The organism is Paraburkholderia sp. 22098 (assembly GCF_052045935.1).
In the GTDB taxonomy this organism is placed as follows: domain Bacteria; phylum Pseudomonadota; class Gammaproteobacteria; order Burkholderiales; family Burkholderiaceae; genus Paraburkholderia; species Paraburkholderia caledonica.
This window is the reverse complement of record NZ_JBQEPV010000003.1, coordinates 513,491-571,161: the sequence shown is the minus strand read 5'-3', so window position 1 is coordinate 571,161 and position 57,671 is coordinate 513,491. Positions and strand designations below refer to the sequence as shown.

Here is a 57,671-nt window from a genome sequence, read left to right as displayed (position 1 = left end):
AGATGCATTTCACGGCAATGCGCGAAGACGCGCCGCCCATCGACATCGTGTTGAACCTGCCCGGCGAGCACAACGTGCAGAACGCGTTGGCCGCGATCGCCATCGCGACTGAACTCGAAGTGAAAGATGCCGACATCCAGCGGGCGCTGGCCGATTTCAACGGCGTGGGCCGGCGTTTTCAGCGCTACGGCGAAGTGCCCGTGGTCGGGGAAGGCAACACGTCGGGCGCCTACACGCTGGTCGACGACTACGGCCATCACCCGGTCGAAATGGCGGCAACGGTCGCAGCGGCGCGCGGTGCATTCCCGGGGCGGCGTCTGGTACTCGCATTCCAGCCTCACCGCTTCACGCGCACGCGCGACTGTTTCGAGGATTTCGTAAAGGTGCTGTCCACGGTGGACGCGCTCGTGCTGACCGAAGTCTATTCGGCGGGCGAAGCGCCGATCGTCGCGGCGGACGGCCGTGCGCTCGCGCGTGCGTTGCGCGTGGCGGGCAAGGTGGAGCCCGTGTTCGTCGATACGGTGGACGAAGTGCCGGACGCGCTTGCAGCACTCGTGCGCGACGGCGATGTAGTGATCACGATGGGCGCGGGTTCGATCGGCAGTGTGCCAGGTCGTCTCGCTCTCGAAACGAAGGTGTGAGATGAGCAGTATCCAGTCAGATCAACTCGCTAAACAATTCGGCAAAGTGGCCGTGCTGCTCGGTGGAAATTCCGCCGAGCGCGAGGTGTCGCTCAATTCCGGGCGCCTCGTGCTGCAAGGTCTGCGCGATGCCGGCGTCGACGCACATCCGTTCGATCCGGCCGAGCGTCCGCTTGCCGCGTTGAAGGAAGAAGGCTTCGTGCGCGCGTTCAATGCGTTGCACGGCGGCTATGGCGAAAACGGCCAGATTCAGGGCGCGCTCGACTTTTACGGCATCAAGTACACGGGCAGCGGCGTGCTTGGCTCGGCGCTCGGGCTCGATAAATTCCGCACCAAGCTCGTGTGGCAGCAACTCGGTATTCCGACGCCGCCGTTCGAAGCCGTACTGCGCGGCGACGACTACGAAGCGCGCGCGAAAGACATCGTCGCGAAGCTCGGATTGCCGCTTTTCGTGAAGCCGGCAAGCGAAGGCTCGAGCGTCGCGGTCATCAAGGTGAAAAGCGCCGACGCATTGCCGGCTGCGCTCGTCGAAGCGGTCAAGTACGACAAGATCGTGGTGGTCGAAAAGAGTATTGAAGGCGGCGGTGAATACACGGCGTGCATCGCTGGCGACCTGGATTTGCCGGTGATCCACATCGTGCCGGCCGGCGAGTTCTACGACTATCACGCGAAGTACATCGCGAACGACACGCAGTATCTGATTCCGTGCGGTCTGGCGGCAGACGACGAAGCGCGCCTGAAAGTGCTGGCGCGACGTGCGTTCGACGTTCTGGGCTGCACCGATTGGGGCCGCGCCGACTTCATGCTGGACGCCGACGGCAATCCGTATTTCCTCGAAGTGAACACGGCACCCGGCATGACCGATCACTCGCTGCCGCCGAAAGCGGCGCGCGCGGTGGGCATCAGCTATCAGGAACTGGTTGTCGGCGTATTGGCGCTGACGCTCAAGGATTAACGGGCAGCACTAACCGAAGCACTAACCGGGGCAACCCGAAAGCAACACCATGTGGAACAACGTTCGCCAGCTCAATTTCGCCGCCAACGCATTGCATGCGTTGCTGGTGCTCGTGCTGCTGGCGGCGGGCGGTTACTGGCTGATCCAGCGCCCGAATTTCGCGCTGCGCGAAATCCAGATCGACGGCGATACCGAGCATATCAATTCGCCGACGGTGCGCGCAGGCGTGGTTGGGCGGCTGAAGGGCAACTTCTTCACGGTCGATCTCGACGTCGCGCGCCAGGCGTTCGAGCAGATGCCGTGGGTGCGTCACGCGAGCGTGCGGCGCGTCTGGCCGAATGCGCTCGCTGTCACGCTCGAAGAGTACAAACCGCTTGGCACGTGGGGCAGCGATCAACTGGTGAGCGTCGACGGCGATCTGTTCACCGCGAACCAGGGCGAGCTGGAGCAGGACCTGCCCGCGTTCGACGGCCCGGACGGTACGGCGAAAGAAGTGGTCGCGCGTTATCACGACTTTCAGAAGTGGTTCGCGCCGCTTGGCGCCACGCCCGAAGAAGTGACGTTGTCGCCGCGTTACGCGTGGACCGTCAAGCTGTCGAACGGCATGCAGGTGGAGTTGGGGCGCGAGCGCAATCAGGACACGCTGCTCGATCGGAGCAAGCGCCTAACCGCGGCCTGGAACGCGGTGACGCAACGTTGGGGAAAGGATATCGAGTATGCGGACTTGCGCTATCCGAACGGTTTCGCGATTCGTGCCGCTGGCATGCGCTTTATCAGCGAACCCGACAAGGGCAAGAAGTAAACGGACATCACACGCAATGAGCACGCTATGAGTAAAGACTATAAAGATCTGCTGGTCGCCCTCGACATCGGGACGTCGAAGGTGGTGGCCATCGTCGCCGAGCTGAAGGGCGAAGGTCACTACGAGGTGATCGGCCTCGGCCAGAGCGAATCGAAGGGGCTCAAGAAAGGCGTGGTGGTGAATATCGAAGCCACCGTGCAGTCCATTCAGCGCGCGCTCGAAGAAGCCGAGCTGATGGCCGACTGCAAGATCACGAACGTCTTCACCGGCATTGCCGGCAGCCACATCCGCAGCTTCAATTCGAGCGGCATGGTGGCGATCAAGGAAAAGGAAGTCACGCAGGCCGATGTGGCGCGCGTGATCGAAACGGCGAAGGCGATCAACATTCCGACCGACCAGCAGGTGCTGCATATCCTCACGCAGGAATTCATCATCGACGGTCAGGAAGATGTGCGCGAGCCGATCGGCATGAGCGGCATTCGGCTCGAAGTGAAGGTGCATATCGTCACGGGCGCGGTGAGCGCGGCGCAGAACATCGTGAAGTGCGTGCGCCGCTGCGGGCTCGAAGTGAACGATCTGATTCTGCAGCCGCTCGCGTCGTCGCTCGCAGTGCTGACGGAAGACGAAAAGGAACTGGGCGTGGTGCTGGTCGACATCGGCGGCGGCACGACGGACATTGCGATTTTCAGCGAAGGCGCGATCCGTCATACGGCGGTGATTCCAATTGCCGGCGACCAGATCACGAGCGACATCGCGATGGCCTTGCGCACGCCGACGCCGGACGCGGAAGACATCAAGGTCGACTACGGCATCGCCAAACAGGCGCTGGCCGATCCGGACGAAATGATCGAAGTGCCGGGTCTCGGCGAGCGCGGCCCGCGCACGCTGTCGCGCCAGGCGCTGGCGGCGGTCGTCGAGCCGCGTGTCGAAGAACTGTTTTCGCTCGTGCAGCAGGTGGTGCGCGAGTCGGGTTACGAGGAACTGCTGAGCTCCGGCGTGGTGCTGACCGGCGGCGCGTCGATGATGCTCGGCATGGTCGAGCTGGGCGAAGACATTTTCCTGAAGCCCGTGCGAATCGGCGTGCCGGAATACGCGGGCGGTCTTGCCGACGTGGTGCGCAACCCACGCTATTCGACGGCGATGGGCCTGCTCGTCGAAGGACGCTCGCAACGCATGCGCGGCCGCAAGGTGGCGGTGCAGTCGGGTTCGATGGGGCAAGTGTTCACGCGCATGAAGGACTGGTTCCTCGGCAACTTTTAAGCATTTGTTTTACCGAGCAGGTTTTAACGGGTTTTCGACAGTTTCAGAAATACGCGCTGGTGCCGGCGGCCGGCGCGCGACAGGGGGTTGCCCGATCTCTTGCCGAATAACGGCCGAGTGGCTGAATTTTTTATCTTGACGGAGGCAACATGGAATTCCAGATGCTGGAAACCGAAACGAACGGCACCATCATCAAGGTGGTCGGAGTAGGTGGCGCTGGCGGCAATGCCGTTCAGCACATGATCAACAAGGGCGTGCAAGGCGTCGACTTCATCGTGATGAACACGGACGCACAGGCTTTGTCGCGTTCGCGCGCCACCGCGGTGATCCAGTTGGGCAACACGGGTTTGGGCGCCGGCGCCAAGCCGGAGATGGGCCACGCCGCCGCGCAGGAAGCACGTGAGCGCATCGCCGACGCATTGCGCGGCGCGCACATGGTCTTCATCACGGCCGGCATGGGCGGCGGCACGGGCACGGGCGCAGCGCCGGTGGTCGCGCAGATCGCGAAGGAAATGGGGATCTTGACCGTAGGCGTGGTCAGCAAGCCGTTCGAATTCGAAGGCGGCAAGCGCATGCGTGTGGCAGAAGCCGGTTCGCAGCAACTGGAGGATCACGTCGACTCGCTGATCGTCGTTCTGAACGACAAGCTGTTCGAGGTGATGGGCGATGACGCCGAGATGGACAAGTGCTTCCAGTGCGCAGACGACGTTCTGAACAACGCAGTTGCCGGCATCGCGGAAATCATCAACGTCGACGGTCTGGTGAACGTCGACTTCGAAGACGTGAAGACGGTGATGGGCGAGCAGGGCAAGGCGATGATGGGCACGGCGACGGTTGCCGGCGTCGATCGCGCGCGTCTCGCTGCCGAGCAGGCTGTTGCCAGCCCGCTGCTGGAAGGTGTGGATCTGTCGGGCGCGCGTGGCGTGCTGGTGAACATCACGTCGAGCCGTTCGCTGCGTCTGTCTGAAACGCGCGAAGTGATGAACACCATCAAGAGCTATGCTGCAGAAGACGCAACCGTGATCTTCGGCGCGGTGTACGACGATGCAATGGGCGACGCGCTGCGCGTGACGGTCGTGGCAACGGGTCTCGGCCGTGCGGCGAAGAAGCAGCAATCGGCACCCATGACGCTGCTGCGCACCGGCACCGACAATCAGCCGATCAGCACGCAACACGCGGCCTACGCAACGCCGTCGCACGCGAGCACGGCCGACTACGGCGCGCTGGACACGCCGGCTGTGTGGCGCACGTCGCGCGACACCGCGGCTTCGCACGTGCAGGCGCTGCAGGAAAAGGGCGTCGACACGTACGACATTCCGGCATTCCTGCGCAAGCAGGCGGACTGAGCGCACGGGCAGGCTTTCGCTGCCGCGCCTGTTCCTGGGCGTTGGCGGACGAATGCACGAGCGTGGCGGGTGAACGGCAAACAAGCCGCGTATCGTCGGATTCGCGGCAAGGACAAGTGCCCTCTTCGGAAAACGAAGCGGTTTGGGCAACTGTCGCCGATTCACTGCGACACGATGACGTGCGAGAGACGCTTCGCATCGATGCAAAGGACTGAGCATGATTCAAGCTGGTGACAAGCTGCCCGACGCAACGCTCTTCGAGTATGTCGAAGACGAGCGCGCGGGCTGCACGATCGGGCCTAATAGCTTCGACGTGCGCGAGCAGACGGCGGGCAAGCGCGTGGTGATCTTCGGATTGCCTGGCGCGTTCACGCCGACCTGTTCTGCCAAACACGTACCGGGTTATGTCGAATACGCCGAGCAGTTGCACACGCTCGGCGTCGACGAAATCTGGTGTGTGTCCGTGAACGACGCGTTCGTGATGGGCGCGTGGGGACGCGATCTGCACGCCTCGGGCAAGGTGCGCATGATGGCGGATGGCAGTGCGGCTTTCACACGAGCGCTTGGTCTCGAGCAGGATTTGTCGGCGCGCGGCATGGGAATCCGTTCCCAGCGCTACGCGATGGTTGTCGACGACGGCGTGGTCAAGACGCTGAACGTCGAGGCTGCGGGCAAATTCGAAGTGAGCGATGCAAGGAGTATCCTCGCTACGTTGAGCTAGTTATGGCGGCGTCATCACGCTGACGCGGCGCGCGGGAAACCGCGTTGTACCGCGGCAACAGTGAATGCGACGCTTTTGTGACAGGCCGTTACGCGGGCCGACGACCGGAAACGCCTCCGTTCCGGACGTCGGCCCGTCACGCTTTCCCTCACGGGCGCCCAATGAATAATGTGGGTAACGCAGCGAAACACATTGATACGTTCCGTGCGAAGACGCTTCTTAGGGTTATGGAGTATAATTCGTGCTATGGAACAAAAAGTCCCGATTGGGATTTTCAATCGAATAAAAGATCACCATGTTGAAGCAGCGCACCATCAAATCAATCGTCAAGACTGTCGGCATCGGCTTGCACTCCGGCCGTAAGGTCGACCTGACGCTTCGCCCGGCAGCGCCGGACACGGGCATTGTGTTTTCGCGCGTGGATTTGCCCACGCCGGTGGACATTCCCGCGTCGGCAATGGCGATCGGCGATACACGTCTCGCTTCCGTGTTGCAGAAAGACGGCGCGCGCGTCTCGACCATCGAGCATTTGATGTCCGCCTGCGCCGGACTCGGCATCGACAACCTGTATGTCGACGTCACCGCTGAAGAAATTCCGATCATGGACGGCAGCGCCGGCTCGTTCGTGTTTCTCATTCAATCGGCGGGAATCGAAGAGCAGAACGCAGCGAAGAAATTCATCAAGGTCACCAAGCCAGTCGAGATTCGCGACGGCGATAAATTCGCCCGGCTCGATCCGTACTTCGGTTTCAAGCTTAAATTCACGATCGATTTCCGTCACCCGGCTGTCGATAAAACCGGCCAGGCGCTGGAAGTCGATTTCGCCAATACGTCGTACGTACGGGAAATCGCTCGCGCACGCACGTTCGGTTTTGCGCACGAAGTGGAAATGATGCGTGAGTTGGGCCTCGCACGCGGCGGCAGCATGGACAACGCGATCGTGCTCGACGAGTACCGCATTCTGAACAACGACGGTCTGCGTTACGACGACGAGTTCGTCAAACACAAGATGTTGGACGCGATCGGCGACCTGTACGTGGTGGGCCATCCTTTGCTGGCTTCGTACAACGCGTACAAATCGGGCCACGGCTTGAACAACGCACTGCTGCGGGAACTGCTCGCGCATGAAGATTCGTACGAGATCGTCACTTTCGACGACACGCGCAAGGCGCCGCGCGGCTTCGCTTATGAGACGCAGACGGCTTTTGCCTAACGAATTAGCTTCACGTCTTCGGTGAAATCTCCGAAGCGAACACGCGAAAAATAAGCGGCTCAAACGAGCCGCTTTTTCTTTTGTTCAGCGATTTCTCCGATGCCGTGCCGCCATTTTCGCCAACGCTTCCTGCAGCGGCGAGGGCGCAAGCGATTCGCTGAGCGCGTGCAGCGCCTCGGCGCCGACGGGCGTCATGCGCGCCTGCTTGACCGGGGGCGGTTCCTTAGCGGGTTGCGGCCGCACCCGGATACGCAACGCGTTGACCGGCCAGCCGCGCTGCTGGAGGTCCGACAGCAACCGCGGCTCCAGATGCCGCAGCCGCGCCGCCAGCGCGTTGTGGGCGGCGAAAAGCGCCAGCACGCCTTCCTTGATAAAGCTGGGTTCCACGCTCGTCGCCAGGTAATCGGGCAGCAGGTCCCGCAGGTCTTTCTCCAACGCGGCAATTTGCTCGACGCCTGCCCGCAGCGCGGCAAACGCGTCGGTGCGATTGAGCACTTCGGCTACCGGCTGAGGCCGGCGCACGTTGAACTGCTTTGGCGGCGGCCTTGAAAACGAGGGGAAACGGCTCATGTTTGACAGTGGCGGCGCGTTCGCACCCAATGCGCGAACACGCCCCGATTGTACCGCGCGGGATGCACGCAGACCCGCCCGTGTGTACGCCGTCGAAGGGCGGCGCGGCGGGCTCCGCTGCCTTGCCGGCGTCGCGCTGGCGACATCAGCGCAGGCGGGGGCGCGTGCTAAAATGCCCGATTCGAATTCACTCTTGGACTAAGCCGCCGAGGCCACTCCGACCCCGGAGCGCGCGTGCTTTAATCGCACGCCGCAACCCAGCCGAAGCCGCGACGCAGACACCGATCCGATGACCACCGGTTTTCTACAGAAGATTTTTGGCAGCCGCAACCAGCGGCTAGTCAAGCAATATCAAAAGACCGTCGCGGCGATCAATGCGCTCGAACCGCAGATCGAGCAATTGACGGACGATCAACTGCGCGCGAAAACGGACGAGTTCCGCCAACGCGTCGCAAGCGGCGAGTCGCTGGATAAACTGCTGCCGGAAGCGTTCGCGGTCTGCCGCGAGGCGAGCAAGCGGGTGCTGAAAATGCGCCACTTCGACGTGCAGCTGATCGGCGGCATGGTCCTGCACTACGGCAAGATCGGTGAAATGCGCACCGGCGAAGGCAAGACGCTCGTCGCCACGCTGCCGGTGTATCTGAATGCGCTGTCGGGCCGCGGTGTTCACGTCGTCACGGTGAACGACTATCTGGCCCAGCGCGACGCCGAGTGGATGGCGCGCCTCTATAACTTCCTCGGTATGTCCGTCGGCATCAATCTGTCGCAGATGGACCACGAGATGAAGCAGCAGGCATACGCGGCCGACATCACGTACGGTACGAACAACGAGTTCGGCTTCGACTACCTGCGCGACAACATGGTGTACGAGCCGGAAGCCCGCGTGCAGCGAGCGCTGAACTTCGCCGTGGTCGACGAAGTGGACTCGATCCTGATCGACGAAGCGCGTACCCCGCTGATCATCTCCGGTCAGGCAGAAGATCACACCGAACTCTACGTGCGCATGAACGCGCTGCCGCCGCTGCTCGAGCGCCAGATTGGCGAAGAAAAGGCTGACGGCACAGGCGTGGAAAAGCCGGGCGACTACACGCTCGACGAGAAAGGCCGCCAGGTTTTCCTGACCGAGTCGGGCCACGAGAAAGCGGAGCGTCTGCTCGCCGAGTGGGGCCTGATCGGCGAGGGCGAAAGCCTGTACGCGCCGCAGAACATCACGCTGATGCACCATGTGTACGCCGCATTGCGCGCACACACGCTGTTCTACAAGGACCAGCACTACGTGGTGCAGAACGGCGAAGTGATCATCGTCGACGAATTCACCGGCCGTCTGATGGCCGGCCGCCGCTGGTCGGACGGTTTGCACCAGGCTGTCGAGGCGAAGGAGCACGTGAAGATTCAGAGCGAGAACCAGACGCTCGCTTCGATCACGTTCCAGAACTACTTCCGTATGTACGCCAAGCTGTCCGGCATGACCGGCACGGCCGACACCGAAGCGTATGAATTCAACGAGATCTACGGTCTCGAAACGGTCGTGATCCCGACCAACCGTCCGCCGAAGCGGATCGACAAGCAGGATCAGATCTACAAGACCGCCAAGGAACGTTACGACGCGGTGATCCGCGACATCCGTGACTGCTACGAGCGCGGTCAGCCGGTGCTGGTCGGCACCACGTCGATTGAAAATTCGGAGCTGCTCTCGCATCTGCTGAAGCAGGCTGGTTTGCCGCACGAAGTGCTCAACGCGAAGCAGCACGCGCGTGAAGCGGAGATCGTCGCGGAAGCCGGCCGTCCGAAGCGCATTACGATCGCCACGAACATGGCCGGTCGCGGCACTGACATCGTGCTCGGCGGCAATGCGGAAAAACAGGCGTCGTTCATTGAACTCGACGAGACGATCCCCGACGACGAAAAGCAGCGCCGCATCCAGAAGCTGCATGACGAATGGCAGGCGTTGCACGATCAGGTGAAGGCCGCGGGCGGTCTGCACATCATCGGCACGGAGCGCCACGAATCGCGGCGGATCGACAATCAGTTGCGCGGCCGTGCGGGCCGTCAGGGCGACCCGGGTTCGTCGCGCTTTTACCTGTCGCTGGAAGATCCGCTGCTGCGCATTTTCGCGGGCGACCGTGTGCGCGCGATCATGGACCGCCTGAAGATGCCGGAAGGCGAGGCGATCGAAGCGGGCATCGTCTCGCGCTCCATCGAATCGGCGCAGCGCAAGGTCGAGGCGCGCAACTTCGACATCCGCAAGCAACTGCTCGAATACGACGACGTCTCGAACGATCAGCGCAAGGTGATCTACCAGCAGCGTAACGAACTGCTCGAGGCGAACGACATTACCGAAACCATCGGCGCGATGCGTCATGGCGTGATCGCGGAGATCGTTCACCAGTTCGTGCCGGCGGGCAGCATTGAAGAACAATGGGACGTGCCGGAACTGGAGGAAGTGCTGCGCAACGAATGGCAGCTCGACCTCGCGATCCAGGAAATGATCAACGAGTCGAACTCGATCACGTCCGACGAAATTCTCGAAGCGGTGCAAGCCGCCGCAGACGAAGCATACGAAGCCAAGGTCGAACTGGTCGGCCGCGAGTCGTTCAGCGCGTTCGAACGTTCGATCATGCTGCAAACGCTCGACCGCAGCTGGCGCGAACATCTCGCCGCGCTCGACCACTTGCGTCAGGGCATCCACCTGCGTGGCTATGCGCAGAAGAACCCGAAGCAGGAATACAAGCGCGAGGCGTTCGAACTGTTCGCCGCCATGCTCGACGCGGTGAAGCTCGAAGTCACTCGCGTGGTGATGAACGTGCAGATCCAGTCGCCCGAGCAGTTGGAGCAGGCGGCCGAACAGATGGAAGAGCAGGGCGGCCACCTCGAGAACGTCGAGTTCCGTCACGCCGAATTTGCCGAAGCTTCGTCCGCGGCACCCGCTGCGGCGGAGGCCGCAACTGCCGCGATGATCGGCGACGCGATGAGCCACGGCTCCTCGCCGCAAACGGCGTCGCCCGTTGGCACGGACAATGTGCCGAAGGTCGGCCGCAATGATCCGTGCCCGTGCGGCAGCGGCAAGAAGTACAAGCAGTGTCACGGCAAGATCGCATAATGCCTTGGGCGGCGCGCTGACAAGCGCGCCGCGTCGCATGGCGCAGTCTTTCCTGACCGTGTTGTGTTGCTGATTTCGCGGTGGTCCGGCATCTGGCCGAGCTACTAGTTCCGTTTCCCTCAATGCCGGCACTCGCCGGCATTTTCTTCGACAGGTCGCGACCATGGCTGTCAATTTCCCCTCGATCGATCCCGCTCAACTGCATCCCGTCGCCGGCGTCACGCTCGGTTGGGCGGAGGCGAACATTCGCAAGCCGAACCGCAAGGACGTGCTCGTCATTTCCGTCGACGAAGGCGCGACGGTAGGCGGCGTCTTCACGCAGAACCGCTTCTGCGCGGCGCCGGTCACGGTGTGCCGCGAGAATCTGGAGCGCGTGCGCGCCGGCGGCAAGCCGATTCGGGCCCTGGTGATCAACACCGGAAACGCGAACGCGGGCACCGGCGAGCCGGGTCTCGTCGCGGCGCGCGAAACCTGCGTGGAACTTGCGCGCCTCGCCGACATCGCGCCGGAGCAGGTGCTGCCGTTTTCAACGGGCGTGATTCTGGAGCCGTTGCCGGTCGATCGTCTGAAGGCGGGTTTGCCGGCCGCGCTCGCGAACCGCAAGGAAGCCAACTGGTACGACGCCGCGCAGGCGATCATGACCACCGACACGCTGCCGAAGGCGACCTCGCGCCAGGTCACGATCGACGGCCACACGGTCACGCTGACTGGCATCAGCAAGGGCGCCGGCATGATCAAGCCGAACATGGCGACCATGCTCGGCTTCCTCGCGTTCGACGCGGCGGTTGCTCAGCCGGTGCTCGACGCGCTGGTCAAACACGTTGCAGACCGGTCGTTCAACTGCATCACGATTGACGGCGATACGTCGACGAACGATTCGTTCATCCTGATCGCGTCGGGCAAATCGAGCCTGCCGGCGATCACGTCCACCGACTCGCCCGCTTACGCAGCGTTGCGCGACGCGGTGACCGAGGTCGCGCAGACGCTCGCGCAGCTGATCGTGCGCGACGGCGAAGGTGCGACCAAATTCATGACGGTGCACGTAGAAGGCGGTTCGAGCGTCGGCGAATGCCGGCAGATCGCGTACGCGATCGGCCACTCGCCGCTCGTGAAGACAGCCTTTTATGCATCGGACCCGAACCTCGGCCGCATTCTCGCGGCTATCGGCTATGCCGGCATCGACGATCTCGACGTCGGCAAGATCGATCTGTATCTGGACGACGTGCTCGTCGCGACTGCCGGCGGCCGCAATCCGGCGTACCGTGAAGAAGACGGCCAGCGCGTCATGAAAAAGAGCGAGATCGGCATTCGCGTCGTGCTCGGCCGCGGCAATGCGCAAGCCACGATCTGGACTTGCGATCTGTCGCACGACTACGTGAGCATCAACGCCGACTACCGCTCGTAACCAGGTTCATCATGCGGCTTCTGGCTGCTCACTCATTGTTATGGACAAACTCGAACAGTTTCTGACACGGGCCGAAGCCGTGCTCGTCCGCCTGGAAGCGATGCTTCCGCCCGCCGCGCCTGAGATCGACTGGGCGGCGGCGGTTGCTTTCCGCTGGCGCAAACGCCAGGGGCGCGGCTACCTGCAGCCGGTGCCGGCCATCTCGGACATCACGCTCGACGATCTGCAAAACATCGACCGTCAAAAAGCGCTGATCGAGCAGAACACGCGCCAATTCGTCCACAAGCTGCCGGCCAATAACGTGCTGTTGACGGGCGCGCGGGGCACCGGCAAGTCGTCGCTGATCAAGGCGTGCCTGAACGCGTATGCGAAAGACGGCTTGCGCCTGATCGAAGTGGACAAGGACGATTTGCACGATCTGGGCGACATCGTCGATCTGATTGCGAAGCGGCCGGAGCGCTTCGTGGTGTTCTGCGACGACCTCTCGTTCGAAGACGGCGAGTCGGGCTACAAGGCGCTGAAAGTTGCGCTCGACGGCTCGGTTGCCGCGCAATCGGACAACGTGCTCATTTACGCGACGTCGAACCGCCGCCATCTGTTGCCGGAGTACATGAGCGACAACGAGACCTATAAGCACACGTCAGACGGTGAGATTCATCCCGGCGAACTGGTCGAAGAAAAGATCTCACTGTCGGAACGTTTCGGCCTGTGGGTCAGCTTCTATCCGTTCAAGCAGGACGACTACCTGTCGATCATCGGCCACTGGCTGCGGCATTTCGGCTGCAATGACGCTGAAGTCGAAGCCGCGCGCGGCGACGCGCTGGTGTGGGCACTCGAGCGCGGCTCGCGCTCAGGGCGCGTCGCGTGGCAGTTTGCGCGCGATTGGTCCGGCCGGAAATCGGAAGCATGAGCGACGCGCAGACGAACTCGGCCGGTCGTCCGGTGACGGAAGTCGCCGTCGGCGTGCTGGTGCAGCCGGACGGGCGCTATCTGCTCGCGCAGCGTCCGGCGGGCAAGCCGTACGAGGGCTACTGGGAATTCCCGGGCGGTAAGCTGGAGACGGGCGAATCGGTCGAGGCAGCGCTTGCCCGCGAGTTACACGAAGAGCTGGGCATCGAGGTGGAAGCGTGCCACCTTTGGCATACGCTTGAACACGATTATCCGCATGCTTATGTGCGGCTCTTTTTCTGCAAGGTGACGCAGTGGAAGGGCGAGCCGCACGGCCGCGAAGGCCAGGCGTTCGTGTGGCAGGCGCTGCCGGCCGAGGTTGCGCCGCTCCTGCCGGCGACCATTCCCGTGCTGGAGTGGCTCGCGTCGGAGAAACGCTGACAGGTTCAAACAGACGACGCGCCCCGCGCGCTCAATGCGGGTTGTAGTCGCCGCCAGGCGTCTCGTCTGACGGCGCTTCCTGATCGGTCCCGCCGATTTTGTACTTCTCAGCGGCCCACGCGCCGAGATCGATCTGTTTGCAGCGGTCCGAGCAGAACGGGCGGAAGCGGTTTTCGGATGTCCAGCGGACGTCCTTTCCGCAAGTGGGGCATTTGACGACGGTTGGCATACGGTCAGGCGGTCAGTACAAATGGAACAAGTAACGAATATAGGGGCTTTTGCTGCCGCTTTAAAGGCGCGGCGAGCAAGCCGACCGCTTTATTGAGTCCGTGCAGCGCTCGCGAAGGGCTTGCTTACAGGCTGCACAGCGTGAGCTGGAAGGGCACATCCACATCGACGGCACGTGGACGCAAATCGCCGTCCTGCACCGTGAAGCGCACCCACAGCATGTATTTGTTGGCGCTGGCCTCGGGAATCACGCGCAATTCCGGCGCCACGCGCACCTGCATCAACTGATACGAGCGGCCCGACAGCATTTGCTGATAGCTGCCTGCCATGGCCATAACCTTCGACGCCTGCCCCGACTCCCGTGCAAGCCTCAGCACAATGGTGGCTGCATCGCGCAAAGGCAGCAGCGGTGTGACCCACTTGGCGATGTCTTGACGCCGCTGATCCGGATGCAGTTGCTGCCACGCGTAATAAGAGGGCAGGTCGAATTTGCAGGTGCCGCCCGGAATGATCGCCCGGCTGCGGATGCTCGCGAGCCATTCGTTCTCCGCAAGATGCTGGCCCGTCTTGCCCTGCATCTGCGAAAGTCCCGCTAACGTGTGCTCGATTTCGCCGAGCACTGCTTCAAGCGCGCTCTGCTCGATTCCCGGATTGCCGCGAAACGGTGCGAGCGTTTGCCGCTGCCGTTCGAGTTCCTTCATTAGATCCGACTTGAGATCCGCGCGACCCGCCACCTCTGTGATTTCGAACAGCGTGGTGAGTGCGACATGATGTTCCCTGGCGTCTTCTTGCGTCAGAAAAAACGTGAAGCGCTCGAACAGGTCTTCGAGGCGCAATAGCGTCCGGATTCGCTCGTTGAAGGGGTACTCGTAAAGGATCAAGCGGGCTCGCCTCGGGCGTGGTCGGTGACGGGAATGCAGGACATTCTAATGCCGTGGGACTACCCTAGCAATCACGCGCTTTTCCTGCGGGTTTTTGCACATTTTCGGGCGCGTTTTTGATGGTTTTCCGCTGCTTCGGCATACAGCTAAAGCCAAAGTTCAACGTTTCGCGCCAATCGGTCACACGGGCTCTGCGCGCGCCAGCGCCAGGTATGCGCGATGCTGCGCGCCGACCTGCGCTTCGAGCGCACTGAGCGGCGCATTGTCGTTGACGATCACGTCATCTGCCGCGGCGAGCCGCGCTTCGCGCGTAGCCTGGCGGGCGATGATCGCGAGCACCTGTTCGCGGCTGAAACCATTGCGGTTCATTACCCGCGAGATTTGCGTCTCCATGCTGCAATCCACGGCGAGTACGCGATTCACGCGGGTTTTCCAACTGCCTGACTCCACCAGCAGCGGGACCACAACGATCACATAGGGGCCGGTGGCCTCGCGTTGCTCGCGTTCCGTTTCTGCGCGAATCAGCGGGTGCGTGATGTTTTCGAGCCGCTTGCGCGCCGCGTCGTCGCTGAATACAAGCGTGCGCATGCGTGCGCGGTCGAGCGAGCCGTCCGCGGCGACGAACTCGTTGCCGAACTCGGCGGCGATCTCGGGCATCGCCATGCCGTGCGGCGCGGTGATGCGATGCGCGATCAGATCGGTGTCGACGAGCGGCACGCCATGCGCCGCGAACAGATCGGCAACAGTCGATTTGCCGCTGCCGATGCCGCCTGTGAGTCCCACAACGAACATGCTTCAGCCTCCGAGAGCCAGGTAAAGCGGTGTGCCGAAAAACAAGGTGAGAACGCCGCCCGCCGCAAGAAACGGCCCGAAAGGCAGCGGCTCTTCGAAGCGCATGCGGCCGCGCCACGTTGCCGCGAGACCGACGACCGCGCCCGCCACGGCGGCGACCACCACGATCTGAGGGAGCGCCGCCCACCCAAGCCACGCGCCGAGCGCCGCGAGCAGTTTGAAGTCGCCGTAGCCCATGCCGTCGATACCTCGCACGAGCCTGAATAGCCAATGCACGGCCCACAGCACGAGATAGCCGAAAATGGCGCCGAGCACGGCATCCTGGAGACTCGCGAACACGCCGTAGAAGTTGACGATGATGCCTGCCCAAAGCAGGGGCAACGTCATCGAGTCCGGTAGCAGATGCGTGTCGATGTCGATGGCGCTCATCGCGAGCAGGGCGGCGCACAGTCCGAACGCGGCGAGCGCGGCGAGCGTTGGACCGAACAGCGCGAGAGCGCCGGCTGCGAGGGCTGCAGTGCAGAGTTCGAGTAGCGGATAACGCGGGCTCACGCGCGCCCCGCATGAGGAACAGCGCCCGCGCAGCAGCAGATAGCTGAGCAGCGGCAGGTTCTCCCATGCGTGCAGCACATGCCCGCAGTGAGGACAGGCGCTGCGTGGCACCCACAGGTTGTAGCGCGCCGGCAGGCCGTCTTCTTCGAGAGGTTGGTTAGTCGCCTCGCTCACTTCCAGACGCCATGCGCGTTCGAGCATGATCGGCACCCTATGCACGACGACGTTCAGGAAGCTGCCGATGACGAGCCCGAATACGATCGCAAAAGCAAACTGCAAGGCGGCCGGCAGGCTGCCGAATGCCTGACCGAGACCCGCTGCGAAATGATCCGGCAGCAGGTTCGAAAGCGAGCCCGAAAGCAGGTTGGAGGAGGTTTCTGGCACGAGTGAGTGAGCTGCCTGCATGGACGATACGGTGGATTCGGCTGCGATGCTACACCACGTTGCCGAGTTGAATAATGGGAAGATACATCGCGATGACAAGCCCGCCGACCAGCGCCCCCAGCACAACGATGACGAGCGGTTCGCACAGACTCGACAGCGTGCCGATCTTTTCGTCTACCTGACGATCGGCCAGCGACGCCACGTCGAGAAGCATGGTGTCGAGTGCTCCGGACTCCTCGGCAACGGCGACCGGCTGCACGACATCTTGCGGGAAGCAGCTTGCCGAACGCATGGCCGCTGCAAGCCGTTCACCGCGCCGCAGGCGCGCCGCGATGTCCACTGTTGCGCGATCGAAAAAGGCGTTGCCCGTGGCGTGAGTCAACGAATCGAATGCGTCGGCGAGCGGCGTGCCGGCCGACAGCAAGGTGCCGAGCGCGCGGCTCCACCGAGCGGCGCAGAGCGTGGCCAGCAGTGAACCGGCAACCGGTATTTTCAGCGATAAACGCGCGAAGCGGATGCGCGCCGTTTCGGAACGCCGCAGAAGAAACGTCGCCGCGAAATACGCCGCTACGATGACCGCGATGGCGGGCACACTCCATTGCGCGGCACCCGACGACAGCGCTAGTACGAACTGTGTTGGCGCGGGCAAACGCGCGCCAAATCCGTCGAAGATCTGTTTGAAAGTCGGCACCACCCAGACGAGCAAAGCTGCGGTGATCGCCAGAGCCAGCAGCAGGATTACGACAGGATAGGTCAATGCCGCGCGCACTTTCGCCCGTTGCGCGGCGGCGCGCTCGCGGTCGTCGGCGATACGCGCGAGAACCGCGGGCAGAGCGCCAGCGGCCTCGCCCACTTCGACGAGCTGACAATACAGAGCGTTGAAATGCAAGGGATGCTGTTGCAAGGCAGCCGAAAATCGCAGGCCGGCAGTGATGTCGCGAGCCAATGCGCCGACGATCCGCGGCATGCCCGGACGGCGCGAACTTTGCGCCTGCCCCAGTAGGTCCAGTGCCGGAGCGAGCGGCAAGCCGGCGCGCAACAGGCTTGCTAGCTGGCGTGTGAACAGCGTGACGTCTGCGGTAGTCGCTCTCGGGCGCGGCGCCGGTCCGTCGGCTTTCAGATCGACCACGAACAGTTTGTCGCGCTTGAGCAGAGCGCGAGCGGTGCCCGCATCCGGCGCAATGAGCAAGCCCGTTCTATGGTTGCCGTCGGGATCGACACCGTGCCATCGGAAGCGCGTGTCGGTCGACGCAGGGCGATGTGTAACGGTATTAGTCACGCGACCTCGGTGGCGGCGAGTGCTTCGGCGAGGCTCGTCGTGCCGTCGCGCACGCGAGCCAAAGCGGCGTCGCGAAGCGTGCCGATGCGTTCGCTGCGCGCCTGCCGCGCGAGTTCGTGCGTTCCCGCTCGAGCGACGATCAACTCGCGCATCGCATCGGACACGGGCATAACCTGGTGGACGCCGACGCGGCCCCGATAGCCAATGCCGTGACAAGCCGCACAGCCCTTCGCAGCGTAGGGCTGCCAACCGTCGATCTGTTCTTCGGCAAAGCCCGCTGAACGAAGTGCCGCGGCGGAGTGTGGCGCGGGCGTCCGGCAAGCTGTGCACAGGCGGCGCACCAGCCGCTGCGCCGTCACCATGCGCAGGGCGGCCGCGAGGTTGTACGGCGCCACGCCAATGTCGATCAGACGCGCGGCAGCGGCTGGCGCGTCGTTCGTGTGCAACGTGGACAGCACCAGGTGGCCGGTTTGCGCGGCCTTAACGGCGACATCGGCGGTTTCCTCGTCGCGTATTTCGCCGACCATGACGACGTCCGGATCCTGGCGCAGAAAGGCGCGCAGCGCGACAGCGAAAGTGAGCCCGGCCTTTTCACGCACGCTGACCTGATTGATGCCGGCCAGCTGGATTTCCGCCGGATCTTCGACGGAGCACAGATTGCGCGACTCGCTGTTGAGCAGATTGAGGAAGCAGTACAACGACAGCGTCTTGCCGCTGCCCGTCGGCCCCGTGACGAGCACGAGGCCGTGCGGCGCGCGAATTGCAGAATCGACGGCATCGCGCTGCCGTGCATCGAGCCCGAGCGAGTCGAGCGAAAGATCGGTTGGCAGCGCGTCGAGCCTGCGCAATACGAGCTTTTCCCCGAACAGTGTGGGCAGCGAGTTGACGCGGTAGTCTTCGATCCGTCCCGGCGACGTGGCCAGCCGCAGCCGGCCGTCCTGTGGAACACGCCGTTCGGCGATGTCCATGCGCGCCAGAACCTTCACGCGCGTGATAAAGGCGTCCCGCAGATGGGCGGGCGGCGTCGCTATTTCATGCAGCACGCCGTCGATGCGCAAGCGCACCCGCCAGCCGTTTTCCGCTGGTTCGATGTGCAGATCCGACGCGTTGCGGCGTGTTGCTTCCCGCAGCGTGTCAGTGAGCAGACGCACGGCGGGGGCGTTGTCGGGATCGTGGGCCAGTGCGGCAACGCCGTCGGTTTCGCCGGTGCGCGCGTTTGGCTTATTGCGAGAGGCGCTTTCGCTGCCTGCCGGTAGTGGCCGCAGCAAGGCCGCGGGTTGAAAAGAAGCTTGCATGAAGAGTCGGCGACTAGCCGCCTGTAGAACACGACGGCTTCATCTTCGAGCAAGGCGGGCGGGGCCGCCACTCGGCCATTCGGCTAATGGCACCCGGCACGGGCTTGTGCGATGCTGGGGTGTGCGCCCGGCCTCTACCTCGATCTCAACCGGTAGGCTTTAACCCAGCAGCGCCTTGCCGCCCTTCCCGCGCGCTGGCGGCTTGAACAGCTTGACGGTGCGGATCGCCTGGTCGTCGCTGCGCATCACTTCGAGCTTTACGTCGCCGATCTGCACACAGACGTCGCCATCGGGAATGTCTTCGAGAATTTCCAGGATCAGCCCGTTAAGCGTTTTCGGGCCGTCGGTGGGCAGCGAAAGTTGCAACCAGCGGTTCAGTTCACGCAGCGGCATGCTGCCCGCGACGATGCATTCGCCGAGCTCGTTCCAGCCCCCGCGCGAATTGGCGCCGCGCGGGATCGACGTGGTGAACTCGCCGATCAGTTCCTCGATAATGTCTTCCGGGGTCACGAGCCCTTGCAACTCGCCGTATTCGTTGACGACGAGCGCGATGCGATGGCGGCTCTCCTGGAAGTACTGCAATTGCTGGAACACCGGCGTGCCGGTCGGCACGAAGTACGGCTCGGCGAGCAGCTCGCGCAGCGTCTCGCGCTCCAGTTCCTGGTTGTGCAGAGCGGCGAGTGTCTTGCGAACGTGCAGCACGCCGAGCACGCGGTCAATATCGCCTTGGTAGACGACCAGCTTGTTGTGATAGCAGGTTTCGAGCTGATGCAGAATCTGCTCGAACGGCGCGTCGAAGTCGAGCGCCTCGATGCGTCGCCGCGGGATCATCACATCGTCGACGGAAATGTTTTCGAGGTCGAACAGGTTGAGCAGAATGCTGCGGTGCTTGGTCGGCATGAAGCTGCCGGACTCGAGCACGATGGTGCGCAGTTCTTCTGTGGAGAGGCGCTGATCGCGCGCGCCTTGTGTGTTGATGTGCAGCACCCGCAGGATGCCGGTGGCGAACAGATTGACGAACCAGACGAGCGGCCTGGCGATGCGCATCATCGGCGCAATGAGCAGGCTGGCGGGCAGCGCGATCTTCTCGGGAAACGTCGCGCCGACGATTTTCGGCGTGATCTCGGCAAAAACGATAATCAGAAACGCGACGATCCCCGTCGCGATAGACAGCACCACGTTGTTACGACCGAACGTATGCAGCGCGATCGAAGTGGTCAGCACCGGAATGATGGTGTTGAACAGATTGTTGCCGATCAGCACGACGCTCAGCAGTTGATCCGTGTGCGCCAGAAGACCCTGAGTGGTCTTCGCGCCGAGCGCATTCTTGCTGGCAAGGTGCTTCAGGCGATGGCGGTTGAGCGCCATCATCGCCGTTTCGGAAATGGAGAAAAAGCTCGAGCAGATAAGCAGCAGAAAGACGGCGCCGATCTGCGCCCATAAGGGAAGTTGTTCCACGCGTCGTGAAGGATAGAAGAGGGGAAAAGGATGGGGAGAATATAGCAGAGGGGGCGGCGCAACCCGCCACCAGGGAAGTTGCGAGCCGGGCGGCTTCAGCCAGAACTGCGTGCGGGCGCGGCGAGCAGGGCGGCAAGATCAGGCCGCAAAAACAAAAAACCGCCGAGCAAGCTGGGCGGTTTTTCGAGCCTTGAACTAACAAGGCGAATCTGGTCGGGGTGAGAGGATTCGAACCTCCGGCCTCTACGTCCCGAACGCCAGTTTGCCGCCCTACACGGGTTTCGTCAGTATATTTGAATCCATAAAAATCAACAACTTGCGTTTCGCTGCGCTTGTCTGCACACCGCTGCGCGCAGGGGGAAATTGCGGCAATTGCCGCAAGATTGCCGCAAGATTTTGCCGGGCGGCCACCTCATCTGGTCGGTCTGCCGGGCGCCTCTGGCGCTGTACATCGCCGGAGCCGGGCATGTCGGGCGTGGCTTGCGGTGCCCCGAGGAGTGTGTGGGTCACAAAAACTTGTCCCGCGGTTCCCGTTGTCCTTAAATTCCTGTGACGAGCTGTCCTGTCGCGACCCGCTCGGCGTCTCCCAGATAGCTGATGCCGGCTGGCACCGGGACGCAAAGTCGGGCGAATGCTTTCGGACCAGGCCCAACGGCATTCATTCGACCGGTTAAGTGGGACCCGAACGCCATGTACGAGCCAATGAAGCTGACAATCGAGGTGTCTGCGGACAATTCGCTGCGGACACCATCTCTGGGCGAACTGCTCCTCAGCGACCTTCAGGCAATTGTGGTCGGGCGGTCTGCAGCGACCGCTTTACCGTCTCGAAACGCGCCCGATGACAGGTTTGTTTACCTGTTGCAGGTGACCCTCGAGTTTGCCGATGCGGCGGGATTTGGTCGGGCGTTGACCGGTTGGCTCATTCGGTACCCAGCGGCAGGACTGACGCTCACGTTTAACGACTGTTCGATGACGGTTCAGCTTAGGAATCCGGTCGAGGCCGAAGACCTTGCTCGCCATCTTCCGGACCTGTTCTGCACCGATGCCACATATCAGCGGTTCTCGCAGTCTGGCTGGTCATCAGCGGATGTCAGGGAAATCCAACGGTGTCGACATCAGGATGCACGGCGACCCGGGGAAGACCCCGTCGCACTTGCCCAAGCCGCCCGACACCGACCAAGATTAAGTATCACTGAGGCATGCCATGTCACTCATACGACGGGACGACGAGGTTTTCGAATTCGCGTTGCATAGCCTTCTGGGTACGATTGAGCAGCTGTCATCCAAAGCCGGTTTGCGAGAACGTGAAGATTTGCGAGCGTGGACACGCGTGGTGGCGGAGGCACAACAGAAGCTGGACTCGGGAGACGAGAGGTTCTGGTCGCGCAACGCCGCCTGGCCGCATGTGCGCGAACAGGCCTCGCGTGCTGCGCAGCATGTGGCCGCCGAAGAGTGGCGTCGGGCAGTTTCTGCAGCGGGAGGTGCGACACAACTTCTCTGGATGCAACTACTCCCGGAAGAGGCGGGCGCACGCAACCGGGTGGTGCTGGAGTTTTTGCATGGTGAACCGGGACAGGTGCCGACCAAATTGCCCCCGGTACCCAAGCCCGAAGGCGACTGAGCGGAATCACCATGTTCAGTGGCCTGTCCAAACTCGCCGACAAGTCGTTCATCCTCGGATTTTTCCTGCCCGCACTCGTCGGTGTATTCGCGTTCATCGCACTGAACGAGGACGTCCAGCCATTCAAAACACTGTTTCTGGGCTCGTTGCAGGATAAGACGTTCGCAAACCTGACGGTGATGCTGCTTCTGGTCTGGACCCTGTCGGTCCTGCTGATGGTCGGTAGCCACTGGATGTACCGTGTGCTGGAAGGCTACGCATGGCCGCTTAACCGCTCGGGGCTTCGCGCACGACAGTTCAGGCGCAGGCAACAGCAGCGCGACGGTGCTCGCAACGCGCACGCCGCCGTGTTGGACGCGCAGAATCGGATGAGCGTGGCTGGCGACAGTGTTGAGCTTGCGGAGCGGCTGCGATTGTTGGCCGAGAAAAAGCAGGTCTATTTGCACCGAAGTCGCGCGCTGGCGCTCGAATACCCGGCGCGGCGTGAACTGGTGCTCCCCACCCGGTTCGGGAACGTGCTGCGCGCGTTCGAGATGTACGCGGATGAGGTCTACGGGGTGGAAAGCATACACGCATGGCCGCGCCTGCTGGCGGTGGTGCCGAAAGACTACCAGGCGACGCTCGCGGATGCCCGCGCGCCGGTCGATTTTTTCGTCAGTCTGGTGTTCATTGCGTCCACACTGGGTGTCGTGGCCCTGGTGCGCGGCGGCGCGGCCGTGCTGGGCAAACCCGCCGACGCCATGTCACCGTGGATTTTTTTCGCCAGCGCCGGGGGCGCGTTCATCGCGGTACGACTGGCCTACCTCGCCGCCCTTTCAGCGGCCGTCTTCTGGGGCGAGGTGGTCAAGAGCGCGTTTGACCTGTATCTGCCTGCGCTCGCCCGTGCAATGGGATATGAGCTGCCGAAAACAGCGGAGGAACGCCGGCGGCTCTGGGAGGCGCTAGCCAACCAGTTCCAGTTCCACGAGCCGGTCCAGCCGGAGGACTGGCCGGTCGCCTCCAGTCCGTCTCCCGCCGCCGAAGGCTCGTCCACGAAAGAGACCGGCAACCGCGACGAGGGTGGCGCGGAAGATGACGCCGATGCGGCTGGGCGCGGTGAGGAGAAACAACCTGATACGAGTAGCCCGGAACGAGAAACGGGCATGGACGTTGCCGTCGGGGCAGACCGCGACGGCGTCAACGCGACGCCGGGCTAGAATCACCTCGCGATAGCGTGAGAAGTGCTCACCTACTGCATTGCCATGCCCCCTGACGAATTGACACGTGCAGGGGGCTGTACGATTTCCGACGGTTCCGCTATTGTGACTTTTTGAGGCGGCTGACGAACGCATCGGCGACTTCCTCCGGCGTGAGCTCCTCGATGGGCCTTCTTTCCAGCAGGGCGCACAGCGCAAATATGTACGCCTCGCCAAATGCGGTGGTGAGTGCCGCGGCCGTCGCGCCGGAAATTGCGCCCCCGACGACGCTGCCCACGCCGGGTATCAGCTTCAGCAGGGCGCCCACCGCTGCCCGGCCCGCGAGCGTGCCGCCAATGGCGGTCATTGAGGAGCCGACCAGCGTCCCGAGGAAGCCGTCACTCAGCTTCAGCCCGAAGATGGCTGATATCGTGGCAACCATGCTGACTTGAACTGGCACGATGCCAATCGCGTCCGAAAATGGAATGGGGGCTGCACCGATGCCGGCGGCGGTCAGTGCGGCCGCTCCAACTGCAAGGTGGCTCCGTTCCGTCTTTTTCGACAAATCGACCTTCTGGGCCGCCACAAACGCGTTTGCTTGGCCCTCAGGAAAAAGCTGGGAGGTCACCTCCACCAGCTCTTTGAGACCCGCGGGCGGCAATTCGGTCCCCTCGTCGAGCGTTTCCCTGATTGCCCTGACTCTCACGACCTGCTTGCTTTCAGGCAGCAGCCGTTGCACTTCCTCGCGAAACCCGCTGTTCGACCGTGCTTTAGTAATGACAGCGACTGTGGGGATGCGGTACCGGCTCAACAGCTCCAGCAGGTCCATTTCGGCCTGCTCGACGCGTCTCGAGTCCTCGGCGATGCAAATCCAAGCGACATGCACATGCTGCCTGGCGTCCTCCGAACCGTTGCGTGCGCGAATCGCTTCTTCCAATTGTTTCTTTGTATTTTCGTAGTCGGCCGCCTCGATGCCCTTCGTATCGATGATGGTCAGCGGGATGCCAGCCTTGGTGTACTCCCGGGTGTTTTGCGTGACCGGTCTGCCAATGCCCGTTTTCGCCAAGTCGCCCTGGAACACGGCGTTCACAAGCGTGCTTTTGCCGACGCCAGTCTTGCCAGCTATCAGAACGTTTGCATGCCCGACCTTCGCCTTCGCGGTTTTCAGGGCTTCTTCGATAATTTTCTGGAAGTCTTGTGTCATTTGCACCTCAGGTTGTCGCCTGTTATCAATTCCTCGCGACATCAGGCTAGCTATATCAGAGTGACATGTCGTTGTTACGGATTGTCGGTCGCGGCCGACAATTCTTTAGCGACGGGTCCTCACAGCGGACAACGGCTGCGCAAACCTCCCCGCATTAACCCGCTCGCCGCGCGCACGAAATGGGGGGCTCAGAAGATGATGTCATCGGACGTCGTTCGCAGGAACTGTCGGCTTCGGCGCGGAGGGGCAGGTTGGAGAAAGTTTGCTGCTGCAGGCGGCGGGCGACAATGAGAGATGCCGGCACGGCATTGCAAGGTGATGGAGGCGGCAGTGGCCCCCTCTGCGCACCGTTTTGAATCAGGTTTAGAGAGAACCTGCGATATAAACCGCGCTCTCTTGACTTCCCCGTCACCACTCGACGGAAACTGCAAGATGAGCAGCGCTGCCTTCGTGCCACTGAACAAACAGGATGTCGCCCAGATTCTAGGTGTGTCCATTCGGACCGTGGAAAACTTTGTATCGAGGGGGCGGATGCCCGCGCCCGCTCATATTGGTGCGAGGGTCCTCTGGCACCCAGACGTGTTTTACGCATGGCTTGACCAGGCGCTGCGAAACGGGGGGTGGAACGAAGACTGCGACGGGGAGCATCGCGAGGAAAAACGCCCCGCTCTGGATGTGACAGGTTCTACGGCGGCCCCCAAGGTTACGAAGACCGCCCGTTCGCGCCCGAGCGTGGCTTCGCGTCTGCAGGCAAGGCAAGCCCGGCTGCTGTCCACCGGCGCGCAGGAGTAGTTGCGACGTGCGGGCCGTGCCGGGCGAACCATGTCACGTCCGCATCGCATGATATGGCGGCAGGGGCGCGCGGCAGAATCGGTTCGTCGGCTCCTGTTACTGCCGTTACCGTGCGCGCCCGATAGAGCGCCGCGTTGCAGCCGTACAGGTCTGCGCGCTCTTCTTCGCCGGTTCCGCCATTGCCCAGTTCCTGGGGACGTGCGGCCGCTGCTCCCGGGAAAGGTGGCGACGCGCGCTGATGGTGTCAACGCCCAAGCAAGGGGCAGGGTTCCTACCCTGCCCCTGAATCACAGCGGTAGTCCCAACCTACGCCTATCTGCCCACCTCACGGATGGCAAGTAGACGCAGATGCCGGACTATCGTCCGGTAGCTGCCTTTGCCCAATTCGAGCCGCACATTTGTCGGCCCCAGTTTCCTTCGCTGCTTTTTCAGCGACACGCATGCGCGCACGACGTCTGCGGCCGAGATTCCCTTTCTGCCTCGCATTGATGACCTCACGTGAATGGTCCAGCCGTCCTGGCCGGACACATCACGTGTAGTCATCGTCGAATTTGGTAATCGAAACCGCGTGCGAAACGGCGAATACTGTTCCATCCTGGACACGTCTCATCATCAAAGGAGTCAATCCAGATGGAAGCCGCATCACTTGACACGAAATCCCTCGGCGTTCGTACCGTCCTGCATTTGTCGCCGGCCGTCATGGTCGCAGCGTTGCTTTCGGCGCAAAAGAACGGGATGAATTTGCGCGAATGGCTGGACCGCGCAGTTGCAGACCGGATTGCCGACGACCATCCTGAGGGCGCGGCGCCATGGTCCGTTCAGTCAGCCGACTTTTTTGCGCATGTCGCCAACTGCTCGCCTGAGCTGCTGCATGGCCGGTGGTCGCTGCTGTTCGAGCGGGTGCTCCTTGACCGGTCCCTGTGGCACGAACCGACTCTGACCGTCGGCGAAATCGAGGACGGAGAGCCGCCGACGGAGCCATTCATCGTGCCTGCCAGGCTGAGGAAAGCATGGCCGCGGTTGGTGGCGGAAGTCTTCTGTCTCTAAGTGAGGCCAACAAGAGGCAATCGTTTCACGAGAACGATGGCGGCATGAATCGCTATGAGGCGGAGGAATTATTGATGGCCGATACAGGCACGGTATATGGCCGAGTTTCGACGTCGAAACTGTCGCTGAGCGTTTATTGATAGCGCCGCTTCTTCTCCTTCGCAACTTTCGACGTCGAAACGGTGAGCCGCGCGAGCCGCAGCCTCTGTTGCCGGACGAAGCGATTGCTCTAGCCGAGCGGGTTCACAAAGCGATTGGAGGTAAGTGATGCTGAGAGTTACGGTCGAGTTGTGGCCGGGCGGACGCGAGTCCGCTCGCCGCGTGATTGCAACGGCGGACATCGGACGGATAAAAAACGGCGCGCACGCCGACTACGAGGTACGGCTGGAAGAGGGCTCGCTGGGCGATGTTGGTGACGAAGCAGTGGTACGCGAGTATCCGCGCTGGTCCGCGTCGGTGTGGGACCTCGTTGCGCGGTGCATTGCAACTGCGCTCAACGGCGGTCGAGAACAACTGCCGGAGCGGCCAGTGCTGCCCGAAGTGCCGGTGCACACAAGTGGCACTGTACGGTATGTCCGACTGCGTGAGATACCCGAACCCGCACGCACGTTTTTCCGCCGAAACATTGCGAACAGCTCCCGCCCATCAATAGAAGATGACCGGGAGCCTTTTGATTGCGCTTACGCGTGGGATTGGGATGACTTCCTGCGTAGCGAGCGGTAGACGGTCACATCACGCCACTAACCAGAGGTCGCGAAACAACATGAGCGAATTGTCAATCGCTTTCTACGATGGCGCCTTTGACGGAGCCGACGCACTGGTGCAGCTGTGTGATGTCGAAGGCAGCGTGGTGCCGGATGATGGACCTCCCTTTGCGTTGCTGGACGAAGCTAGGCGTGTGCTCGAAATGTGCGCAGAAAAATATGCGGCACCTTGTGCGTCCGGTGAGCGCTTCAGTGTACTCATTGGTCGAAAGTCGGATGCGCAAGTCCAGCCGCTCGCACGGTTTGACGTCGTAGCACATCGGGGGCTCGCTCGCGCACGCGTGATATACGCGGACGGCTCCTGTACTGACATCGACGCTGCGTGCGAGGCTGACGACGATGTCGTCGCGACAGTCCTCAAAATTCTGAAAGCGCGAACGAGCGGCACGCGATGAAGGAGGCCATGGTCCTCACGATGCAGGTGCTGCGGGAAAACTGGCCGCTACTGGCCGTGCCAGCATGCGCCGCTCTCGTCGGATACATACTGGGTCGCCTGCTTCGCGGTCGTGGCCGGAAATAGATGCTTCGAGTCGCTTCAGCGACATGCACTGACGACGCGCTCGTGGCCGAACCTCGCGGACGGGCGGCACCTGAGCATGCCGTTAAGCGATTTCCCACGATTACTGGGTGCGACACCCGAGCAACGCGCACGAATGCGCATATCCGCCGCAGGTCTACACTGGGACGAGCTTGACGAAGACTTGAGCATCGCGGCGCTCTTTCGAGCGTACAGCTAACGCTCGACGCTCTAGTCCGCTAAGCGCCCGCGACTGCACCACGTTTCTCACAACTTCTCAACGAATTTGAGAAAACAAATTAGTGTCAGTACTGCACTTTTTACGAAAAGTGCAGTACCACGAAACCCTTGTCCTACAAGGCGTAGCCAAGACAGCATGTTCGGGCATACAGCCTGTATTTTTGTACAACATAAGCCTTTCCGCTTCACGCAGCGAGTGGGCGACATCCCGGTCTCGGATGCATTTGCGGGCGGTCGCCTAATTTTCGATAAGGCGAGGGCAGCCGACGCGGGGAGTTTCCCGAAATGCCGCGCCCGACGGAAATATGCGTTTCGTTTGTCATGCCCGAAGAGGCGCTGCTCGCGCGCGAGCAGCTCCGCGGCGCGGCTTTAGCGGGGAAGGCAGTCCACGAGCAACCTGTGCCGCGCCGGCGCACCGGAGGGCAGCGTCGAAATCTCATTAGGGCTCGCTGTCGCGAGGCCGTTTACCTGGTGCGCCGCCCTGATGCCAGTGATGGCCACGCTGGCGAGCACCTCGACGGTCGGGCTCCTCCACGTCGTCACGTTTTATTCGGGAGACTGCGACCTGGTGACGTGGGGTGTAGCAATTCCATTATCGCGGTAAGGACGCAGAAGCGGAGGATACGGACAATCCGGTGCGAGCGGCATCAGTTTCGTCGCCAGAGCTTTTGCGTCGTCCCGCTTCCCGCGCGCAATTGCAAGCGCGTAGTTCTTCCATACATCGGGCCACTCCCGCGTCATGTATTCGAACGAGTCGGGACGACGCACTGCACGGTTGACGAAGTCGCCCATGTAAATTGTGCAGAACTGGTATGCTTCGACCAGAACGTTCAATGTGTTGTGCTCAACGCGAAGGCGCAGTCCGAAGCGCTCGAAGAGTGTATTCAGCTGTTCTTTGTCGTCCGGTAAGAACGCTGGATAACCATCGGCACCGACCTCGCATTCGGGAAAGAACATTTCCAGCATGGCGGCGAGTTCCGGTTCACGCGGGGAACCGAGCAACGGCTCCTGCTTCAACGGTCTCAATGCTTCTTCAAACTTTTTGGGGTCCATGAGCGTTGGTGCTTAAGTCGGCGTGCGTTGACGCGTATGGCGATAACGCGGTCAAGAAAAAAGAACGTCGGGAAAAGCGACCACCTGTGAAGCGTCACGAATATCTCCCGGAGACAACAGATAGGACGTTCAATTCACGAGCGAGCCACAAATGAGTGAGAGCGTCATTGCGTGTATGTTTCCAGGAGAAAGGTCGGGGACAAGAGACACGCACTGAGTTCGTGGCTCTCGTCTCAACCATTCGTTTAACGCCTATTCGAATTCTGCCATCCTAGCCAAGGCATCGGCAATTGAAGGGTAGGTAACAGTATCGTCCTCCGCGAAGCCCACAGGCTCGGCACTTTGCCAACACGCAGGTTTACGGCGCCAACTGCCAAACCTTGAAGGGGCATCGGTGTCAAAAAAGAGCCACCCCAAAAGGGTGGCCGAACTGAACGATTCGTGTCTAGGCGTTCTGCGCCGTTTCTGTTGTGGCCGCCTGGGGTGCCGGCTTCGCAATCTTCGCTGCTTCAAAGGCGATGATGAGCAATGTGCCGGTCGGCTTGCCTTCGCGCGACAAATAGTAGTCTGCCTTGAGTTTCCCCGTGACCTTTACAAAATCTCCTTTCGCAAGGCCCAAGTCGGCGTCTCGCATCACGCGGCACGAGTACCATGTGGGTTCGGCGTCAGTACCGCGCTGACTTTCGCACATGCGGAATTCCCAGTAGCCTCGACCGCTCGCCTTCGTCTCCTTCCGGACCGGCGCCGTCGCCACGTTTCCAAATGCTTGCATCGTATGTCCTCAATCGATTGAAGATGGGAGCGACCTCCCATCCGTGCATATAGCGACGCCTACAAAGTGCCCTCAGAGGGCGTTGAGTGCAGCGGCGAAGTGGGGCGCGGCCATGGTCCAAGAGCATCCGGACGTCGATAGGGCAGGTAATTTTCGCCGAGCCAACCGGTCAGCGGATGCCTGTTCTTGTTGTCGAGCCGTACTTTTGGCAAATGGGTCGGTAGCAGCTGGATGATGACGTGCCCGACGCACTGCTCGACCAGGCTGATGCGCCCGTCGGCTTGCTTCCGTCCAACGTCTGCTCGGACCTCGAACACACCGTCTTCGATTTCGCGGAATACACGGTCGCCCGGGGCATGGGAACCTTCGTTTGATGCCTGGACGAGCGCACGCAAGAGCGCCAGGGCACGCAGGAGGATGCGCTCGTTTTTCGCGTGAACCACGACGCGGCGTAGGACGTCGCCGGTCGCCAGTTTGCCTCCTACTTGCCGCGCCAAGGCGACCAGCGAGGCTTCACGGTCTGCACCGCGCTTGCTGCGGTCAATTTCATACCACGCCATGCCGTCGGATTCGTAGGAGAGGACGTCAGGGCGGAGAACGCGTTCTTTGCTGCCAGCGGAGGCCGTGACGAATCCTTGCCGCACGGCGGCGCCTTCGGCGCGGTCGCGGTTCAGGCGCTGAAGCGCTTCTGATTCCGTTTGCGCTGTCTGGCCTCGTGCTTCGCACGCAAGCGTGATGAAGTGCATCCACAGCGAATGTTCAGGGTTGCTCATGTCGGCGACACGACGCACGGACTGGGCTGCATCCACCCCCTGGTCATCGAGCCACCGGGCGCCTGCCACGGTAAGTCCGTACACATGCTGGAAGCGGTCGGTGCGGTAGCGGAGAAGCAGTTTTTCCTTTGTCATCGACCTCATTGCGCGCTGCGCTGCCGACAGTGCCGCCTTGAAGGGGCGTTCCGGAAAACACGCGATGGCAACGTCAATCGTGCGAATGACGCGAAAGCGATTTGCCAACGAGAGGGCGCGAAAACGGATGGCGTGACGGAGTTCGTTGGGCGGCATGAGGGCGACTAGGCCACGGTCGATTTTGCGCGCCACGGGTTTTCGGGTCGTGTGTCCCGTGGATGCGGCCGGAATCATCCTGGTGGTGCCGTCGAATGTTGCGGTGGATACGGCCACCGGCGTCTCATGGTTTCCGGGCGTCGTGACGCTCGATGCACGAGAAGGTGTCACGGCGTTTTCGACCGTGGTATCCGAGGTGGCCGGCGGGCGTGTCTCCGCTATACCGATGTTGGTGTCGTCGGAGACAGCGTTGGGTACTTCGTGTGTTGAGCGCATTGATGTACTTCGGGAGGTGGACGTTTTCGAAGCCGCCGTTCCATCGCCTGTATCGTCGGCGAACATGGTGGCGGTACTTCCTGTAGCAACGCTGCGCTAACGTGCTCCAATAAGCTGCCCACCACGTGCGCCTGGCCGACGTTGGTGGTGTCGAGGATTCGCCGCCCGGCCGGGCGAGGGCAGGGGCAACTGTCTCTTCCCCTCGTCCAGCCTTGCGCGCTTGGGGCGCGCAGCACCGATGTTTTCGTCGCGACGTCCGACAAAGCGACTGTTCTTTCCGACCGGCTGCGCCGGTGCGAACCCCGCCGCCGCCCATACCGTTTTTTCAATGCCACGCGTCCCACATGGTCGGCGACACCAACTCTTCTCTCGGCATGCCGTGCGTTCTCGGCTGCCCCTCGCTGCTAAATCAACTCACTCATCGACGCAGCGCGGGGACCCCGCGCCGATACCTTGCCGCGCGCTGTCGCGCTCGCACGCATGTCCAAGGTCGGCACGCGCTGGGCCGGCGGCGGGGTTCGCCCCGCCTTGCCGGTCCCGGCCGCGAGCAACTGTCTCCGCATATCTGTACTGACAATGCCGCCGTGACCCGTACACGCAACCGCCACTCTCATCGATGCGCGCGGCTGCACGCCGCGCCGTCCGTCCGCTTGTCCATCAACGTGCGCATGTTCGGCGCCATCAGGCCGGGCGTTTCCTGATTGACGCACTGACCGATGCTAAGGGTTCCCTCGTAGCGTGTCCCGGTGACGCGCGTTTTCGAACGCAGCGGTATCCATTGGGCGGCACCCTTATGCACGCAGGAGGGCGTTTTAGACGCACTCCGGGATGGCAACTGCTTTGTCACGCGTCGCTATACCGTGCATCCCTTACTCTCGTGGAGTTACGAAAATGCACACAAAGAAACGCAAGGGCCGCGTTATGCTGTACCGCTCACACTATGTTCGCAAGGGCGCCGACGGCAATTCACACGGCTATTCGAAGCAGGAGTTCGTCGGGAGCCTGCCCATTGACGCACAAGAGATTCCTGCCGACTTGCTCGCAAAACTGTCGTCGGACGAGATTGAGTATGTTGAGAATAAGGTCGTGGTGCCCGCACGGCGGGCCGCGGAGCAATCGCTGCGGCTCGCGGATGAGGCGCGCCGCGCGCTGGAAGACCGGGAACGTGACCCGCGTTGGCGCCTTGAAGAGGCGCTGCGATTGCTCAGAGACGCAAGCAGACTGGTTTCCGAGGCTGGCCGTGGCATCGACGCAGCAAAGGTTAGCGCCCTCGGCGCGGCTCTCGAGACGCTGGCCGTCGCGGGAAAGGTTCGGCGCGACCCGCTCGACGCGGTCGTTGCCGCGGTGGCGTCCGCGACTGCTGCGGTCAAGGGCGGTCACTATGGTGCCGCGCCTGCTGGCAACGTGCGCGATACAGATGTCTACAAGCGGTGGCGAAGCATCGGGGAGGCTGTGGATTCGGGGAGGGACAGCCTGCTCAAAGCACTGCAGGCAAAGGGGTGGGCGAGAGTACGTGGATAGTCCACGCGGAAATCTTGGAGCACCGGAAAGTCATGTCCCTTTTGTGGGCATTAACCCCGGGCAAAAGGTGGATGCCTGATTGATTTTGGAGCTCTTTCGTTTGCCTGCCAGAGACCGATGCGACGTCGTCCGCGCTCATCGCTTGCTCCCGACCTGCTGCTATGTCCGCCGGAATCCGGCACCCCCGGCAAGGCACCGCGACTCGTTTCTCGCCCAGAATACGCATTGAGGCCAGCCAGGGCCCTGAGTGTTCCTAGGTTCGCCCACATAGAGGGCATAGTCAGGCTGGCCGCGGTCGACGGGCCTCTGGCATTCCGAGCAGGTTGCCACGCTCTGAAGTGGTTGAGAGAGCGAGTGCAGCCCCCGCGGTTATTTGCTCTGCCATGGCAACCCGGCAATCCTCACTGCAAATCCGCATTTCGTGTAGTTCACGGAGAACCGAAAGAACCGGGGGGCCTTGAACTCAAGCGCGGCCATCTATGCATCGAGCCATTGGTAGGACTGGCAACCATCTCTATTGCAATGAACCCGTAAGATTTCGGCGGTCGAGACTGCCTCACCTGTTCGCCCCAGCGATTCAAGAAATGTAGGACTTGCATACTTCCTGCGCTTCGCCAACCATGAGACCAATCACCTGGACGGTGGTTGGCGTGGCGGGAGAAGAACATGAAAGTGAAGCGCCTTTTGCTCGGAAGTTGCCTTTTTCTGGTCGCCGCGCTAGCGAGGGCGCAGGCGCAGGCAAATCCGCCAGTGCTTCAAGTGTTCGACCAAGGATGCATTGCAGACGCTGCGAAGGTATGCTTCGACCGTGTCTATCCCCCGCAGTATACGTTTCCATGGGTAATTGGCTTCGGATGCAATGGCGGAGCGTACGCCTCGGTCGCGCAGTACTACACCTCGGACGTGCATCCGCCGATGGTCTCCGGGCAGACGGTCACCTGCACGCGTCGACCGGTGACAGATTTCCCTCAGGTCTTCACGCCGCTCCTGCAAGCCTGTGAAACGGACGCGCGTGTTCACTATGACGCGGCGTGTAAGCGAGATGTGCCCGTCGCTCAATTGGTCCACACCCTGGACGTCGACCTTCAGAAGTTGCTTGCGGAATTCTGTGCGACCTACGGTGACGCGGCGAAATGCGCGAACATCGCGCCAATTCCAGCCCAAGGGAAATGAGCCGGACGCGGAGAGCTGAAAATGAAGCTTTTCCTGATGGCGTTGGTTGTCGCGTTGGCTCAGGCCGGTGTGTGCGCCTATGCGCAGGCCGTACCGCCGGACCCCACATCAGCTGCGGTTGCGTCGTTACGGGAGCAAGGCGTACCCGGCGAGTCACCAGTCATCCAGTCGATTGTCGGTTTCGAATTCGGTGTGGTGCCCACTAATGAAAATAAGGGAGGCGTGTCGGTGAAGGATTTGGCGGCCCTCGCCGACAAGCGCAATGCAAACCTCCCTCCCGTCCCCCTGGACCAAGACCAAGACCCGAAGGTTGTCGCGAAGCTCATTGCACAGAGAATGCAGGACATTCGCAATCAGCTGTTTCAGGCGCAAACCGGCCTGGCGGCGGCAAGAACTATCAAGCCTGAACTCGGCACAGCGGGCATGTTGGTAGACCAGCCCGGCTCCCCAATCCCACGACTCTCCGAGACCACGGTGAGGATTCAGGCCGGCACACTTGCGATTGCGGCGTCCGACCAGTTTCAGCAGCAGGCCCCCAAGCTGCAAAGGGATTACACGCAGGCGATTCAGGACCTTCTTGTGATTGCCGCGATTCACGCGGCGTCGCCGACGGTCGACGGCTACACGTCTGGGTCGGTGACAAACGAGAACGTGCAGGCAGTCGTACAAACCATCCTTGGGGCAAACAATGTCCATTTGCCGCCAGAGGTAGCAGGGGCGCTTTCACAGGTAAACTTGCAGGACCTGGCCAATGCGCCCGCAACGGTGGTATCGGATGCCATTGGGCGGTATGTGGCGGCACGGACGTCAAACTCCATTGCGGCAGAAGAGGGTAGAGCGACTGCTTTTCTGAACACCTCGACGGCAGCAACGGATGTCACGGATGTCAGAAGGGAACTCTTGTCGTATCAGGACAAAGCCCAGGACGGCGCAAAGAGCATTGTCGAAAGCTTCTCCTCCGCGCTCCACGATGAAGCGGACGCGCTGAGCGACCCCGGGACACCGGACGATACCCACGCGAACGCTGACGTCGCCGTGGCCGTCCCCGACGACACTGCCATCTGGGGGCAACTCAGTCCTCGGGAGAAACTCGAGGCCATGGACGACGGCGCGTATTCGAACCTGAGCGCAAACGCGCAAAAGAGCCTTCAGGTTAGTCTCGGAAAAGCAGACGACGTTCTCGCTGCGCGTGACCAGGCGATTGGAGACCTCGCAAAGATAGGCCAGATTGGCAGGCTCGCGGCTTCGCTCGGGGTTCCGATTGATACGTACAACCTGTCCAAAAATATCGACACCGCGTCGACCGCCATCAACGTCGCAGCAAGCATAGCCACAGGCAACTGGATGGGGGCTCTATCGAGCGCAACAGGCCTGATTGGCGGCGGGCAAACGGACCCGACGGGGGCCGCACTCAGCAGAGTCTCCGAGCAACTGGGCCAGGTTGTCTCTTTGCAGCGTCAAACCTTGATGAAGCTCGACGACCTGTCTCGCCAGATACAGTCAAGCACACAAGCGATTCTCAGTAAGCTCGAGGAGGTGCAGCGGCTGGAACTTTTCTCGCTTCAATTCGAAGAGGACATAGCCCATGAGGGCTTTACTGCCTGCGAAAACTTCGTCTCGACGGCGCAGGATACGGACGAGGACAACTCGATGTGGATGCATGACGGTGTCTTTCCCAGCTACAACGCTAGAAGAACGCATTTCCTGAGAGATGACTGGGCGAGAAACTATCACGATTGCGTGACTTATCTTGATGACGTCAAGGACGTGAAACAGCGAAGCAGAGAGGGAAGGGCTTACTTTCTCAGCACGGTGTTTCTCGCCAACGACCCAGGGAGCGAGTCCCTCGCCGACAATTACCAGAACATGCTGACCCACACTCGCCATCTGCTCGGTATTCCTGATATGCCGAGCATGCCGAACTGCATGAAGCGGCTGACCTGGGCGGCGTCTCTGGGCGCCAGGTATTTTTCGGACATCAACGTAGCTGAGTTGACGTGTGCGCGGGGAGAAATACCGGAGTCGGCTTTGAACTGCGATGCTCACAACCAGCCCGCAGTCAAGGGTGATTGCAAGAAACTGCGACTGTCAAACCGGAACGCGAACGACAACGGCCCGCGTGACATGGACTATAAGGCCGCACTTTCCCAGGCCGCGGTGCCCGAGAACGTGCAGGAGGTCGGCGAGATTATCCTGTTCGTGTCCACTTGGCCGAGCTTTATCAAAGGCCCCGAGTACAACCCCGTCCTTTTAACGGAGACTGAACTGGCCACCGGCGTCCAGCCTATGCCGTCAGACAGAAAGGCAAACCAGTACATCTCCGAATGGCCCGCTGCGTTTATGAATGTGGTCAATGTTGCCGTGGCTCAGGAGTCGATATCTGCGGGCTCACTGGTTACCGAAGAGACGACGCAGGTGCTTCAGCAGGCGAAGTATGGCGAGACCGCGGCATGGCCGACAGACCCTAACGAATTCGACCCGAAGAAAGACCCGGCCGCGGCTGCCGCGATGGCGGTCTGGTTTAACCCGGGCGCGGCCAAAGTTGACCACGTGATTCGGGACGGCTTCCCGCAGAAGTACTGGTACGCTGCGACGGAGTACCTGATGCAAAACAACGCCACCTATGCCGGGAACGTCGTTCGTTACCTGGTCGCGAAGCGGCTTTCCGAGAATGGCGTGACCAGGCCGGTTTATGCTTTCGCGACGCGCTCCTCGGACAGCTTCTTCATCACGGATGCGCTGCGGGACAAGACCACGAAGGATATGCCGCCACTCGTGTTTCTGAATGCTCAAACAAAACAGAAGGACGGGACAGTCGTCCAGACAACAATGGATGGCAAGCCAATCTACCAGACCGGGTGGCACCTAAAGCTGAAGAAACAGGATGGCACGTCCTTCTATGTGCCGCTCCCGACGGTCACTACCGTATGGGCGAACACAATCGCCTACATGCCGTCAGCGAGCGGGCTGTTCCGGCTGCGCGATGCATTGATGGACAGGATGATGCTGACATCCCCCGGCAACGTTAAGCTGCTCGGCGACGTTGACCCCGCCGCGCCGAGACTCCTGAACCTCGAAGCGCTCGGGGACAAGGAAATCGGCCAATCTCCCTTTTCGAGTGAGTTGCTGTCCACGCGGACCGGACGGACCAAGGTCGTATTACAAAAGTCTCAGTAAATGTGCCCAAGGGCGCTCGCGGGACTGGCCCGGGTGTAGATGCGTATGAGCGCGTAACCGAAAAACCCTGGACCCGGAAGGCGCACTTCAGCGTCTGGGGCCGTAACCCTACCACCGCAAGGAGTGGCCATGGCAGCCGACCTGATTCTGAGTATTGATGACTTCGATGGCGTGCCCAGCACGCTCTACGTGGAGGTCAGGCTTATAGGCGGCAATGTGACCGGGACCTGGAAGAAAACGCAGGATACGTTGAACGGTCAGCCGCCCTTTCCCGGGAGCGGCACGTATGTCACGCCGATGGGCGGAGCGATGCTTAGCGGCGACGACGGAAAGCCAGTGTGCACGCTGAAGGGTGTTGTCCCAGGCCAGCCTCTCGCCGAAGACGATGACGTCGAATTCGCGGGCGCGTTTGCTCAAGTTTATACGATTGCACGGTGGCACTACCCGTCGATAGCGCCATAGTCAGAGGCGCCCGTCAAATCTTCGCCTCAACCGATGACGGAAGTGCTTACGGCAGCGGACTCGCAGGTCCGAACCCGCTGCGATATCCGCTCCCGAGGCGATACCCCTTCCTTCAGAGCGGCTCGGCTACGCGGTGGAAATGTCGTGCAGTGCCTTGCACGCATTCTGCTGACGTTCGGCGACCTCGCGCGTGCGCTCTGCCTCCGCTTCGAGCTCCAACGCGACATAGTCCATGACGTACAGCAGGCGCCCCTGTGCCAGAGCGGCATCGCGTACTGCTCCAGCGGCCGCGCAGGGATTCACGAGTTCATGAGCATGAAGGTAGAGCGCACCCTCGGAGAGCGGCGTGAGCAAAGTCGCCTTCTCCTCGTGCGAGTCGCTCTTCTCCTCGAAGAGGATTGCCGCGAGCGCGGCCACGCCGGCCAGAACAGTCACCGCAAAGGAGGTCGCCATTGGTGCGCAATGACAGCCCTGCCAAAGAAGCTCGCGATATTCAGTGAGTAGGGGGCGATTGATTCGAGCTTCTGCCGACGGCTCCAATGCGAGTCTATCTTCTTCCACGACTTACTCGTTGTGAGCGCACCGGGGGCATTGGGCCGACGAGGTCTCGCGGTATTTCGGGCTGCGGGGGCGCCCTCGCCACTTAGCCGTTAGAACGAAAGCATGACGTCGTGCGCGCTCGCATAGAGGAGGACGATATCGACCTCTCGATGGATTTTGCCGTTGCTGCTAGGAAGTGCGGTGACCTTGACTGCCAGTTCGCGGGCTGCATGGACGACATTCGCGGGACCGTTTGGCGAAGCAAGGTAGTTGCGCGTTTTGCGGCATGCGGCCTCACTTTTGGTAAGCGCGTTGAAATAGGCAAGAGTGCGCGTCGTGTGGATATCGGGCTTAATGACCTCAAAGCCCGCGTCGACTAGGCCGTGAAACACCGTCGTCTGTCCCCAGCCGATGCCCAAGGTGGAGCACAACGGGGCAATCTCCTGTCGCAAGGCTTTGACATCTGCACACCTTCCGAGGTCTATGCCAATTTTGAACTCGGCAGCACCGGCTTCTTTCGACCGTTGGTCGAGCCAGCGAGCCGCACTTCGCATTGCGTAAAGGCGTGACGCCGACACGCTCGGGTACCGCGCGCGCTTCAACTTACGACGCAATTCATCGACGGTAAGGCGGTTGTAGTGAAAGCATGCGTCTGCACGCCAACCCCTTTTCTGAAGCGGCAAATAGCTCATCTTCCACTCTGGCGACAAGAACTCTTCCATCGACGGAAACAGCCCTGCCGACCATGCTTGCGTATAGAGGCCGGCTGTAGTCAGCGCCATGTTCGAGAAGAGGGGCTTTGAGCCGAAGGCGTCCCAGGCAGTGCTCAAGCTCAGCGGTCCGCTGGGCAGACTGGAGACCGCACGAGCGAGCTCGTCTTGCGCGACAGTGTTTTGAAGTACCCGGTCGCGCAGCCGTGCATAGCTCTCGGCCGTGAGGGTTTGGTTTGATGGCGTTATCGGCTTGAGCGCTTTGCGGCGCGCACTGGTCTTGCAAGTATGCATCGTGGTTCTCCAAGCGATATGCAAACGCGGCGTCGGTCCGCCGATTGACGGCAATGGTTATTTTGTTTCTATGTGGTCGAGAATGCGGCGAGCGACCGAACGAGCAGCGGATGGGTCAGCGAATTCAGCTAGGTTGACAGTAAGCCGGGATACGCGAACGGATTCGAAGGAGGACGTCGTATGCCATCCGCCGTCGGACGTTGGGTAATCGGTGTTCATCCAAATCTTGTGATACCAATTGGTCCCTTGGGGAAGCGTTTCACGCGCCTGGAAGATATATACGAAGAGCAGGCTCTCCGCGGTCTCGGCTGGGGCGGGCGTGTGCCCCTCAAGTTCATTCGTGTCGGATATCAGCCGGAATTCGAGCAGAAAGTCACCTGCTTCCGGATTGTTCTCCGGCTCCGGATTATCCTTGCTTCCGGCTAGGAATAGGTATGACGCTCCGAGCATTGGGAGAAAATGCTTCCCCGTCCGTTTCCCGAACGGGTTCACGTTATAGCTTCGTGGTGGGTAGTTTGGGTAGTTCGCGGTGTAGTAGTTTGCCCCGACCTCGCGGGCGATGTCGTTCACGAGCGTCAAGAGCGCGGACTGGTAGTCCGCGAGAAGACGATAGGCCTTGCGTACGTCTTTCAAGACGTCAACCAGTTCATCGCGTGATGTCATTTGTGAAACGAGAAGCTCTCGTAGTTGATGTTCAACCGCGGTAGGACGAAGATTGGTGTGTGGGCGCGAACAGTCTGCAGGTCTGTCGCTGACGAAGAGCAGGCATGTTGGGGGGCTGTAAATGCAAACTCAAACGCTTCAACGCTGACACTGGCACCGTGAAGCTCGTGCAGACGCAGCTCCGGCTCTCGGATGAGTCCATGAAATCTCAGGCCGGATTCGACATCGTCGCGCATTCGTTCATAGCCGGAATGCAAGTGTGCGACCGCACCGAACGCCTTGAGCATGTCCGTCCATTTAACAGCCCGTATCGTTGCTTCGGCGAAGAGCCGCTCGCCAACAAGTTGTTCCTGCACTACCGTTTCGAACGCCGACGTCGATTCGGGCGACGTATCCTGTCGGCCGCCGACAAGAAGCAGGACGAGGGGCAATTCCTCTGCTCGTGGCTCGCCTGCAGCAACGGCAAGTAGCTCTTGAACTGCTTGTGCTGCATACTGCATGTCGACTTGTTCCCAACGCTTCGCTTCGACGACAATCAATGCGTTTTCTGTCTCGAGAAGCACGTCCGGCTCTACGAGCCGTCCTTCGAGTTCGAAGCGCGGCCAAAACTCGATGCGTTCGATTCTGCCGAACGGGTCGACGTCCTCTGGCAACAGGGTTGTCCAGAACGCTGAGAGCGCGTCGTCCGAGAGGTATGAAACCCGCTCGAACACAAGAGAGGTCAGCAGGTCCTCCGAACCGGTGGCACTGGAAAGCTGCTGGGCCGCTCCCTCCAACCCAGAGCCTCTACGCTTGCCCTGCAATATTGCGGTCAACATGCGGTCTCGGCGCCTCGTGCAACTATCGGATAGGGCAGATTATCTCTTCAGTTTGAGCTGCGCTTCAGCTTTTACTCTTCGCCAAAATAGTCGAAGTCTATCTTCTTAACCACGTATTGCGCCGTGGCTGATACGCCGACACTGAAATCAATCATCAGCCCGGTGAGCTCCTCACCATCGATGAGCACGACCTTTTGCTGGAGATGCCTGACGAACTGCCGGGCGTCGTCGGTAAAGCGCGACGTGGTAAGCATCACGCCTTTTCCCGCGCCTTTGCCGACAAGGCTGCCTACAAACGCCTGGACCTGCGGGCGTCCCACCGGATTCTGCCAGCGCTTCGCCTGCAGGTAGATGATATCCAACCCCAGCCGGTCTTCCTTGATGATGCCGTCGATGCCTTCGTCACCGCTCTGACCGACCGCCTTGCCGGCGTCAGCCCGCGAACCGCCGTAACCCATGGCGACGAGGAGGTCGACGACGAGTTGCTCGAAGAATGCAGGGGACGCGTTTAATATCTGCTGCAACAGAGCCTGCGCCAGTTCTCGTCGAAGGGCCTGGTAGCTGGACTCAAGGCGCTCTTCGGGGGTCTCTGTAGTGACCACCTGCTCGTCAGCGCTGGCGCCGCCAGCGCTGTCAGTGTTTCCCTGATGGAATGCCTGAAATTCCGGATATTTTTTCAATGCCCGGATATCGAGCTTCGCCGGGTTCGTTGCGAGAAGCTCGCGTCCCCGCTGTGTAATCCGAAAACGGCCTCGACCACAGTATTCCACGAGAAGCGCTTTTGCCAGGTATGTGCGAGTCCACGCCACACGATTCATGAAGCGTGTCTGGCGTCCGCTCGGCAGCACTTCATTGACGTCTTCCTCGGACAGGTCGAACGTCTTGGCCAGGTGGTCGCCCAGTTCCTTCTTCGTGTATTCCTTCCCATCAGCGATGAAGCTCAGAAACGGCAAAAAGAAGTTTTGGAACGAAGGAATGGCCATGGTTCTGTTGTCGATTTCTAGGTGCAGCGATTTTACCCGTCTTGGCGGCAAGTGGATGCTCACTAATGAGAGTAGGGCGGGTATAAACAAATGCTCTAGACGAGCCGTTACGTCGTCTTCTGGCACGTAACGGCACGTGCCGGCATAGCCCGCTTTCACGTGTCCCGAAAAACCGTTTCGTAGGGACGAACCATGAAACTCCTTGACCTCGATGAGCTGGCCGCGCTTCTCCGGCGCAGCCCCGAAACCATCAAGAAAGACCTCCGCCGTAACCCACTTGCGGTACCCCCGCGCCTGCATATTCCTGGGACCCGCCTACTGCGCTGGCGTCCATGCGATGTGGATGCATGGCTTGCTGAGCATGTTGCCGGAGGCGTGAAATGCTCAATCTGAGCGCACTGAAACTTGATATCCGGCAGACCCTGACCACCACGCCGCCGGAGTTCGACCATGTCCTGCCGGGTCTGCTGGCTGGCTCACTCGGCGTCGTCACGGCGCCGGGCGGCACGGGAAAGAGCATGCTTTTGATGCAGGCCGCGCTGGCGATTGCCGCGGGCCGGCCGGTGCTCGACGGGGCACTGGAGGGAAGTTCGCCATCGGCGCCGCGCAAGGTCGTCACTATTTTCGCTGAAGAAACACGCGATGTCCTGCATCACCGTCTTCACGGGGCAGTTGGACAACTATTCGCCGGTCTGGAGGCCGATGACCGCCTCAGGCGCCTGGCTATAGTTGACCGTCTCGCCGCGAACCTCTTTATGTATCCGCTGGGCGGAGAGGGACGGTTGCTCTGTACAGACGGCGACGGTATCCATCATGACGGATTCAAGCAGATTCTGGGGTGCTGCGAGGGGGCGCGGCTAGTTGTGGTTGACCCCTTGCGACGGTTTCACAATGGCGATGAGAACGACAGCGGGCATATGACCGATGTGGTGGAGGCGTTCCAGCGCATTGCCAAAAGGACGGGCGCCGCCGTGCTGCTCGCCCACCATACCAACCGCAGTTCGACCTTGAGCGGTACGGGTGACCAGGCGACGGCGTCGCGCGGTTCGTCCGCTCTGACCGATGGTGTCCGGTGGCAGGCGAACCTGTCGAGCCTGTCCGAGCCGTTCGCCGAGAAACTGGGGATTGCGAACCAGGAGCGTCGGTTTTTCGTGCGATTCGACGTCTCCAAGGCCAACTACGTGCAGCCGGCGGAGCCGGTGGTCCTGAGAAAGATTCCGGAGACCGGGGCACTCGTGCGGTGGTCTGGCGAGTACTCCACAGCAGGTGGCGTACGACGCAAGAGGGTCACGCAATGAATGAGCCTGGAAAATTTGTCGAAGTTCGTCCGGTTCGCTACGACACAGCACTGGCGCTTTCCGGCGTATTCAGCTCTCTGCCGAATGGCGCAAGGCCGAAACTCGATATCTCCTATGAGTTTGGTGGATTGACGTGGCGCTGGCGCGGTCCGGACCGGCTCGGAATTCCGGAGCAAACCCTCGTCTTGGTGCTGCTTGAACTTGCGCAGGAGCAGATTGACGGTGCCGGCCACGGGGCGCGCATTGCTGCGATGGAGGACGAACTGTATCCCGGTGATGAACCACGAAGACGCAGGCTGGTTAGTCTTCATGTGAGTTTTGCAGAGCTATGCCGCCGGCTCGGGCGGGAGTTCAGCGGGGGCAGCGCATTACGCCAGATTCGGCGTGAGCTCGAGCGCCTATGCGAAGTGACGGTCTGGACGTATGCGGGTAACGACAAGCAGATGTCGTCGCGCCTGATGAGCTGGCGTCGCGGTGATAGTGCGGGCGTTGATGTGCTGCTGAACTGGAGGTTGGCCGAAACGCTGTTCGGCGGCCAGTATTCGCCGGTATCTTTGGGGCAGCGCTTGCTACTGACGACGGATTGCGCCCGGGCGCTGCATTGCAGCCTGTCGGTGCGGATGCGCCCCGGAGAGACGATGCAATTCAGGCACGATACTTTGGCCACCTATGTCTGGTCCGGCCTTGATGTGCCCGACGGTACCTTGCGGCGACGCCGAAAGGAAATCCGCGACGCCCTTCGCGAACTCGCAGGTGTCAAAGGCTGGACCATCAAGGAAGTATTCGGAACGCCTGGGCTGGTGCGAATCGTTCGGTGGTCGACCGATTGGCAGCCGAGCAAAGGCAAGAAACGGATAAGACGCGTCCCCGACAAGGACGCCTGTGCAACGGCACCTGTGCGCCGCGAAAGCGCTTCGGCGACGCGCACCACAGTGGACGTTTCCGCAATGTGCCTGTGAACTGCGTCCGACTGGGCGACTGGAGCAACCGGTTGAAGCATAGCCGGGCCCATTGCGCGTTCGCGTTACGCAGCGTCATTTCGCGAACGGAGCAGGGCATTACGCGAACGAGGTGGATTCCTGGTTGCCTTGCCAGTCAAGGCTTTGGCCGAATTTTACCGGCGTCACTCTAGCTCTTTCTAAAGAAAGAGCATTTAAGGAAGAGGAGTGGGGCGCCCCCTCAGGCGACGCAGGCTTTCCCCTGCGGTTCGCGGCACCCGCGCTATCTTGGTAGGACACCGTTGGTGGTGAGGAAGTCCCGGGAGAATGAGAGAAGTTCGACCGTAGGCCTTGTGTGAAAAGGTACCGGGGGAGCGAGAGGCGGCCATTGGGATTAGGCAGGTGGGAAGGCGTTGCCCTCCCGGAGCGGAGGTGCTTGGCACTGTGCGGCGGGTTTGGACATCGGCTTTTGTACAAGGCCCCTTCCACGGGGCGTCAGCCCCTGCCATGCCTTTCTGATTGTCGAACGTGCATGGGCCAGACACCTGGCATGGTCGCGACACCGTCGTTGCCGGAGGCAATTGTGCGCGGTTCCCAGGGCCGTCAAGCCTCCGTTGGACGCCGTCCTATGGTCAGTGAGCCAGCCGTGCTATGAACGGCCGGGACGGCGGTAGAACGGGCGAACTAACAGGGCGGATAACGTAAGTCAATCACGATGGCATGGCCGAGGTCCAGAAAGCTATCTGGAATGTGGCTGAACCAAGAGCCTTGGTGCGCGAGTAGAATTGTGCCGACTCGCATCCGGCGGTGGCGCTGGGGACGCTATATTCCAAACGCATAACATGAATCAGGACCTCAAGAAAACCCTCTGGGCTGCCGCCGACAAGCTGCGCTCATCGATGGATGCCGCCGAATACAAGCACATCGTGCTCGGCCTCATTTTTCTCAAATACATTTCGGACGCGTTCGACGAGCGCCGCGCACAGCTTGCCGCCGCGTTCTCTGACGGGCACGACGACCTTTATCTGCCCGACGCAGACGACCATGTAGAGGCGCTGGAAGAGCGCGATTACTACACCATGGCCAACGTCTTCTGGGTGCCGGCATCGGCCCGCTGGGAGACGCTGCGGGCGCAGGCGAAACAGGCCGACATCGGCGTGCGTATCGATGCCGCGCTCGAAGCCATTGAGGCTGACAATCCGCGCCTGAAGGGCATTCTCGATAAGCGTTTCGGACGTACGCAGCTTGAGCCGGGTCGCCTTGGTGAACTGGTGGACCTGATTTCCACCGTCGGGTTCGGCGAGGGCCACCGTGCGAAGGACCTGCTCGGCGAGGTCTACGAATATTTTCTCGGCCAGTTCGCCACCGCCGAGGGCAAGAAGGGCGGTCAGTTCTATACGCCTGCTTCGGTGGTCAAGGTGCTGGTCGAGGTGCTGGCGCCCCACCAGGGACGCGTCTATGACCCGTGCTGCGGTTCGGGCGGCATGTTCGTGCAAAGCGAAAAATTTATCGAGGCGCATGGCGGCAAGGCGGACGATATCAGCATCTATGGCCAGGAGGCGAACCCGACGACCTGGCGGCTGGTGGCGATGAACCTTGCCATTCGCGGCTTCGCCGCCGACCTCGGCAAAGAGCCTGCCGATACCTTTCACCGGGACCAGCACCCGGACCTGCGCGCTGATTACGTGCTCGCCAATCCGCCGTTCAATATCAGCGACTGGGGCGGCGAGCGGCTGACCGAAGACCGCCGCTGGTTGCACGGCACGCCACCGGCCGGCAATGCGAACTACGCGTGGTTGCAGCACATCCTGCATCACCTGAGCCCGCGCGGGCAGGCCGGCGTGGTGCTGGCCAACGGAAGCATGTCCACCAATCAGGGTAGCGAGGGTGATATCCGCCGGGCGATGGTGGAGGCCGATGTGGTGGACGTGATGGTGGCGTTGCCGCCGCAGCTCTTCTTCAATACGCAGATTCCGGCCTGCCTGTGGTTCCTGTCCAAGGACAAGAGCGGCGCGGCAGTGCCAGGTGGTAAGCGCGGGCGTGACCGGCGCGGCGAAGTGCTCTTCATCGACGCACGCAAGCTTGGGCGGATGGAAACGCGCGTGGTGCGAGTGTTCGATGACGAAGACATTGCCAAGATTGCCTCAGCCGTACATCGCTGGCGCGCCGATGGCGAAGACGGTGCGAATGAACCTTATGCTGATGTGCCGGGCTTCTGCCGAGCCGTGAAGCTGGCCGAAATTGGCGAACATGGGCATGTCCTGACACCTGGTCGATACGTCGGAGCTGAGGAAGCCGAAGATGACGATGAGGCGTTCAACGAGAAGATGGAGCGCCTGACCGCTCAACTAGCGGAGCTCATGACGAAGGGGGCGCAGCTGGATACGGTCATTCGTGAGAAGCTCGGAGGGCTCGGGTATGCCGTCTGAATGGCCGATTGTCCGAGTGGCAGATTGCTGCGAACTCATCGTGGACTGCGTGAACAAGACCGCGCCGGTCGTAGAGTATGAGACACCGTATCGCATGATTCGCACAACCAACGTGCGCAATGGTTTCATCGAATTGTCAGATTGCAGGTTTGTTGACGAGGCGACCTTTCGTACTTGGACTCGGCGTGCGCCCCTCCTTGACGGAGACGTCATTCTCACGCGCGAGGCACCGATTGGCGAGGTAGGTCTTGTGCGTGGAAACCAGACCATCTTCCTTGGTCAGCGCCTGATGCAGTACCGCGCAAATCGCGCAGCTCTCGACCCGCGATTTCTTTGTTACGCCTTCTTGTCTCCGCAGCTTCAGCATCAGTTTGGCGCGCACGAGGGGTCGGGGTCCGTCGTGTCGCATATCCGCGTTGGGGATTGCTCAGATTTTAAAATTCCCTTGCCGTCGCTTCCCGAGCAGCGGGTAATTGCAGACTTACTGTCTGCAATTGATGAGCGACGCTTGCTTCTTCTTCAAACTAACGCCACGCTCGAAGCCATCGCCCAAGCCGTGTTCAAAAGTTGGTTCATCGACTTCGACCCGGTGCGCGCGAAGGCTGAAGGCCGTGAGCCGGAAGGCATGGATACGGAAACGGCGGCGCTGTTTCCTGCGGAGTTTGAAGAATCGGCATTGGGGGCGATTCCGAAGGGGTGGAACTGCGTCCGACTTGGTGATTTGCTTGAGCTTTCTTACGGGAAGGCGCTGAAATCAACTGAACGTCGTGATGGCCCGATTCCTGTCTACGGCTCTGGCGGTGTGACTGGGTTTCATGATGAACCCCTCGTCCAAGGCGGTTCGATTATTGTCGGTCGAAAAGGGACTGTTGGAAGTTTGTATTGGGAAGATGGTCCGTTCTATGCAATTGATACGACGTTCTATGTTCGGCCAAAGGGTGTCCCGCTGACGTACTGCTATTACGCAATGCAGCGCCTCGGTCTAGAAACGATGAATACTGACGCCGCCGTGCCCGGTCTCAATCGCGAGAACGCTTATCGAATTAACTTGGCGAGACCAAGTGCGGCGGCACTTCATTCATTCGATGACGTTGTAGTTGAAGTGCGTCGCTCCATGCGACGCAACGCGGAGCAGGCGCGAACACTTACGGCCATCCGTGACTCGTTGCTTCCCCGCCTCATCTCCGGCAAACTCCGCTTGCCTGAGGCCCAAGCGCAACTGGGTGAGGTCATTGCATGAGCGGCATCAGCGAGGACGCGGTAGAACAGGCGATGCTTAAATGGCTGGACTGCCTGGGCTGGCAGACCGCCCACGGTCCCGACATCTCGCCGCCGGACGCAAAAACACCGGGTGCCGAACGCGACACTTACCGTGACGTGGTGCTGCGACACCGCCTCGCTGATGCCATCGCGCGCCTCAACCCGCACATTCCGGGCGGCGCGCGTGACGATGCCCTGCGCCACGTCCTCAATCCCAATGTGCCGGGCCTCGTAAACGCGAACCGTCAGCTCTACCGCTGGCTGGTCGACGGCGTGCCGGTGGAGTTCCAGAAAGAAGGCCAGACACGTGGCGACCGGGTGCGCCTGGTTGATTTTTCGGACGTCGCTGCCAATGACTGGCTGGCCGTCAACCAGTTGTCGGTGCAGGGGGCCAAACGGCCGCGCCGGCCGGACCTGGTGCTGTTCGTCAATGGTCTGCCGCTGGTCGTGGTGGAGCTGAAGAATCCAGGCGACGAGGACGCCGACATCTGGGCCGCCTGGAACCAGCTCCGGACCTACCAGCAGGACATCCCCGACCTCTTTTTCGCCAATGCGCTGCAGGTCATTTCCGATGGCACGAGCGCACGCATGGGTTCGCTGACTGCAAGCCGCGAACGCTTCATGGCCTGGCGCACCATCGATGGCGTCACGACCGACCCGCTCGGCACCATGCGCGAGCTGGAAACGCTGACGCTGGGCCTCTTCCAGCGTGACCTGCTGCTCGACTACGTGCACCATTTCGTCCTGTTCGAGGACGAAGGCGAGCTCGTCAAGAAGGTTGCCGGTTATCACCAGTTCCACGCGGTGCGCGCTGTCGTGGAAAGCGTGCTGAAGGCGTCTGCACCGGGCGGTTCCCGCAAGGGCGGGGTGGTCTGGCACACTCAGGGCGCCGGCAAGAGCATTGAGATGACCTGTCTCGCAGGTGCGCTGATGGCGCACGAAGGCATGGGTAACCCGACGCTGCTGGTTGTCACCGACCGCAACGACCTCGACAACCAACTTTTCGGCGTGTTTGCGGGTGCCAGCGAACTGCTGCGCGAAACGCCGGTGCAGGCCGACACCCGCCCCGAACTGCGGCGCCTGCTGGCCAACCGGCCGTCCGGCGGCATTGTCTTTACGACCATCCAGAAATTTACGCCTGGCGCGGACGAGGACACGTTCCCTGTGCTGTCTGACCGGCGCAACATCGTGGTCATCTGCGACGAGGCCCACCGCAGCCAGTACGGCTTCGACGCGCGCCTGGTCGCAAGCGAGAAGGCCGGTCAGTCGGACCCGGCCGGCGTCACGGCCGTGCGCTATGGCTATGCGCAGTACCTGCGCGATGCACTGCCCGGTGCGACGTTCGTGGCCTTTACGGGCACACCGGTCTCGCTGGATGACCGCGACACACGGGCCGTGTTCGGGGACTATGTTCACGTCTACGACATCGAACAGGCCGTGAAGGATGGCGCGACGGTGCCCATTTATTACGAGAGCCGGCTTGCCAGCCTAGAACTGAAGGAGGCCGATGTCTCGTCGCTGGACAGCGAAGTGGAGGAACTCACCGAGGACGAGGAAACCGATGAAGCCCGGGTGGCGAAGCTGCGCCGCTGGGCCGCGCTCGAGCAGCTCGTCGGTGCACCGCCGCGCATCCAGAAGATTGCCGCCGATATCGTCGAACATTTCGAGAACCGGCAGTCCGTGATGGACGGGAAGGCGATGATTGTCGCGATGAGCCGCGACATCTGCGTGCATCTGTACAACGCCATCGTCGCGCTGCGGCCCGACTGGCACAGCGACGACCCGATGCAGGGTGCCGTCAAGATAGTGATGACGGGTTCGGCGTCCGACAAGGCGCTCCTGAAGCCGCACATCTATCCAAAGGAGGTGCGCAAGCGCCTCGAAACGCGCTACAAGAATCCGGCCGACCAGTTCAAGCTCGTCATCGTGCGCGACATGTGGCTGACCGGCTTCGATGCGCCTTGCATGCACACGATGTATGTGGACAAACCGATGCGCGGGCACAGCCTGATGCAGGCCATCGCGCGTGTGAACCGCGTCTTCAGGGACAAGCCGGGCGGGCTGGTGGTCGATTACATCGGAATCGCCAACGAGCTGAAGGCGGCCTTGGCCACCTACACCCAGGCTCACGGGCGGGGCAAGCCGACCATCGATGCGCATGACGCCCTCGCCATCCTCCAGGAGCAGATGGACGTGCTGCACACCATGCTGCACGGTGTTGCCTACGACGAGTTCCGGGCCAGAGCGTGGCAACTGCTGCCCCCCGTGGCGGACCATGTGCTTGGTCTCGACGACGGCAAGAAGCGCTTTGCGGACACGGTGCTTGCGGCGAGCAAGGCCTTTGCGCTGTGCTGCACGCTCGATGAAGCGCTCCAGTATCGCGATGAGCTGGCCTTCATGCAGGCCGTGAAGGCGGCGCTGACCAAGCACGGTGGCGCAGACAGGGCGCTGGCCGACGAGCAGAAGGAACACGCGCTGCGGCAGATTATCAGTCGCGCGGTGGTGAGTGCCGAAGTCATCGACATTTTCGCGGCGGCAGGCCTCAAGCGGCCGGATATCGGCGTGCTGTCCGACGAGTTCCTTGAAGACGTGCGCCACATGAAGGAACGCAACCTCGCGGTCGAGCTGCTGGAACGGCTGCTGAAGGGCGAAATCAAGGCGCGCTTCAAGACCAACGTCGTGCAGGGTGCGAAGTTCTCGGAGCTGCTTCAGCAAAGCCTGACACGCTACCGTAACCGGGCGGTCGAGACGGCGCAGGTTATCGAGGAGCTCATCGAAATGGCGAAGCAGTTTCAGGAGGCGGCCCAGCAGGGCATGCGTCTGGGGCTGAGCCCCGACGAGATGGCGTTCTATGACGCGCTGGCGACCAACGAGGCGGCGGTGCGGGAACTTGGTGACGAAACCCTGAAGAAAATCGCGGTTGAGCTCGTCGTGAAGCTCCGCAGTTCTGTGACAGTGGATTGGGCGAAACGGGAGACTGTGCGCGCGAAGCTGCGGGTGATGGTGAAGACGCTACTCAAGCGCTACAAATACCCGCCTGACCGCCAGGAGGAGGCGACCGACACGGTGCTACGGCAGGCGGAATCGCTTTCGGCCGAATGGGCATAACTGCTTATGGGGAAAGAGATATTCGGCGCAGTTCCCCGGAGTTTCCCTGAATGTGCGAGTAAGGCCGCATGCGACGTTTAACGAAGTGGTCATGGATGCTGCGAGGTTGATATGGCAATTGTGGCGGTGCGCGGTGCGACACCCTTGGTAGACGAGATTGAGCTTCAGGCGCATCTAGCATCGCTTTTGCGGCTGGAAAACGTAGGCGTCCTTTTGGGTGCTGGTGCGTCCGTGCCCGTGGGCGGCAAGACCATGTGGGGCCTGTGGAGCGAGTTCGTAGAGCAGGCTCCCGCGGCTGCCAACTGGCTATTGACGGAACGATTTATCGATGCGGTTGCGCTCGCGGAAGGAAACAACTGTGTCCCGCCCAATGTGGAAGAGCTTATCGATACGCTCGAAATCGCATTGGCTGAATGGAGACGGTTTGGCCGCGATGAGGTCGACGGCCTACTGACCGCGCGCGCCGCCATCTTCCGTGCGGTCGTTCGCGCCGCGTTGCTTCAGCGGGACTGGTGGGCGTCACCTATCGGAGCCGAGGCCGACGAGGACCATCTGCAGCATCATAGAGCCATCCTGCAGAAATTGGTCGCCGCACGGCAACCCGGCCAGGCGTCCCCGTGGGTGTTCACCACCAACTACGACCTGGCGATTGAGTGGGCAGCAGAGTCGATGGACCTGCAGGTTGTTAACGGGTTCCTTGGCACTCACAGCCGTCGGTTTTCACCCCAGAGCTTCGACCTGGGCTTCCGGAACATCCAGGCCCGTGGTGAGGCGCGCTTTGGTGTCTACAACATCTATCTTGCAAAGCTGCATGGGTCCCTCAGCTGGCGAGAAGAGTCGGGGCAAGTTTTTGAAGTGCCGGCGTCGTTTGCATGGAAACAAATCAGCCATTTCCTTGACGACGACACCGAGACCGAATTGGGCTTGATGGTTCTGCCGCGTGCCGCGAAGTACATGCAGACAGTCGGCTTTGTACTCGGCGAACTTTTCCGCCGGTTCTCGGAATTCTTGTCCAGGCCTCAGACTTGCCTGCTCATATCCGGCTACGGGTTCGGAGACGAACATATAAACCGTCTTCTTCGGTCCGCGCTGCTCAACCCGACGCTTCAACTCGTCATCTACTTCCCGGGATTTACCGGCGATGTAGCCGCTGCGGTACTGCCCGCGGCCCTTCGCAAGCTGCTCTCACTCAGGAATCCCCGCGTGACCGTTGTGGGCGGTGGCGCGGGCGCTCATCTCGACAAGCTGTCGGCGCATCTTCCTGACCCGCTGCTCTACGACGAAGAGATGCGACGCCTCGAGAAGGCGCTTCGAAACGAGAGCGATGATGACGACGCAGAATTAGCCGATGTAAGGGACTTGCTATGAGAAGCCGTCTGCCGGTCGGTTATGTCGTTCAAATCGATGGCCCGGACGTCACGCTGAACCTGCTCGACATGCACCGTGGGCAGCTCGCGTCCCACGCCCAGGGCGTCTCGCTCGTCACGGAGGTGGGCAGTCTGCTGGCGTTAGATGCCGGCAGTCGTGTGCTTGTAATGAAGGTGCTGTCGCTAAGTTTCGCCGAACCCAAAGAGGCACACCGGTTGGGCGTTGGCTCCAGCACCCATCAAAGCGAGCCGCTAAGAAACGTTTCGGGCATTGTCGTTGGACGACTCGCAATGAGTGATGGCAGCGTCAAATTCGTCAGCGATTCGCTGGCCACACCACCGCTCGGTGCTGAAGCGTTTCCACTTACGGTGACAGAGTTGAGCGCCGTTCTCGGCAGCAGCGCGCCTGAGGGTGTCCCTATCAATCTTGGTGACGACCTTCGCGGCGGTGGACGACTCCACGTGGGACTCGAGGACCTGGTTTCCAGGCACGTCGCAGTTCTTGGCAGCTCGGGGCAAGGCAAGAGTTGTTTTACGGCGGCGGTGCTCCAGCAGATTGTCCGCTTGCCCCGAGCGCGAATCGTCATCTTCGACATCAATGGCGAGTATGAAGACGCCTTTCGGCTTGATGACTTGCCGGCCGGGACCGTTCAGGTCACCACCATCGGCGGTGCAGGAGAGGGGCACTTCAAGATACCGTACTACGCGCTCGGTCGATTTGGGTTACACCGCCTGCTGATACCTAGCGAAAAGACGCAGCGGCCGGCGTTATCCTTTGCGCTCGAACACCTGAATCGGGTCCAGTGGTTTCCGCAGCAAAAGGGCGCCGGACTGGCAGCAGACAACCAGGCTTTCCTCTTCGACGATTGCCGCCAGGCGGGCGCCCAACAGGCGGAGCAACGTATCCAGATGCTTCGCGGTGGTCAGGCGCAAGCGGTCAACGCGTGGCCCGCGATGGCGGCTCTAGCGGCGCTGGTAGCCGAGAGCCATAGCCTACAGCCATTTGTGCGCGGCGGGCAGCAAGGTGTTGAGCGCAGCCCGTTCAACTACTCGAACGTATCGCCTCTCGTCACGCGCATTCATCGGTTCGCCGAGGACCCGATGTTTCGAGATGTTGTGAACGTTCATGGCGGACTTGGGGCCCGGGCACCACTGAGCTGGATGGCGGAATCGACGCATCTCGTTGAGCAAATCTTTGGCGGCGCAGAGGTACCGTGGCGGGTTCACATCATCAATCTGCGCCGCGTGTCTCATGACCTGACGCCATTCGTACTTGGTTCACTACTGGAGCTGTACGCCTACGAGCTGTTCCGGCGGGGGCAGCAACACAAGATTCCGACTTTGCTTGTGCTCGAGGAGGCCCATCACTACCTGAGGCCCATCGGCTCGGGAGAAGAGGCCAATGAGAATTCGCTGGCATACGAACGACTTGCCAAAGAGGGACGCAAGTTCGGACTTGCGCTGTGGCTGAGCACTCAGAGGCCTTCGGAAATTTCTCCGACGGTCTTGTCGCAGTGCAATAACTGGGTCTCGTTTCGGCTGACGTCCGAGCGGGACCTAGGCGCAATCCAGGCGGCGAGCGAATGGGCGGACAGGCGTGAGGTTCGGCGAATTGCCGGCTTGCCCCGACAAACGGCTATCATTTTCGGCGGCAGTGTTGCCATGCCCACGATGGTGCGGGCGCCCAACGCGTCGCCGAAACCCAGCTCGGACGACGCAGCGTTTGGCGCGTGGGCGGTTCCACCGAACGGCGCCGAAGCGTTATAAGCGTATCTCGGCGCAGTTTTGCGCACACGTAAAATCGCGTACCAAGGTAACGGGCGACTTGAGCACAACAACCTGCAAAGGCTTCCGGGCGACGAGTCCCGTATGCCGCTCGACGATGTCTTGACCACAATGCGTTTCGACACCTCGCTACTGGACGATTCCATCGGACGCTGGCTCCCCCAGTCCACGCTCGGTCCGTGCTACAACGCGAACGGACTTTATAACCCGCTGAGCTTCACGGTCCGACTGTCGCCGCAGGTGCATCGGCTTCTCGACCGGTTGCCGCCGGGAACCACGGTGGCTGCAAATGAGTATGACTGGGAGGTGATTCAGGCGAACTCGACGTATATTCATGAAACGATACACTGGTGGCAGCACATAGGTTCGACGGTCGGTCTGTTGCTAAGCCTTGGATTCCCGGCGCAGGAGCATATCAACATTGAACGTCTCCAGCGGCTCGTGGATGCCATCGGACCCATCAAGTCCATCCGGAAATTCGACCTGCTGCATGCGACCTCGAACCATATCGACCGCGCCGTCCGGCAGGACATCAATGTGGTGCTGAACAACTGGCACGACATCGAGTTCGCAAAGCTATTGATGATTTCTCCCCGGCATGCCGAGCGCTTCGTTGCCGACCCTTACTTTGAATGCGTGGGCCATGCCTACCATATTGCGTGGTCGTCAGTCATCGGACTGTTGGCAGCCTCGGAGGACCCTACGTTCGATTTCCTACCGGATTTCCGCAACTGGGGCCATGAGTTCGAGCGCTTGAAAAGAGAGCAGGTGGAGGGCTTCTATTTCGGCTCGACGATTCGCGTTGCAGAAATTGGGCTGCGCGAAATATTTGAAGGTCAGGCGCGCTTCTGTCAGCTTCAGTATCTTTGCGCGGTTTCCGGCGGAAGGTTCGACCTAAACGTAAGCAGGGATGCCGGACTGTTTGGCAAGGTGTATGTGGACGCCTTCCAGTCTTTTCTGTCGGCACTCGGTGAGCCGTGGCCCGTGTCTCCATACGACCCGCTAGTCAATCTTTTTCTGCTCGTTTGCGACCTCGCAATCAATCCGGGCGACGGATTCCCCTTCGACTTATGGCACTTCGAATCTTTCATATTGTCGGTAGACCCCGGCCTCCGCTTTACGGCCCTGTGTTGGACAATTCGCGACAGGTACCCGGAACTGAAAGGGGCGGTCGTTTCATGCTCGCGTGAAGAGTACGAAATGGCGAGCGAATTGCTATCGCGCGCCATCGGCTCGCCGACACCGATGGAAATTGCGTCAAGAGTGGCGAAATGGTCCAGCGAGCAGGCCAGCTGCCGCGCGCTACTGCAGGAGGCGAGTGAAATGAAGTTCGCTCGCCACAATGTTCCCGTCCGTTTGTTCTTCTCCGAATTCTTACGGTTCCAGCAAAACAAGTCACTGCGCCCGGAGTTTTTCTGCTGGCCTGGCTACTGGTCGGTTAGTGTTAAGGGTGACGCCGATATCGAATCTGCAAGGCAGCTGTTTTCGGCGCATGAGGCGCTGTTTCTGGACACTGTCGACGGCGAAGTTCAGCCGCGCGTTCATCATGACAAGCTAGGGGAGAACGTCCAGGGGATGTTCGACGATTTCTTTTCATGGAATGCGGCTTATCTTCTGAGCCGTCAGTGGATGGTGGAGGAAGGGCCATTTGACCTCGATTTCGACTGGCTGACGACAAAGTGGTCGCGTGATGAAATGGAGCAATGGTGCAGCCAGATATTCAAGGGTTCATTCGGCGTGGCGCCGGGCGAATTCCAGGTCCTGTGACTGGCATCCTTAAACGGGCCCAAGGCACGAACCCAATCGCGAAAGGGTGGAAAATGACAAGCGGTTACATGCTGGATACGAACGTCTTTAACGATGTTCTTGACGGACGTGTCGAAATCGAAAGACTGCGACCACACAGGCTGTACGCAACCCACATCCAGCGCGATGAAATCGGCAAGACACGCGACGAAGCGCGACGCGAGGCGCTGCTGGCAGTCTTCAACGAATTGATGACCGATATGACACCGACGTCGAGCGCGGTCGCCGGCGTCTCGGTAGCCGGTGCGGCATGCGCGGGGGAGAGCGTCGTGCCCACCGAGGGCGCCGTGTGGGACGTCTCAAAATGGGGATATGCGAAATGGGGCGAAGGCGGCTCGGAGCTTGACAGGCTTCGGCGTGCGCTCGATGAAAGAAATAAAGGCAAGCGAAACAACGTTCAGGATGTACTGATTGCGCAAACAGCATTGCGAAACGGAATGACGCTGCTCACAAGAGACGCTGACCTGATGTCGGTGGCGAAAGCGTTCGGCGTGCCTTGCGACAACGCTACGGTGGTTTTCGGCGTGACCGATGGGAACTGATGTCGCGGCGTGGCATGGTCTGGCCGTGGCATGAGAGTCCGATGGTGGCTTGCAGGACCCAAATCCGTGCTGGTGCGTCAAGCCGCTGTGGCATCACTGGGCGCTGCTGTATGCTGCTGTTTCCCCCTTTCAACATATCATGAACATGAATCAGGCCGACACCTACGCGGCGCTCCACGATTATCTCGCTAGAAGTGACCGCTATCGCGTCATCGCGCTTAAGGGTGCGTGGGGTACCGGCAAGACGCATCTCTGGTGGCGAATTGCCGAAGCAATGTCCTGCGCCGACGCGGCGCCCATCTATTGCTCGTTGTTTGGCAAAAATTCGATGGACGAGGTCAAGAAGGCCTTGCTGAACGAAACGCTGGCGACGATTTCGGACGGTGCGGCCACCGCGCAAAACGTGCTCGGTGGCGTGTTCGATAAGGTGACGAAGGTTGCCGGTACCTTTATCAAAGGGGCGGAGGCGGTCGGGCAGTTGACTGCCGGGGTCGTCGGACAGATTAGTGGCGCAATCCTGGAGAGAGCGATTGAAAGTCGACTCGTCGTCCTCGACGACTTCGAACGGCGAGGGCGCGACCTGGACGTTGTCGCGACACTTGGGCTGGTCGACTACCTGAAGAACCGGAACTGTCGAGTTCTTTTTATCTTCAACGAACAGCGCATCGGTGAGGAGAAGGACGTGGAGGCGTTCGAACAGTTCCGCGAAAAGCTCATCGATGTTGAACTTCAACTCGAAATTTCGGCCGAGGAGGCTTACGACATTGCGGCGGAGCAACGTGACGTCCCGTGCGGCGAGCAGACGCGAAGTTTCTTCGTTGCGCTCGGTGTGAACAACATCCGGGTCGCCTCCCGTGTACTCAATGTAGTCGAGAACGTTTTTCTCAATAATCGCCAACTCGACGAAGTCTTGCTGAAGGGCACGCTACGCGCGGCCGTGACCCTGACAGCCGTGTATTTTCAGGGCATTCCCGGTGCTCCCCCGTTCGAAGCGCTTGTCCAAGGCACGCGTGGCTTCGGCTTCCTTTTTGCGGAATCCATGTCCGAGGACCAACGTCGGGTCCGAGAGTTCGGCTCGCAGTTCCTCGGCGACGCTGACGACGAGTTCGTTGGCCTCCTTAAGAGGCATATGACGACCGGGGCGCCGCTGCACGGTGAGTTCGCGGCCTACTGGCAGCAGCGCGCAGAGAACCTGCAAAGCGTGGCCGAGCGGGAGCAGCTGACCACGTGGCTGCGTGACGTCTGGTGGAATCCGCGAGTCGCAGCGTCGGACCTTGTGCAGACGATATCGGGCGTCTTACCGAAAATAGCTGCGCGTTTGACTATCGACGAATGTCAAGGGGTGTACGACGCCTTGGTGGAAATCGATGCGCCCGAGGCGGAGGCGTTCCTCGCTGAAGCGAGTGCGCGCATCCGGGAGCAGGGAACCGCGGAAGATATTGAGCGCGCCGGCCTCACGCTGAGTCGAGGCACGCAACTATCGCCACATCTTCTCGCCGCAGTTAGAGACCGTGAGGCGCAACTGAACCCCCGCCCTTCGCTCGCAGCAGCTGTCGAGAAGGTCGGCGCTGGCAATGGGTACAGCTCGACAGAGGCGGCCGTCATCACGGAGGCCACAACGCCGGAGTTTGTCGAGGTGTTTCGTGCCGCGACTGTGAACAATCTTCACGTGATTCTGCGGTTTTGGGAGCAACTCAGTGAGGGAAATTTGGCGTCAGCGTTGCCGCATGTCAGCTCCGCTGCCCGCGAACTTCTTGCTGCAGAGCCGGAGTCCCGACTTGCGAGGATTCTTGCCCGCGTTACGCACAACAACTCCAACCTGTTACACACCGTAGGCATCCCTGCTTCCGCTTGACGTGGCACAACGGCGGGAGCTTGACGAGGGCGATGCAAATAGCTCGATAGATATTGCAGGCGGGCACTGCGTGGCATCAATGCGCGAATCCGCAGGTAACGAGACAACGGCGCCGACGCGCCAAGCGCTTCCGTAATGACGGGCGACTGTCGCATTGGTGCCGCGCATAGCGGCAAAGATACAGTTGCGGAGCTGGTCGTTGGGCG

The 57,671-nt window shown here is 61.1% G+C and carries 47 protein-coding genes (1 of these 47 cut by a window edge); 30 read left to right on the top strand and 17 right to left on the bottom strand.

From position 1 onward, the window contains the following. From murC to lpxC, 7 genes are all read left to right on the top strand, one after another. Positions 1 to 641: the end of a UDP-N-acetylmuramate--L-alanine ligase gene (gene murC, locus ACTJLB_RS09235; protein WP_020071222.1), read on the top strand. Its footprint begins 763 nt before the window's first position; the window shows 641 of its 1,404 coding nt (coding positions 764-1,404); its start codon lies off the left edge, out of view; it ends in the stop codon at positions 639 to 641. Between the two features lies 1 nt (position 642). Then, complete coding sequence (locus ACTJLB_RS09230) at positions 643 to 1,596, top strand: D-alanine--D-alanine ligase (RefSeq protein WP_020071223.1); 954 nt, start codon at positions 643 to 645, stop codon at positions 1,594 to 1,596. Positions 1,597 to 1,645: 49 nt separating this feature from the next. Next, the gene (locus ACTJLB_RS09225) at positions 1,646 to 2,398 is read left to right on the top strand and encodes a cell division protein FtsQ/DivIB (protein WP_020071224.1); all 753 of its coding nucleotides are present in this window, start codon (positions 1,646 to 1,648) and stop codon (positions 2,396 to 2,398) included. Between the two features lie 27 nt (positions 2,399 to 2,425). Then, entirely contained in the window at positions 2,426 to 3,658 is a 1,233-nt protein-coding gene (gene ftsA, locus ACTJLB_RS09220; protein WP_012434417.1) for a cell division protein FtsA, read from the top strand. Positions 3,659 to 3,807: 149 nt separating this feature from the next. After that, complete coding sequence (ftsZ, locus tag ACTJLB_RS09215; protein WP_020071225.1) at positions 3,808 to 5,004, top strand: cell division protein FtsZ; 1,197 nt, start codon at positions 3,808 to 3,810, stop codon at positions 5,002 to 5,004. Positions 5,005 to 5,221: 217 nt separating this feature from the next. Beyond that, on the top strand, positions 5,222 to 5,725 hold the full coding sequence (locus ACTJLB_RS09210) for a peroxiredoxin (protein ID WP_440783090.1): 504 nt from the start codon (positions 5,222 to 5,224) through the stop codon (positions 5,723 to 5,725). Positions 5,726 to 6,020: 295 nt separating this feature from the next. Beyond that, on the top strand, positions 6,021 to 6,938 hold the full coding sequence (lpxC, locus tag ACTJLB_RS09205; protein ID WP_020071227.1) for a UDP-3-O-acyl-N-acetylglucosamine deacetylase: 918 nt from the start codon (positions 6,021 to 6,023) through the stop codon (positions 6,936 to 6,938). Positions 6,939 to 7,022: 84 nt separating this feature from the next. Here the strand turns inward: lpxC and ACTJLB_RS09200 are convergent, their stop codons facing one another. After that, a complete protein-coding gene (locus ACTJLB_RS09200) occupies positions 7,023 to 7,508 on the bottom strand; it encodes a DciA family protein (RefSeq protein WP_020071228.1) in 486 nt (161 codons plus the stop codon). Positions 7,509 to 7,797: 289 nt separating this feature from the next. On the opposite strand from ACTJLB_RS09200, the gene secA reads away from it, so the two are divergent. From secA to ACTJLB_RS09180, 4 genes are all read left to right on the top strand, one after another. Next, a complete protein-coding gene (gene secA / locus ACTJLB_RS09195; protein WP_087751766.1) occupies positions 7,798 to 10,608 on the top strand; it encodes a preprotein translocase subunit SecA in 2,811 nt (936 codons plus the stop codon). A 163-nt stretch (positions 10,609 to 10,771) separates the two neighbouring features. Continuing rightward, complete coding sequence (gene argJ, locus ACTJLB_RS09190; RefSeq protein WP_020071230.1) at positions 10,772 to 12,013, top strand: bifunctional glutamate N-acetyltransferase/amino-acid acetyltransferase ArgJ; 1,242 nt, start codon at positions 10,772 to 10,774, stop codon at positions 12,011 to 12,013. Between the two features lie 40 nt (positions 12,014 to 12,053). After that, positions 12,054 to 12,923, top strand: a complete 870-nt coding sequence (locus ACTJLB_RS09185) for an ATP-binding protein (RefSeq protein ID WP_020071231.1) — start codon at positions 12,054 to 12,056, stop codon at positions 12,921 to 12,923. Next, the gene (locus tag ACTJLB_RS09180) at positions 12,920 to 13,342 is read left to right on the top strand and encodes an NUDIX domain-containing protein (protein ID WP_020071232.1); all 423 of its coding nucleotides are present in this window, start codon (positions 12,920 to 12,922) and stop codon (positions 13,340 to 13,342) included. The genes ACTJLB_RS09185 and ACTJLB_RS09180 overlap by 4 nt, the downstream gene beginning before the upstream one ends. A gap of 31 nt (positions 13,343 to 13,373) precedes the next feature. Here ACTJLB_RS09180 and yacG read toward each other — a convergent pair whose 3' ends face one another. The 7 genes from yacG to ACTJLB_RS09145 form a co-directional block, all read right to left on the bottom strand. Next, positions 13,374 to 13,571, bottom strand: coding sequence for a DNA gyrase inhibitor YacG (yacG, locus tag ACTJLB_RS09175; protein WP_440783088.1), 198 nt, complete (start codon positions 13,569 to 13,571; stop codon positions 13,374 to 13,376). Positions 13,572 to 13,695: 124 nt separating this feature from the next. Further along, positions 13,696 to 14,451 carry a cell division protein ZapD gene (zapD, locus tag ACTJLB_RS09170; RefSeq protein WP_020071234.1) on the bottom strand — a complete coding sequence of 252 codons (756 nt, stop codon included), beginning with the start codon at positions 14,449 to 14,451 and terminating at the stop codon, positions 13,696 to 13,698. 180 nt (positions 14,452 to 14,631) lie between these two features. Then, entirely contained in the window at positions 14,632 to 15,243 is a 612-nt protein-coding gene (gene coaE / locus ACTJLB_RS09165; protein WP_440783087.1) for a dephospho-CoA kinase, read from the bottom strand. A 3-nt stretch (positions 15,244 to 15,246) separates the two neighbouring features. After that, positions 15,247 to 16,200 carry a prepilin peptidase gene (locus ACTJLB_RS09160; RefSeq protein WP_131320419.1) on the bottom strand — a complete coding sequence of 318 codons (954 nt, stop codon included), beginning with the start codon at positions 16,198 to 16,200 and terminating at the stop codon, positions 15,247 to 15,249. A gap of 28 nt (positions 16,201 to 16,228) precedes the next feature. Then, entirely contained in the window at positions 16,229 to 17,458 is a 1,230-nt protein-coding gene (locus ACTJLB_RS09155; RefSeq protein WP_440783086.1) for a type II secretion system F family protein, read from the bottom strand. Next, positions 17,455 to 18,753, bottom strand: a complete 1,299-nt coding sequence (locus ACTJLB_RS09150) for a GspE/PulE family protein (RefSeq protein WP_020071239.1) — start codon at positions 18,751 to 18,753, stop codon at positions 17,455 to 17,457. The genes ACTJLB_RS09155 and ACTJLB_RS09150 overlap by 4 nt, the downstream gene beginning before the upstream one ends. 159 nt (positions 18,754 to 18,912) lie before the next feature. After that, on the bottom strand, positions 18,913 to 20,211 hold the full coding sequence (locus ACTJLB_RS09145; protein WP_088175759.1) for an HlyC/CorC family transporter: 1,299 nt from the start codon (positions 20,209 to 20,211) through the stop codon (positions 18,913 to 18,915). A gap of 1,204 nt (positions 20,212 to 21,415) precedes the next feature. On the opposite strand from ACTJLB_RS09145, the gene ACTJLB_RS09140 reads away from it, so the two are divergent. Beyond that, the gene (locus tag ACTJLB_RS09140) at positions 21,416 to 21,832 is read left to right on the top strand and encodes a hypothetical protein (protein WP_440783085.1); all 417 of its coding nucleotides are present in this window, start codon (positions 21,416 to 21,418) and stop codon (positions 21,830 to 21,832) included. A gap of 11 nt (positions 21,833 to 21,843) precedes the next feature. Further along, positions 21,844 to 23,028 (top strand): hypothetical protein, encoded by a 1,185-nt coding sequence (locus ACTJLB_RS09135; RefSeq protein ID WP_440783084.1) that lies wholly within the window; start codon positions 21,844 to 21,846, stop codon positions 23,026 to 23,028. 100 nt (positions 23,029 to 23,128) lie between these two features. On the opposite strand, the gene ACTJLB_RS09130 is transcribed toward ACTJLB_RS09135, so the two are convergent. Continuing rightward, positions 23,129 to 24,211, bottom strand: coding sequence for a GTPase (locus tag ACTJLB_RS09130; protein ID WP_440783083.1), 1,083 nt, complete (start codon positions 24,209 to 24,211; stop codon positions 23,129 to 23,131). 1,422 nt (positions 24,212 to 25,633) lie between these two features. On the opposite strand from ACTJLB_RS09130, the gene ACTJLB_RS09125 reads away from it, so the two are divergent. The 3 genes from ACTJLB_RS09125 to ACTJLB_RS09115 all read left to right on the top strand — a co-directional run bounded on the left by ACTJLB_RS09125 (position 25,634) and on the right by ACTJLB_RS09115 (position 27,551). Beyond that, positions 25,634 to 26,050, top strand: coding sequence for a hypothetical protein (locus tag ACTJLB_RS09125; protein ID WP_440783082.1), 417 nt, complete (start codon positions 25,634 to 25,636; stop codon positions 26,048 to 26,050). Between the two features lie 267 nt (positions 26,051 to 26,317). Continuing rightward, positions 26,318 to 26,773 carry a hypothetical protein gene (locus tag ACTJLB_RS09120; RefSeq protein WP_440783081.1) on the top strand — a complete coding sequence of 152 codons (456 nt, stop codon included), beginning with the start codon at positions 26,318 to 26,320 and terminating at the stop codon, positions 26,771 to 26,773. Positions 26,774 to 27,320: 547 nt separating this feature from the next. Next, positions 27,321 to 27,551, top strand: coding sequence for a DUF2442 domain-containing protein (locus tag ACTJLB_RS09115; protein ID WP_440783080.1), 231 nt, complete (start codon positions 27,321 to 27,323; stop codon positions 27,549 to 27,551). A 566-nt stretch (positions 27,552 to 28,117) separates the two neighbouring features. Here ACTJLB_RS09115 and ACTJLB_RS09110 read toward each other — a convergent pair. The 3 genes from ACTJLB_RS09110 to ACTJLB_RS09100 all read right to left on the bottom strand — a co-directional run bounded on the left by ACTJLB_RS09110 (position 28,118) and on the right by ACTJLB_RS09100 (position 30,802). Then, positions 28,118 to 28,624 carry a hypothetical protein gene (locus tag ACTJLB_RS09110; RefSeq protein ID WP_440783079.1) on the bottom strand — a complete coding sequence of 169 codons (507 nt, stop codon included), beginning with the start codon at positions 28,622 to 28,624 and terminating at the stop codon, positions 28,118 to 28,120. A gap of 445 nt (positions 28,625 to 29,069) precedes the next feature. Further along, positions 29,070 to 29,396, bottom strand: a complete 327-nt coding sequence (locus tag ACTJLB_RS09105) for a single-stranded DNA-binding protein (protein WP_122830408.1) — start codon at positions 29,394 to 29,396, stop codon at positions 29,070 to 29,072. A gap of 59 nt (positions 29,397 to 29,455) precedes the next feature. Further along, complete coding sequence (locus tag ACTJLB_RS09100; protein WP_440783078.1) at positions 29,456 to 30,802, bottom strand: replication-relaxation family protein; 1,347 nt, start codon at positions 30,800 to 30,802, stop codon at positions 29,456 to 29,458. A gap of 825 nt (positions 30,803 to 31,627) precedes the next feature. Between ACTJLB_RS09100 and ACTJLB_RS09095 the strand changes: the two genes are divergently transcribed. The 4 genes from ACTJLB_RS09095 to ACTJLB_RS09080 all read left to right on the top strand — a co-directional run bounded on the left by ACTJLB_RS09095 (position 31,628) and on the right by ACTJLB_RS09080 (position 37,069). Continuing rightward, positions 31,628 to 32,257 carry a hypothetical protein gene (locus tag ACTJLB_RS09095; RefSeq protein ID WP_440783076.1) on the top strand — a complete coding sequence of 210 codons (630 nt, stop codon included), beginning with the start codon at positions 31,628 to 31,630 and terminating at the stop codon, positions 32,255 to 32,257. Between the two features lie 666 nt (positions 32,258 to 32,923). Further along, complete coding sequence (locus tag ACTJLB_RS09090) at positions 32,924 to 33,430, top strand: hypothetical protein (RefSeq protein WP_440783075.1); 507 nt, start codon at positions 32,924 to 32,926, stop codon at positions 33,428 to 33,430. A gap of 21 nt (positions 33,431 to 33,451) precedes the next feature. Then, complete coding sequence (locus ACTJLB_RS09085; RefSeq protein ID WP_440783074.1) at positions 33,452 to 36,607, top strand: hypothetical protein; 3,156 nt, start codon at positions 33,452 to 33,454, stop codon at positions 36,605 to 36,607. A 129-nt stretch (positions 36,608 to 36,736) separates the two neighbouring features. Next, entirely contained in the window at positions 36,737 to 37,069 is a 333-nt protein-coding gene (locus tag ACTJLB_RS09080) for a hypothetical protein (RefSeq protein WP_440783073.1), read from the top strand. Between the two features lie 126 nt (positions 37,070 to 37,195). Here the strand turns inward: ACTJLB_RS09080 and ACTJLB_RS09075 are convergent, their stop codons facing one another. The 5 genes from ACTJLB_RS09075 to ACTJLB_RS09055 all read right to left on the bottom strand — a co-directional run bounded on the left by ACTJLB_RS09075 (position 37,196) and on the right by ACTJLB_RS09055 (position 41,377). Continuing rightward, positions 37,196 to 37,522, bottom strand: a complete 327-nt coding sequence (locus ACTJLB_RS09075) for a hypothetical protein (protein ID WP_440783072.1) — start codon at positions 37,520 to 37,522, stop codon at positions 37,196 to 37,198. A gap of 197 nt (positions 37,523 to 37,719) precedes the next feature. Next, positions 37,720 to 38,613, bottom strand: a complete 894-nt coding sequence (locus tag ACTJLB_RS09070; RefSeq protein ID WP_440783070.1) for a hypothetical protein — start codon at positions 38,611 to 38,613, stop codon at positions 37,720 to 37,722. A 57-nt stretch (positions 38,614 to 38,670) separates the two neighbouring features. Beyond that, a complete protein-coding gene (locus ACTJLB_RS09065) occupies positions 38,671 to 39,276 on the bottom strand; it encodes a hypothetical protein (RefSeq protein WP_440783069.1) in 606 nt (201 codons plus the stop codon). Then, entirely contained in the window at positions 39,273 to 40,094 is an 822-nt protein-coding gene (locus ACTJLB_RS09060; protein ID WP_440783068.1) for a hypothetical protein, read from the bottom strand. Before ACTJLB_RS09060 ends, ACTJLB_RS09065 begins: the two co-directional genes overlap by 4 nt. A gap of 71 nt (positions 40,095 to 40,165) precedes the next feature. Continuing rightward, positions 40,166 to 41,377 carry a restriction endonuclease gene (locus ACTJLB_RS09055; protein ID WP_440783066.1) on the bottom strand — a complete coding sequence of 404 codons (1,212 nt, stop codon included), beginning with the start codon at positions 41,375 to 41,377 and terminating at the stop codon, positions 40,166 to 40,168. A gap of 80 nt (positions 41,378 to 41,457) precedes the next feature. On the opposite strand from ACTJLB_RS09055, the gene ACTJLB_RS09050 reads away from it, so the two are divergent. The 10 genes from ACTJLB_RS09050 to ACTJLB_RS09005 all read left to right on the top strand — a co-directional run bounded on the left by ACTJLB_RS09050 (position 41,458) and on the right by ACTJLB_RS09005 (position 57,465). Next, positions 41,458 to 42,375, top strand: coding sequence for a helicase RepA family protein (locus ACTJLB_RS09050; RefSeq protein WP_440783065.1), 918 nt, complete (start codon positions 41,458 to 41,460; stop codon positions 42,373 to 42,375). Then, complete coding sequence (gene repC / locus ACTJLB_RS09045; protein WP_440783063.1) at positions 42,372 to 43,334, top strand: replication protein C, IncQ-type; 963 nt, start codon at positions 42,372 to 42,374, stop codon at positions 43,332 to 43,334. Before ACTJLB_RS09050 ends, repC begins: the two co-directional genes overlap by 4 nt. Before the next feature lie 821 nt (positions 43,335 to 44,155). Further along, positions 44,156 to 45,742, top strand: coding sequence for an N-6 DNA methylase (locus ACTJLB_RS09040; protein WP_440783061.1), 1,587 nt, complete (start codon positions 44,156 to 44,158; stop codon positions 45,740 to 45,742). Beyond that, positions 45,732 to 46,982, top strand: coding sequence for a restriction endonuclease subunit S (locus ACTJLB_RS09035; RefSeq protein ID WP_440783059.1), 1,251 nt, complete (start codon positions 45,732 to 45,734; stop codon positions 46,980 to 46,982). Before ACTJLB_RS09040 ends, ACTJLB_RS09035 begins: the two co-directional genes overlap by 11 nt. Then, complete coding sequence (locus tag ACTJLB_RS09030) at positions 46,979 to 50,110, top strand: type I restriction endonuclease subunit R (RefSeq protein ID WP_440783058.1); 3,132 nt, start codon at positions 46,979 to 46,981, stop codon at positions 50,108 to 50,110. Before ACTJLB_RS09035 ends, ACTJLB_RS09030 begins: the two co-directional genes overlap by 4 nt. Before the next feature lie 111 nt (positions 50,111 to 50,221). Then, complete coding sequence (locus tag ACTJLB_RS09025; protein ID WP_440783056.1) at positions 50,222 to 51,478, top strand: SIR2 family anti-phage-associated protein; 1,257 nt, start codon at positions 50,222 to 50,224, stop codon at positions 51,476 to 51,478. Then, on the top strand, positions 51,475 to 53,244 hold the full coding sequence (gene herA / locus ACTJLB_RS09020; RefSeq protein ID WP_440783055.1) for an anti-phage-associated helicase HerA: 1,770 nt from the start codon (positions 51,475 to 51,477) through the stop codon (positions 53,242 to 53,244). The genes ACTJLB_RS09025 and herA overlap by 4 nt, the downstream gene beginning before the upstream one ends. A 102-nt stretch (positions 53,245 to 53,346) precedes the next feature. Further along, on the top strand, positions 53,347 to 55,029 hold the full coding sequence (locus ACTJLB_RS09015) for a hypothetical protein (protein ID WP_440783054.1): 1,683 nt from the start codon (positions 53,347 to 53,349) through the stop codon (positions 55,027 to 55,029). Next, the gene (locus ACTJLB_RS09010; protein WP_440783053.1) at positions 54,966 to 55,610 is read left to right on the top strand and encodes a type II toxin-antitoxin system VapC family toxin; all 645 of its coding nucleotides are present in this window, start codon (positions 54,966 to 54,968) and stop codon (positions 55,608 to 55,610) included. The genes ACTJLB_RS09015 and ACTJLB_RS09010 overlap by 64 nt, the downstream gene beginning before the upstream one ends. Positions 55,611 to 55,749: 139 nt before the next feature. Beyond that, positions 55,750 to 57,465, top strand: a complete 1,716-nt coding sequence (locus ACTJLB_RS09005; protein WP_440783052.1) for a P-loop NTPase fold protein — start codon at positions 55,750 to 55,752, stop codon at positions 57,463 to 57,465. The last annotated feature ends 206 nt before the right edge of the window (positions 57,466 to 57,671 follow it).

Coding starts and splice junctions, on each gene's coding strand:
- ACTJLB_RS09230 (WP_020071223.1), top strand. CDS start 643: ATGAGCAGTATCCAGTCAGATCAACTCGCTAAACAATTCGGCAAAGTG.
- ACTJLB_RS09225 (WP_020071224.1), top strand. CDS start 1,646: ATGTGGAACAACGTTCGCCAGCTCAATTTCGCCGCCAACGCATTGCAT.
- ftsA (WP_012434417.1), top strand. CDS start 2,426: ATGAGTAAAGACTATAAAGATCTGCTGGTCGCCCTCGACATCGGGACG.
- ftsZ (WP_020071225.1), top strand. CDS start 3,808: ATGGAATTCCAGATGCTGGAAACCGAAACGAACGGCACCATCATCAAG.
- ACTJLB_RS09210 (WP_440783090.1), top strand. CDS start 5,222: ATGATTCAAGCTGGTGACAAGCTGCCCGACGCAACGCTCTTCGAGTAT.
- lpxC (WP_020071227.1), top strand. CDS start 6,021: ATGTTGAAGCAGCGCACCATCAAATCAATCGTCAAGACTGTCGGCATC.
- ACTJLB_RS09200 (WP_020071228.1), bottom strand. CDS start 7,508: ATGAGCCGTTTCCCCTCGTTTTCAAGGCCGCCGCCAAAGCAGTTCAAC.
- secA (WP_087751766.1), top strand. CDS start 7,798: ATGACCACCGGTTTTCTACAGAAGATTTTTGGCAGCCGCAACCAGCGG.
- argJ (WP_020071230.1), top strand. CDS start 10,772: ATGGCTGTCAATTTCCCCTCGATCGATCCCGCTCAACTGCATCCCGTC.
- ACTJLB_RS09185 (WP_020071231.1), top strand. CDS start 12,054: ATGGACAAACTCGAACAGTTTCTGACACGGGCCGAAGCCGTGCTCGTC.
- ACTJLB_RS09180 (WP_020071232.1), top strand. CDS start 12,920: ATGAGCGACGCGCAGACGAACTCGGCCGGTCGTCCGGTGACGGAAGTC.
- yacG (WP_440783088.1), bottom strand. CDS start 13,571: ATGCCAACCGTCGTCAAATGCCCCACTTGCGGAAAGGACGTCCGCTGG.
- coaE (WP_440783087.1), bottom strand. CDS start 15,243: ATGTTCGTTGTGGGACTCACAGGCGGCATCGGCAGCGGCAAATCGACT.
- ACTJLB_RS09160 (WP_131320419.1), bottom strand. CDS start 16,200: ATGCAGGCAGCTCACTCACTCGTGCCAGAAACCTCCTCCAACCTGCTT.
- ACTJLB_RS09150 (WP_020071239.1), bottom strand. CDS start 18,753: ATGCAAGCTTCTTTTCAACCCGCGGCCTTGCTGCGGCCACTACCGGCA.
- ACTJLB_RS09140 (WP_440783085.1), top strand. CDS start 21,416: ATGTCACTCATACGACGGGACGACGAGGTTTTCGAATTCGCGTTGCAT.
- ACTJLB_RS09135 (WP_440783084.1), top strand. CDS start 21,844: ATGTTCAGTGGCCTGTCCAAACTCGCCGACAAGTCGTTCATCCTCGGA.
- ACTJLB_RS09130 (WP_440783083.1), bottom strand. CDS start 24,211: ATGACACAAGACTTCCAGAAAATTATCGAAGAAGCCCTGAAAACCGCG.
- ACTJLB_RS09125 (WP_440783082.1), top strand. CDS start 25,634: ATGGAAGCCGCATCACTTGACACGAAATCCCTCGGCGTTCGTACCGTC.
- ACTJLB_RS09120 (WP_440783081.1), top strand. CDS start 26,318: ATGCTGAGAGTTACGGTCGAGTTGTGGCCGGGCGGACGCGAGTCCGCT.
- ACTJLB_RS09110 (WP_440783079.1), bottom strand. CDS start 28,624: ATGGACCCCAAAAAGTTTGAAGAAGCATTGAGACCGTTGAAGCAGGAG.
- ACTJLB_RS09105 (WP_122830408.1), bottom strand. CDS start 29,396: ATGCAAGCATTTGGAAACGTGGCGACGGCGCCGGTCCGGAAGGAGACG.
- ACTJLB_RS09100 (WP_440783078.1), bottom strand. CDS start 30,802: ATGTTCGCCGACGATACAGGCGATGGAACGGCGGCTTCGAAAACGTCC.
- ACTJLB_RS09095 (WP_440783076.1), top strand. CDS start 31,628: ATGCACACAAAGAAACGCAAGGGCCGCGTTATGCTGTACCGCTCACAC.
- ACTJLB_RS09090 (WP_440783075.1), top strand. CDS start 32,924: ATGAAAGTGAAGCGCCTTTTGCTCGGAAGTTGCCTTTTTCTGGTCGCC.
- ACTJLB_RS09085 (WP_440783074.1), top strand. CDS start 33,452: ATGAAGCTTTTCCTGATGGCGTTGGTTGTCGCGTTGGCTCAGGCCGGT.
- ACTJLB_RS09080 (WP_440783073.1), top strand. CDS start 36,737: ATGGCAGCCGACCTGATTCTGAGTATTGATGACTTCGATGGCGTGCCC.
- ACTJLB_RS09075 (WP_440783072.1), bottom strand. CDS start 37,522: ATGGCGACCTCCTTTGCGGTGACTGTTCTGGCCGGCGTGGCCGCGCTC.
- ACTJLB_RS09070 (WP_440783070.1), bottom strand. CDS start 38,613: ATGCATACTTGCAAGACCAGTGCGCGCCGCAAAGCGCTCAAGCCGATA.
- ACTJLB_RS09065 (WP_440783069.1), bottom strand. CDS start 39,276: ATGACATCACGCGATGAACTGGTTGACGTCTTGAAAGACGTACGCAAG.
- ACTJLB_RS09060 (WP_440783068.1), bottom strand. CDS start 40,094: ATGTTGACCGCAATATTGCAGGGCAAGCGTAGAGGCTCTGGGTTGGAG.
- ACTJLB_RS09055 (WP_440783066.1), bottom strand. CDS start 41,377: ATGCAGGCGCGGGGGTACCGCAAGTGGGTTACGGCGGAGGTCTTTCTT.
- ACTJLB_RS09050 (WP_440783065.1), top strand. CDS start 41,458: ATGCTCAATCTGAGCGCACTGAAACTTGATATCCGGCAGACCCTGACC.
- repC (WP_440783063.1), top strand. CDS start 42,372: ATGAATGAGCCTGGAAAATTTGTCGAAGTTCGTCCGGTTCGCTACGAC.
- ACTJLB_RS09040 (WP_440783061.1), top strand. CDS start 44,156: ATGAATCAGGACCTCAAGAAAACCCTCTGGGCTGCCGCCGACAAGCTG.
- ACTJLB_RS09035 (WP_440783059.1), top strand. CDS start 45,732: ATGCCGTCTGAATGGCCGATTGTCCGAGTGGCAGATTGCTGCGAACTC.
- ACTJLB_RS09030 (WP_440783058.1), top strand. CDS start 46,979: ATGAGCGGCATCAGCGAGGACGCGGTAGAACAGGCGATGCTTAAATGG.
- ACTJLB_RS09025 (WP_440783056.1), top strand. CDS start 50,222: ATGGCAATTGTGGCGGTGCGCGGTGCGACACCCTTGGTAGACGAGATT.
- herA (WP_440783055.1), top strand. CDS start 51,475: ATGAGAAGCCGTCTGCCGGTCGGTTATGTCGTTCAAATCGATGGCCCG.
- ACTJLB_RS09015 (WP_440783054.1), top strand. CDS start 53,347: ATGCCGCTCGACGATGTCTTGACCACAATGCGTTTCGACACCTCGCTA.
- ACTJLB_RS09010 (WP_440783053.1), top strand. CDS start 54,966: ATGGTGCAGCCAGATATTCAAGGGTTCATTCGGCGTGGCGCCGGGCGA.
- ACTJLB_RS09005 (WP_440783052.1), top strand. CDS start 55,750: ATGAACATGAATCAGGCCGACACCTACGCGGCGCTCCACGATTATCTC.